Annotated in this window: 56 protein-coding genes and 1 pseudogene (2 of these 57 running past the window's edge); all 57 read right to left on the minus strand. The window is 36.8% G+C overall.

What is annotated here, in order from left to right; genetic code table 11:
- On the minus strand, positions 1-604 hold the 5' portion of the coding sequence (yfmH, locus tag ACLIBH_RS02750) for an EF-P 5-aminopentanol modification-associated protein YfmH (protein ID WP_439315155.1). It extends 680 nt beyond the left edge of the window; the window shows 604 of its 1,284 coding nt (coding positions 1-604); its start codon is at positions 602-604; its stop codon lies off the left edge, out of view.
- A 1-nt stretch (position 605) separates the two neighbouring features.
- Positions 606-1,883: an EF-P 5-aminopentanol modification-associated protein YfmF gene (gene yfmF, locus ACLIBH_RS02755; protein WP_439315156.1), complete on the minus strand. Its 1,278-nt coding sequence runs from the start codon at positions 1,881-1,883 to the stop codon at positions 606-608.
- A 348-nt stretch (positions 1,884-2,231) separates the two neighbouring features.
- Positions 2,232-3,185 (minus strand): ABC transporter permease, encoded by a 954-nt coding sequence (locus tag ACLIBH_RS02760; protein ID WP_439315157.1) that lies wholly within the window; start codon positions 3,183-3,185, stop codon positions 2,232-2,234.
- Positions 3,185-4,228, minus strand: a complete 1,044-nt coding sequence (locus ACLIBH_RS02765) for an ABC transporter permease (protein WP_439315158.1) — start codon at positions 4,226-4,228, stop codon at positions 3,185-3,187. The genes ACLIBH_RS02760 and ACLIBH_RS02765 overlap by 1 nt, the downstream gene beginning before the upstream one ends.
- Positions 4,228-5,754 (minus strand): ABC transporter ATP-binding protein, encoded by a 1,527-nt coding sequence (locus ACLIBH_RS02770; protein ID WP_439315159.1) that lies wholly within the window; start codon positions 5,752-5,754, stop codon positions 4,228-4,230. The genes ACLIBH_RS02765 and ACLIBH_RS02770 overlap by 1 nt, the downstream gene beginning before the upstream one ends.
- Positions 5,755-6,112: 358 nt before the next feature.
- The gene (locus ACLIBH_RS02775) at positions 6,113-7,255 is read right to left on the minus strand and encodes a BMP family lipoprotein (protein WP_439315160.1); all 1,143 of its coding nucleotides are present in this window, start codon (positions 7,253-7,255) and stop codon (positions 6,113-6,115) included.
- Positions 7,256-7,601: 346 nt separating this feature from the next.
- Positions 7,602-9,881, minus strand: a complete 2,280-nt coding sequence (locus ACLIBH_RS02780) for a DNA translocase FtsK (protein ID WP_439315161.1) — start codon at positions 9,879-9,881, stop codon at positions 7,602-7,604.
- Positions 9,882-9,986: 105 nt separating this feature from the next.
- Positions 9,987-10,214 (minus strand): YlzJ-like family protein, encoded by a 228-nt coding sequence (locus ACLIBH_RS02785; RefSeq protein ID WP_439315162.1) that lies wholly within the window; start codon positions 10,212-10,214, stop codon positions 9,987-9,989.
- The gene (locus ACLIBH_RS02790; protein ID WP_439315163.1) at positions 10,211-10,939 is read right to left on the minus strand and encodes a ClpP family protease; all 729 of its coding nucleotides are present in this window, start codon (positions 10,937-10,939) and stop codon (positions 10,211-10,213) included. Before ACLIBH_RS02790 ends, ACLIBH_RS02785 begins: the two co-directional genes overlap by 4 nt.
- A gap of 204 nt (positions 10,940-11,143) precedes the next feature.
- Entirely contained in the window at positions 11,144-12,034 is an 891-nt protein-coding gene (gene dapA / locus ACLIBH_RS02795; RefSeq protein WP_439315164.1) for a 4-hydroxy-tetrahydrodipicolinate synthase, read from the minus strand.
- A 105-nt stretch (positions 12,035-12,139) separates the two neighbouring features.
- A complete protein-coding gene (gene asd, locus ACLIBH_RS02800) occupies positions 12,140-13,195 on the minus strand; it encodes an aspartate-semialdehyde dehydrogenase (RefSeq protein ID WP_439315165.1) in 1,056 nt (351 codons plus the stop codon).
- A 71-nt stretch (positions 13,196-13,266) separates the two neighbouring features.
- Complete coding sequence (gene dpaB, locus ACLIBH_RS02805) at positions 13,267-13,857, minus strand: dipicolinate synthase subunit B (RefSeq protein ID WP_439315166.1); 591 nt, start codon at positions 13,855-13,857, stop codon at positions 13,267-13,269.
- Positions 13,858-14,476: 619 nt separating this feature from the next.
- The gene (locus ACLIBH_RS02810) at positions 14,477-14,710 is read right to left on the minus strand and encodes a YlmC/YmxH family sporulation protein (protein WP_439315167.1); all 234 of its coding nucleotides are present in this window, start codon (positions 14,708-14,710) and stop codon (positions 14,477-14,479) included.
- Between the two features lie 61 nt (positions 14,711-14,771).
- Positions 14,772-15,985 (minus strand): annotated as a pseudogene (locus tag ACLIBH_RS02815) (M16 family metallopeptidase).
- 67 nt (positions 15,986-16,052) lie between these two features.
- Entirely contained in the window at positions 16,053-17,000 is a 948-nt protein-coding gene (locus ACLIBH_RS02820; RefSeq protein ID WP_439315168.1) for a polysaccharide deacetylase family protein, read from the minus strand.
- Positions 17,001-17,203: 203 nt separating this feature from the next.
- Positions 17,204-19,315 (minus strand): polyribonucleotide nucleotidyltransferase, encoded by a 2,112-nt coding sequence (pnp, locus tag ACLIBH_RS02825; protein WP_439315169.1) that lies wholly within the window; start codon positions 19,313-19,315, stop codon positions 17,204-17,206.
- A 157-nt stretch (positions 19,316-19,472) separates the two neighbouring features.
- Positions 19,473-19,742, minus strand: coding sequence for a 30S ribosomal protein S15 (gene rpsO / locus ACLIBH_RS02830; RefSeq protein WP_439315170.1), 270 nt, complete (start codon positions 19,740-19,742; stop codon positions 19,473-19,475).
- A gap of 126 nt (positions 19,743-19,868) precedes the next feature.
- Positions 19,869-20,822, minus strand: a complete 954-nt coding sequence (locus ACLIBH_RS02835) for a bifunctional riboflavin kinase/FAD synthetase (protein WP_439315171.1) — start codon at positions 20,820-20,822, stop codon at positions 19,869-19,871.
- 19 nt (positions 20,823-20,841) lie between these two features.
- Positions 20,842-21,735 (minus strand): tRNA pseudouridine(55) synthase TruB, encoded by an 894-nt coding sequence (gene truB, locus ACLIBH_RS02840; protein WP_439315172.1) that lies wholly within the window; start codon positions 21,733-21,735, stop codon positions 20,842-20,844.
- Positions 21,736-21,820: 85 nt separating this feature from the next.
- Positions 21,821-22,162, minus strand: a complete 342-nt coding sequence (gene rbfA, locus ACLIBH_RS02845) for a 30S ribosome-binding factor RbfA (RefSeq protein ID WP_439315173.1) — start codon at positions 22,160-22,162, stop codon at positions 21,821-21,823.
- Positions 22,163-22,220: 58 nt separating this feature from the next.
- Positions 22,221-22,499 carry a DUF503 domain-containing protein gene (locus tag ACLIBH_RS02850; protein ID WP_439315174.1) on the minus strand — a complete coding sequence of 93 codons (279 nt, stop codon included), beginning with the start codon at positions 22,497-22,499 and terminating at the stop codon, positions 22,221-22,223.
- Positions 22,496-24,601, minus strand: coding sequence for a translation initiation factor IF-2 (infB, locus tag ACLIBH_RS02855; protein WP_439315175.1), 2,106 nt, complete (start codon positions 24,599-24,601; stop codon positions 22,496-22,498). Before infB ends, ACLIBH_RS02850 begins: the two co-directional genes overlap by 4 nt.
- Positions 24,602-24,621: 20 nt before the next feature.
- On the minus strand, positions 24,622-24,924 hold the full coding sequence (locus tag ACLIBH_RS02860) for a L7Ae/L30e/S12e/Gadd45 family ribosomal protein (RefSeq protein WP_439315176.1): 303 nt from the start codon (positions 24,922-24,924) through the stop codon (positions 24,622-24,624).
- Positions 24,921-25,193 (minus strand): RNase P modulator RnpM, encoded by a 273-nt coding sequence (gene rnpM, locus ACLIBH_RS02865; RefSeq protein WP_439315177.1) that lies wholly within the window; start codon positions 25,191-25,193, stop codon positions 24,921-24,923. The genes ACLIBH_RS02860 and rnpM overlap by 4 nt, the downstream gene beginning before the upstream one ends.
- A gap of 15 nt (positions 25,194-25,208) precedes the next feature.
- Positions 25,209-26,300, minus strand: a complete 1,092-nt coding sequence (gene nusA / locus ACLIBH_RS02870; protein ID WP_439315178.1) for a transcription termination factor NusA — start codon at positions 26,298-26,300, stop codon at positions 25,209-25,211.
- A 14-nt stretch (positions 26,301-26,314) separates the two neighbouring features.
- Positions 26,315-26,785 carry a ribosome maturation factor RimP gene (gene rimP / locus ACLIBH_RS02875; RefSeq protein ID WP_439315179.1) on the minus strand — a complete coding sequence of 157 codons (471 nt, stop codon included), beginning with the start codon at positions 26,783-26,785 and terminating at the stop codon, positions 26,315-26,317.
- A gap of 488 nt (positions 26,786-27,273) precedes the next feature.
- Positions 27,274-31,515: a PolC-type DNA polymerase III gene (locus ACLIBH_RS02880; RefSeq protein ID WP_439315229.1), complete on the minus strand. Its 4,242-nt coding sequence runs from the start codon at positions 31,513-31,515 to the stop codon at positions 27,274-27,276.
- Between the two features lie 186 nt (positions 31,516-31,701).
- Positions 31,702-32,964: an RIP metalloprotease RseP gene (rseP, locus tag ACLIBH_RS02885; protein ID WP_439315180.1), complete on the minus strand. Its 1,263-nt coding sequence runs from the start codon at positions 32,962-32,964 to the stop codon at positions 31,702-31,704.
- 82 nt (positions 32,965-33,046) lie between these two features.
- Positions 33,047-33,835, minus strand: coding sequence for a phosphatidate cytidylyltransferase (locus ACLIBH_RS02890; RefSeq protein ID WP_439315181.1), 789 nt, complete (start codon positions 33,833-33,835; stop codon positions 33,047-33,049).
- 13 nt (positions 33,836-33,848) lie between these two features.
- Positions 33,849-34,610 carry an isoprenyl transferase gene (locus ACLIBH_RS02895; protein ID WP_439315230.1) on the minus strand — a complete coding sequence of 254 codons (762 nt, stop codon included), beginning with the start codon at positions 34,608-34,610 and terminating at the stop codon, positions 33,849-33,851.
- Positions 34,611-34,792: 182 nt separating this feature from the next.
- A complete protein-coding gene (frr, locus tag ACLIBH_RS02900) occupies positions 34,793-35,350 on the minus strand; it encodes a ribosome recycling factor (RefSeq protein WP_439315182.1) in 558 nt (185 codons plus the stop codon).
- A gap of 1 nt (position 35,351) precedes the next feature.
- Positions 35,352-36,074, minus strand: a complete 723-nt coding sequence (gene pyrH, locus ACLIBH_RS02905; protein ID WP_439315183.1) for a UMP kinase — start codon at positions 36,072-36,074, stop codon at positions 35,352-35,354.
- 96 nt (positions 36,075-36,170) lie between these two features.
- Complete coding sequence (gene tsf / locus ACLIBH_RS02910) at positions 36,171-37,055, minus strand: translation elongation factor Ts (RefSeq protein WP_439315184.1); 885 nt, start codon at positions 37,053-37,055, stop codon at positions 36,171-36,173.
- 201 nt (positions 37,056-37,256) lie between these two features.
- Positions 37,257-38,003, minus strand: a complete 747-nt coding sequence (gene rpsB, locus ACLIBH_RS02915; protein ID WP_439315185.1) for a 30S ribosomal protein S2 — start codon at positions 38,001-38,003, stop codon at positions 37,257-37,259.
- A 171-nt stretch (positions 38,004-38,174) separates the two neighbouring features.
- A complete protein-coding gene (locus ACLIBH_RS02920) occupies positions 38,175-38,594 on the minus strand; it encodes a DUF6115 domain-containing protein (protein ID WP_439315186.1) in 420 nt (139 codons plus the stop codon).
- Positions 38,595-38,605: 11 nt separating this feature from the next.
- On the minus strand, positions 38,606-38,917 hold the full coding sequence (locus tag ACLIBH_RS02925) for a hypothetical protein (RefSeq protein WP_439315187.1): 312 nt from the start codon (positions 38,915-38,917) through the stop codon (positions 38,606-38,608).
- Between the two features lie 374 nt (positions 38,918-39,291).
- Positions 39,292-40,653 (minus strand): DUF342 domain-containing protein, encoded by a 1,362-nt coding sequence (locus ACLIBH_RS02930; RefSeq protein WP_439315188.1) that lies wholly within the window; start codon positions 40,651-40,653, stop codon positions 39,292-39,294.
- A gap of 30 nt (positions 40,654-40,683) precedes the next feature.
- A complete protein-coding gene (locus ACLIBH_RS02935; protein ID WP_439315189.1) occupies positions 40,684-41,457 on the minus strand; it encodes a FliA/WhiG family RNA polymerase sigma factor in 774 nt (257 codons plus the stop codon).
- Between the two features lie 64 nt (positions 41,458-41,521).
- Complete coding sequence (locus ACLIBH_RS02940) at positions 41,522-42,019, minus strand: chemotaxis protein CheD (protein ID WP_439315190.1); 498 nt, start codon at positions 42,017-42,019, stop codon at positions 41,522-41,524.
- On the minus strand, positions 42,012-42,653 hold the full coding sequence (locus ACLIBH_RS02945; RefSeq protein WP_439315191.1) for a chemotaxis protein CheC: 642 nt from the start codon (positions 42,651-42,653) through the stop codon (positions 42,012-42,014). Before ACLIBH_RS02945 ends, ACLIBH_RS02940 begins: the two co-directional genes overlap by 8 nt.
- 3 nt (positions 42,654-42,656) lie before the next feature.
- Positions 42,657-43,127: a chemotaxis protein CheW gene (locus ACLIBH_RS02950; RefSeq protein WP_439315192.1), complete on the minus strand. Its 471-nt coding sequence runs from the start codon at positions 43,125-43,127 to the stop codon at positions 42,657-42,659.
- A gap of 74 nt (positions 43,128-43,201) precedes the next feature.
- Entirely contained in the window at positions 43,202-45,232 is a 2,031-nt protein-coding gene (locus ACLIBH_RS02955) for a chemotaxis protein CheW (RefSeq protein ID WP_439315193.1), read from the minus strand.
- Positions 45,233-46,303, minus strand: a complete 1,071-nt coding sequence (gene cheB, locus ACLIBH_RS02960; protein ID WP_439315194.1) for a chemotaxis-specific protein-glutamate methyltransferase CheB — start codon at positions 46,301-46,303, stop codon at positions 45,233-45,235.
- 5 nt (positions 46,304-46,308) lie between these two features.
- Positions 46,309-47,175 (minus strand): MinD/ParA family protein, encoded by an 867-nt coding sequence (locus ACLIBH_RS02965; protein WP_439315195.1) that lies wholly within the window; start codon positions 47,173-47,175, stop codon positions 46,309-46,311.
- Positions 47,168-48,295: a flagellar biosynthesis protein FlhF gene (flhF, locus tag ACLIBH_RS02970; protein ID WP_439315196.1), complete on the minus strand. Its 1,128-nt coding sequence runs from the start codon at positions 48,293-48,295 to the stop codon at positions 47,168-47,170. Before flhF ends, ACLIBH_RS02965 begins: the two co-directional genes overlap by 8 nt.
- A complete protein-coding gene (gene flhA / locus ACLIBH_RS02975) occupies positions 48,285-50,324 on the minus strand; it encodes a flagellar biosynthesis protein FlhA (protein ID WP_439315197.1) in 2,040 nt (679 codons plus the stop codon). The genes flhF and flhA overlap by 11 nt, the downstream gene beginning before the upstream one ends.
- 2 nt (positions 50,325-50,326) lie before the next feature.
- On the minus strand, positions 50,327-51,421 hold the full coding sequence (gene flhB / locus ACLIBH_RS02980; RefSeq protein ID WP_439315198.1) for a flagellar biosynthesis protein FlhB: 1,095 nt from the start codon (positions 51,419-51,421) through the stop codon (positions 50,327-50,329).
- Position 51,422: 1 nt separating this feature from the next.
- Entirely contained in the window at positions 51,423-52,202 is a 780-nt protein-coding gene (fliR, locus tag ACLIBH_RS02985) for a flagellar biosynthetic protein FliR (protein WP_439315199.1), read from the minus strand.
- Positions 52,203-52,205: 3 nt separating this feature from the next.
- Positions 52,206-52,475, minus strand: coding sequence for a flagellar biosynthesis protein FliQ (fliQ, locus tag ACLIBH_RS02990; RefSeq protein ID WP_439315200.1), 270 nt, complete (start codon positions 52,473-52,475; stop codon positions 52,206-52,208).
- Positions 52,476-52,525: 50 nt separating this feature from the next.
- The gene (gene fliP / locus ACLIBH_RS02995; RefSeq protein WP_439315201.1) at positions 52,526-53,191 is read right to left on the minus strand and encodes a flagellar type III secretion system pore protein FliP; all 666 of its coding nucleotides are present in this window, start codon (positions 53,189-53,191) and stop codon (positions 52,526-52,528) included.
- Positions 53,175-53,825, minus strand: coding sequence for a flagellar biosynthetic protein FliO (locus ACLIBH_RS03000; protein WP_439315202.1), 651 nt, complete (start codon positions 53,823-53,825; stop codon positions 53,175-53,177). The genes fliP and ACLIBH_RS03000 overlap by 17 nt, the downstream gene beginning before the upstream one ends.
- A gap of 15 nt (positions 53,826-53,840) precedes the next feature.
- The gene (locus tag ACLIBH_RS03005; RefSeq protein WP_439315203.1) at positions 53,841-54,203 is read right to left on the minus strand and encodes a response regulator; all 363 of its coding nucleotides are present in this window, start codon (positions 54,201-54,203) and stop codon (positions 53,841-53,843) included.
- 23 nt (positions 54,204-54,226) lie between these two features.
- A complete protein-coding gene (fliY, locus tag ACLIBH_RS03010) occupies positions 54,227-55,393 on the minus strand; it encodes a flagellar motor switch phosphatase FliY (protein WP_439315204.1) in 1,167 nt (388 codons plus the stop codon).
- A 1-nt stretch (position 55,394) separates the two neighbouring features.
- Positions 55,395-56,381, minus strand: a complete 987-nt coding sequence (gene fliM / locus ACLIBH_RS03015; protein WP_439315205.1) for a flagellar motor switch protein FliM — start codon at positions 56,379-56,381, stop codon at positions 55,395-55,397.
- Between the two features lie 33 nt (positions 56,382-56,414).
- Positions 56,415-56,834 (minus strand): flagellar basal body-associated protein FliL, encoded by a 420-nt coding sequence (fliL, locus tag ACLIBH_RS03020; protein WP_439315206.1) that lies wholly within the window; start codon positions 56,832-56,834, stop codon positions 56,415-56,417.
- The gene (locus tag ACLIBH_RS03025; protein WP_439315207.1) at positions 56,827-57,069 is read right to left on the minus strand and encodes a flagellar FlbD family protein; all 243 of its coding nucleotides are present in this window, start codon (positions 57,067-57,069) and stop codon (positions 56,827-56,829) included. Before ACLIBH_RS03025 ends, fliL begins: the two co-directional genes overlap by 8 nt.
- A 31-nt stretch (positions 57,070-57,100) precedes the next feature.
- On the minus strand, positions 57,101-57,671 hold the 3' portion of the coding sequence (flgG, locus tag ACLIBH_RS03030) for a flagellar basal body rod protein FlgG (protein ID WP_439315208.1). The gene runs 326 nt beyond the window's last position; 571 of the gene's 897 nt are visible here — the last part of the coding sequence; the start codon falls outside the window, past its right edge; its stop codon occupies positions 57,101-57,103.

The raw sequence follows: 57,671 nt of genomic DNA on the forward strand, positions 1-57,671 counted from the left end.
CAATCATATTCTCTGGATGATAAAAAGTATTGTAGCACGTGTATAACATCTCTTTCGTAATGTTCTGTATAGAATCCACCGTACCGGCAATATCCTTTTTAACTGGATGGGTGGCAAACATGCTTTTAATTATACCCATAAATGCCTGCCAATCTGGTTGATCGTCATACATTCGGATTTCTTGAGCAATGATCCCTTTTTCTTTTTCTACCGATTGCTCTGAAAAATAAGGATCTTGTACAAAATCAAGCAATGTTTGAACATTTTGTTCGATATTTGTAGTTGCGGAAAATAAGTAAGCTGTTTTTGTAAAAGATGTATATGCATTAGGAGAGGCTCCGAGCTTACCGAGGTCGGCAAATACATCTCGATCTTCTTTTTCAAACAGCTTATGCTCCAAAAAATGGGCAATTCCATCTGGAACGGTTACTTCCTTTTCTTGATTGATTGGAATAAATGAATTGTCAATGGACCCGTAGTTTGTGGAAAATAACCCATATGTTTTTGCCATCTCCGGCTTAGGTAAAAGCATTACTGTTAATCCATTATCCAATTTTTTAATATATAAATCTTCATTTATCGTTCGATATGTTTGTTTATGCATCTTATTCACCGTCCTCACTTGTTAGTAAGTAAACAGTATCTTCTTCTATTTTATTCGCGACTTGTATAACTTCCTCACGTGTCACTTGTTTTATTGACTCAATAAACTGTTCTGGTGAAATTTGTTTTTCACCTAACACTTGCTGGTACAATAACTCTACAATACCTTGTGGATGATCCATTGTTTCTAATAATTGATTTACAATCAGTTGCTTCGTTTCCTGTAATTGTTCATCCGTAAAATCCCCTTTTTTCATCGCTTCCATTTGCAATTCAATAATTTCTCTAGCGCGTTCATCGTCTGTTGCATTAATGCCACTAAAAACAAGTAACAACCCTTTATGACTTTCAAGGCGTGAAGCAGCATAGTAAGCTAAACTATTTTTTTCTCGAACATTAATAAATAATTTTGAACTTGGAAAGCTACCAAATAGTCCATTAAATACTTGTAAGGCAAAATAGTTCTTATCCTTGAATGTACAATTCGTTCGATAGCCTAAGTGAAGCTTTGCTTGCTGTACCGATTGTTTTTCAATTACAGTTTTCACATCATTTATCTTCACACGTTCATCTCGAACAATTGGTTCTTTCCTAAGGTTTGATTTACGAAATGTGGTAATAAATTGATGATGGAGTTGTGTTTGATCAAAATCTCCTAATATGTAAATATCTAATTGATCTTCTGCAAGCAGTGTTTTGTAATAATTGTACGTATTCTTTGACGTAAGCTTACTAAGATCTTCTTCATATCCATGAACATGAAGTGAATATGCCTCGTTACGACACATTTCATCAATAAGACGTAAATTTGCATATGCAAGCTTATCGTCGACTACTGCATTAATTTTTTGTTGTAACGTTTCCTTTTCGCGCTCAAACGATTTTTTATTAAACCCATCCGCATCCGTGTTTGGATTGTAAATAATCTCATTTAATAGATGGACTGCTTTATCAATAATGGCCGATTCATCTGCAATATAATTCTGGTTAGCTACTTCCAGTCGAAAACTAATAATGTGATTATTCCCTTTTTTTGCACCATCGATCGCTAAAACAGCACCATACAAACGGTCTAATTGCTTTTGCAGTTCATTTTCTGACGGATATTTCTCTGTTCCTTGCTGTAGAACATAGGGCAACAAAGCACGCATTGTAATGGTGTCTCGATCAAGTGGCGCTCTAAACTTTACAATGATATTAATCGTTTTAAATTTTTTACTATGTATGTAATGTAAATTAATACCTTCATCTTTTACAGTATCCTCAACAATTACTTGCATTATGTCCCTCCTGTTTTCTTACTTTAGTATATATAGTATATAATGTAACATATATTATATTGTTATACCTTACTCGTCCAATAATAATAGGACGGCCATTCGCTTATTATAATTAGTAAGCAATTCATCCTTTTCAGTACGTTACGATCAAAAAGCGTTCGAATTGGGATATTTTATTTAATGTGATGAATATCGATATTCCTGACAAACGAGACTATATATTACAAGTAGCTTAATTACAAAAAAACAACTCTAAAGTAATGAAGGTTAGAGTTGTTTTTTCGTTTATTTAATAGTTTGCATTATTAAAATCAATACTAAATATGAATAAATCTTGTACTAATGATGTTATCTGCTACCTTTAATATACGGTTCCCCATTTGCTTTAGGAGCTTCAGCACGACCAATAAATCCAGCCAGTGCAAGAATAGTTAATACATAAGGCGCGATTAACAAATAAACTTGTGGCACATCCTTTAGTAGAGGAACACCCGTACTAATTACACTCAAGCTTTGGGCAAAACCAAAAAATAATGCAGCTCCCATTGCACCGAGCGGATGCCATTTACCGAAAATTACAGCAGCAAGTGCCATAAATCCTTGGCCTACAATCGTCGAATGAGAGAAATTAAGTGTAATTGTTAAGGCGAACACAGATCCCCCAAGTCCACCTAGTACACCAGAAATTATAACAGCAATATATCGCATTTTATACACATTTATTCCATTGGTATCAGCTGCCATCGGATGTTCTCCTACAGCACGTAACCGTAAACCAAATGGGGTTTTATATAAAATGTACCAAGCTATAATTGCGACAATGATCGCAATATAAGACGTTAAGTAAACACCTTTAAAGAAAATTGAACCTATAACTGGAATGTCCGATAATATAGGAATATTTGTCGTATAGAACGGGCGTGTAACCATATCCGTTTGCCCTTTGTCATACCATTGCTTCGTAAGGAAGACACCGATTCCTAAAGCCAAAAAGTTAATTGCTACACCACTTACAACTTGATCTGCACGAAAGGAAACGGATGCGATTGCATGTACAATTGAAAAAACTCCTGATACGATCATGGCGGCAAGTACAGATAACCATGGGGTCCATGATCCAAAAACATCGGCAAACGTTAAGTTAAAGACAATTCCTACAAAGGCTCCCATTACCATAAGACCTTCGAGCCCGATGTTTACTACGCCAGACCGCTCACTAAAAACTCCACCGAGAGCAGTAAAAATAAGTGGGGCCGAAAAAAACAATGCCGGTGGGATTATCGACTGTAAAATATCAATCATTATTTTTCCCCCTTTTTATAGCGTAGTATTATCCAGCGAATCAAATAGCTTGAAGCAACAAAGAAAATAATAAGTGCAATAATAATATCCACTAATTCACTCGGCACTCCAGCATCTGTTGGCATATTTAGCGCGCCTACTTTTAAAGTACCAAACAAGAGAGCTGCTAAAATGACCCCGATTGCCGTATTTGCTCCCAAAAGAGCAACTGCTATACCGTCAAATCCTAAGTTTGTAAAACCAGATTGAATGGACATATTCCCAAATGTGCCGAGTCCTTCCATTGACCCAGCTAATCCAGCAAATGCACCTGAAATTACCATTGTTAAAATAATATTTTTATTAACATTCATTCCTGCATAGCGAGAAGCATGCTGGTTGTAACCAACGGCTCTTATTTCATAGCCGATCGTCGTTCGATCAATAATAAACCACATTAATGCAGCTGCTAAAAGGGCAATCAAAATTCCATAGTGAACACGTGAATAGTATGTTAAAGTTTGCAGCCACTCTGAAGCCAATGAGGCAGTAGGTGCAATAGCCTCCGTTTTGTCCGATCGCTCTGTCAATACATTACGGACGATAGAATTTGCACTATACAAAGCAATATAGTTTAACATAATTGTTACAATCACTTCGTGTACCCCGAATTTTGCTTTTAAAAATCCAGGAATAAGCCCTAACAAAGCACCACCTATTGCTGCAGCAAGCAGTGCTAATGGCAAATGAATAAACATTGGAGCATTGAAGGAAGTACCTACCCACACAGCAGCAAGCCAACCTATAATTACTTGACCTTCTGCACCAATGTTAAATAGTCCAGCACGAAAAGCAAATGCAACTGCAAGCCCGGTTAAAATATAAGGAGTTACTTGGCGAATCGTCTCCCCAAAGAAATATAAATCCCCAAATGCTCCTTCCCAAAGTGCTGCATATCCATGAATTGGATTGTAGCCAAAACCGAGCATTATGATTGCTCCTGCCAATAGACCTATTAGTACAGAGATAATCGGAACGAGAATATTAAACATTTTATTATGCATCAAGATATCCCACCTGCCTCTCGCTTGCTGCCAGCCATTAACAATCCAAGCTCTTCTTCATTCGTCTGGTCAGGTTGTAGGTCAGCCACGATTTTACCATCAAATATAACTCCAATACGGTCACTTAAATCTAATATTTCATCTAATTCAAATGAGATTAATAAAACAGCTCTTCCTTTATCTCTTTCTTCAACTAATTTACGATGTATAAATTCTATTGCACCTACATCTAATCCTCGAGTAGGTTGAGCTGCTATCAATAGATCCGGAGACCGATCGATCTCTCTGCTAGCTATAACTTTTTGCTGGTTCCCACCAGATAGCGCTCTTGCTTTTGTATGAATACTTGGCGTGCGCACATCATATTCTTTAATTAACTTTTTCGCTTTATCGTATATTTTGTTGTAAATTAACATTTTATTTTTTGAGAATGGGGATTGATAATACGTTTGCAGGGCAATGTTTTCACTAACTGGAAAGTCTAAGACGAGCCCTAGCTTGTGGCGATCTTGTGGAATATGTGCCAGACCACTTTCTGTTATTTTCCTCGGTGATAAATTCGTTATATTTTTATTGTTCAGTGAAATAGTCCCAGATTCAACTTTTGTCAAACCTGTAATTGCTTCAATTAGTTCTGTTTGACCATTCCCATCAACACCGGCTATCCCCACGATTTCGCCCGCTTTTACGTTTAAATTAAGTCCTTTCACCATCGGAACCTTTCTGGTATCCTTTACGACAAGACCTTCAATTTCCAATACGTTTTCTTTTGGCTTCGCTACTTCCTTTTCGGTTTTAAAGTTAACTTTTCGGCCAACCATTAACGATGCTAATTCCTCAACAGATGTACTCGCGACTGGAACTGTTTCAATGCCTTTTCCATTACGAATAACGGTACACATATCACAGGCTGACATAATTTCCTTTAGTTTATGTGTAATAAGAATGATCGATTTACCCTCTTTTATTAAAGACTTCATAATGTCCATTAGCTCGTCTATTTCCTGTGGCGTTAGGACAGCTGTTGGTTCATCAAAAATTAATACGTCTGCACCGCGATACAGCGTCTTTAATATTTCAACACGCTGTTGCATACCGACGGAAATATCTCTAATCTTTGCTTTTGGATCAACTCGTAATCCATATCGATCAGAAATCTCTTGGACTTCTTTCTCTGCCTTTTTAAGATCAATTTGTCCTTTTGCAGTCGGTTCTGATCCGAGTATAATATTTTGAGTTACGGTAAAAGTATCAACAAGCATAAAATGCTGATGAACCATTCCAATTCCATAATGGTTGGCAACATTTGGATTTGTAATTTTAACTTTTTTTCCTTTTACTCGTATTTCTCCTTTTTCTGGTTGATACAAACCAAAAAGTACATTCATTAGCGTTGATTTTCCTGCACCATTTTCTCCTAATAATGCATGTATTTCCCCTTTTTTCACTTGCAAGGTAATATTATCATTAGCAACGATGCCAGGAAACTCTTTACGAATATTCAGCATCTCAATTATGTACTCCATCGGTTTCACCCCTTCGTTCGTAACTTATAATTCAAACGATATGTATTGCCTATTAATTAGTTTCGTATTTTTAAAAAAGGCTCTCTGCAAGGTTATTTAAATATATATTGGGTATTTGGAAAGTATTGCAGAAGGAGAAATATTCTAACATTCTTGCTCATGAAATATACACGCTTTCGCAGGCGAATGGTAAGCCTCCTCGTGCTACGCACTCTCGGGTCTCACCGATTGCTTTCTTCCGCTGGAGTCTCGCATCTTCCTATCGATCGTGTCGGAGAGCCTTTCTAATTTTCCACACAAAAATCCGAAAATCCTATATATCTTGAAAAAGGCTGTAATCACAGCCTTTTTCATCATCTTACAAGCTATCTTCAAACTCTTTTAATTCATCACGAGTTTTAGGTACTGTTATTTCTCCAGCTTTAATTTTGTCTTCCCATTCTTTTACAGCATCTAATACATCTGTTGAGAGTGCTTCTTCATTAGTAGTAGCAATTCCTACACCTTCATCTTCAAGACCAAACTCAATAATTTCGCCTCCAGGAAACTCACCATTCATTCCTAGATTAGTTACCTCGTGTACAGATATGTCTACACGTTTAACCATTGATGTTAACGTTACACTAGCACTGCCATCTTCGTTTAATCCTTCTTCATACTGATCGCGGTCAACACCAATTACCCAAATGTCTCGGTCTGGATCATTTTGCTTAATGTCCTTCGCTTGGGCAAATACACCGTTTCCAGTTCCACCTGCAGCATGATAAATAATATCTGCACCATCATTATACATTTGTGTTGCAATTAGCTTTCCTTTTGCTGCATCACTAAAATCTTCAGCGTATTGAATATTGATTTCAATATTCGGATCGACGGACTTTACTCCTGAAACAAATCCAACTTCAAACTTATTAATTAAGTCAGAATCTACCCCACCAACAAAGCCTACTTTATTTGTCTTAGTTGTCATTGCAGCGACAACACCTACAAGAAAGGATCCTTGATGCTCAGCAAAAGTAATGCTAGCAACGTTTGGCTCATCAACGACGGTATCAACGATTGCAAATTCATTTTCTGGATTTTGTTGTGCTATTTCTCTAACTGCGTCTTCAAGTAAAAATCCTATACCAAATACGATATCAAAATCATTACGTACAAGACGAGTGAAGTTCGGTAAATAGTCTGAGTCATCCTCGGATTGTGCATAGTCGAAACCATCTTTACCTTTTTCCAAACCGTGTTCTTCGCCCCAAGCTGTTAACCCTTCCCAAGCAGATTGGTTAAACGATTTATCATCTACTCCACCAGTGTCTGTTACCATAGCTGCTGTGTAGTTACCAGTCGCCTCGTCATTGCCTTCCGCTTCATCTGTAGTTTCTTCCTCTGTTGCGGATCCCTCGTCTTTATTTGAATCCTCTTCATTAGACGAGCCACACGCCGCTAAAAACAAGCTTAAAATTAATATAAAACAAGATAAAAAGAAATACTTACGCCAATTCATTTATAAAATCCCCCTTTTTTTATTATGTACACCGCTTCTGGTCATAAATTTTCGTAGATTTCTTTTATCCTCCTCCTTATGCAAGGCCGTAGCATTATCCAGGATTTTTGTAATCCACTCGTACACCTCACTATCATAATTATACGATAAAAAGGGACAGCCTTGAAAATAGTTTATGTTATTGAATAGAAGAATAAAAAAATAATAAACCTTCACACTTTAAAGAATTGTGTGGTGCTTGGTTATACATTTTCGATTCTTCTATTAGAAATTAATATACCATTAGTTAACAAATAAATAAATCTTTATTTTTAAAAAACAAGAAATCGCTCGGCTTTCGTCGGTTTTATGATGTCTTTTCTTCATTTGAATGCTGGGAAGTAAACACAGTACGAGGCTTATTCCCTTCATAAGGTCCAACAATACCACGATCTTCCATCGCATCGATCAAGCGAGCTGCACGAGTATAACCAATTCGGAATCTTCGTTGTAACATTGACACACTCGCACTTTGCATTTCCATTACCATTTGGACAGCATCCTCAAACAATTCATCATCGACTTCTGTGGAAACAGAAGATGTTTCTTCAGGAATCATTTCCTCTTGATAGGTAGCTTTCTGTTGTTCAATACAATGATTAACGACGCGTTCAACTTCTTCATCTGATAGAAATGCGCCTTGTACACGAATTGGCTTTGATTTTCCTACAGGTATATAGAGCATATCCCCTCTGCCTAGTAATTTTTCCGCTCCTCCTGTATCAAGAATCGTTCGAGAATCTACTGCAGATGAAACACTAAAGGCAATTCTAGACGGTATGTTTGCCTTAATGACACCTGTAATTACGTCTACGGAAGGACGTTGAGTAGCAATTATTAAATGAATCCCTGCTGCTCTCGCCATTTGAGCCAGACGGGTAATGGAATCTTCTACATCATTTGAAGCTACCATCATTAAATCAGCGAGTTCATCTACTAATACGACGATAAAAGGCAAATTAGGCTGCTCTGTTTCAGTGTCTTCATTATATCGTTTTATATATTCATTATAACCTTCTATATTTCTCGTACCTGTTTCTGAAAATAGTTCATAACGACGTTCCATTTCATTAACTACTTTTTTTAAAGCAACGGAAGCTTTTTTAGGGTCCGTCACTACAGGAGCTAGTAAATGAGGAATTCCATTATATACATTCAATTCTACTTTTTTCGGATCAATCATCATCATCTTTACTTCATGTGGTTTCGCCCGCATTAATATCGTCGTGATAATTCCATTAATACAGACACTTTTCCCGCTCCCAGTTGCACCAGCAATGAGTAAATGCGGCATTTTAGCTAGTTCACCTACGACTGCATCTCCAGAAATATCCCTTCCTAAAGCGAATAGCAACTTGGAGGGATGCTTTGTTGTTACGTCTAACACTTCACGTAATGAAACCATAGCAACATCTTTATTTGGCACTTCTATACCAACTGCTGACTTTCCCGGAATTGGCGCTTCAATTCGAATATCTTGTGCAGCGAGGGCAAGAGCTAAATCATCATGCAAGCTTACAATTCTACTCACTTTTACCCCAGCATCTGGATAAACTTCATACTTTGTCACAGCTGGGCCGACATGGACTTTCGTAACTTTTGCTTTTACTCCGAAACTATGAAAAGTTTGTTCAAGTTTTCGTACGGTTGACTGAATTTGAGATTTTTCATGCTGCTGAGAGGTGTACGCTGGCTCTGCTAATAGTTTAAACGACGGTAAGTCATACTCGTAGTTTTCTGTTGCTGTCATTGGACTATTTTTCAACACTTCATCTAAATCTTCTTGTTGATCTTGCTGTTGAGCATCTTTATCCACCGCTGGAGGGTTGTCCATTGATGTTGGTTCTGAAAATGCTACATCTGTAAAGTCCTGGATAACAGGCTCAATTATTTCCTCTGGTTGAGCGATACGTTCACTCGACGTTTTTAGTTGTTCCTCTACCTCACGATCAATCTTTTTATTGTTTTGATACGTTTTCCACCGTTCTTTTAAATGATTATATGCTGATTTAAATTTCTGTATTATTTTTGCAAACAGATCACCTAAAGATAAATCGGTCGTAAAAATAAACCCGATAAGTATTGAAAACACCGCAACAATCTTTGCACCGCTTGCTGAAAATAAATAATACGTAAATGCAAAAAGGATTCCACCAATTATTCCACCGCCGAGCTGCATACTTGTGCCTTGACCATTCATAAAGGCTAAAAAATGCTCCCACGTTGATCGAATTATGGATGTCTCCGCAGAAACTATTAGAAGACGTTCAAATATTTGTATATGTGTCAGCAATAAAACCCCAAAAAAGCTAATATAAAAACCGACCATCCTTTTGCTCAAGAAAGCTGGGACTTTTCGCTTTACTAATAATATAATTCCTGTCACTAATAGAAATAACGAGGCAGTAAAATACCAAATCCCTAAAAAGAAACGAAATAAATTTTCCAATCCTGTCGGTATGGCGCCGTCACTTATTGCGCTCGCTCCGCTTCCAAATATCGCTAAAAATATTAATAATAAACCAATAAGCTCGTACTTTAACTGCTTTTTAAGCCCTTTTTTTCTCTTTCTACGCTTCTTGGCCATCGTATTCACCTCAATCATCTACTACTTAGATAGAATATGTAAACCCTTGCCGTCTTAGGTGGCAAGGGTTTACATAACGGGTTAATCTTCTTTTAGTATACCATATTATTCTTTTTTACCAATATATTCTGTTGATAAAACAGACCCTGGTATATAACTTTCATTCAAAAAATCGTCGGGATCGGTAGATAATAGTTGGATTACTTGATACGCGCCATCGCTATTTTTTTCAGCCAAAATAGTTTTGCCTTGATAAGTAAGACATTCCTGCTGACTTGATTCTGAATTGACTGGAAATACATCTGTTTCACATAAGGGTGTATATAAAATCATTGGATCACCTGTTCTGTTTGTCCTTTTTGATTCGATATTAATTCATTCATTTTTTCCATTGCTTCTTTAACGCCACCGACACGGTTAATTAAGCCATATTCTACCGCTTCTCTCCCAACGATATTTGTACCGATATCTCTTGTTAAGTTTCCTTTTGCAAACATTAGATCTTTGAATTGCTGCTCTTTTATATTGGAATGAGAAATAACGAAATTAATGACGCGATCCTGCATTTTATCCAAATATTCAAAGGTTTGCGGAACACCAATAACAAGTCCAGTTAACCGAACAGGATGAATAGTCATTGTTGCTGTAGGAGCAATAAACGAATAATCAGTAGCAACTGCGATCGGTACACCTATTGAATGCCCGCCACCTAAGACAATTGACACAGTTGGTTTTGAAATCGAGGTGATCATTTCCGATAGCGCTAATCCTGCTTCTACGTCGCCCCCTACTGTATTCAACAAAATAACAAGTCCTTCAATTTTAGGATTTTGTTCAATTGCTATTAGTTGAGGTAACAAATGTTCATACTTTGTCGTTTTATTTTGTGGTGGCAGCTGAATATGGCCTTCAATTTGTCCAATTATTGTTAGGACATGAATGTTTGATTCGGGCGCTTGTGGAATATTAGTTTGGCCCAATTGTTGGATCTTTTGTACGAGTGATGAGGAGTTTTTCTCTTCATCTTGCTCTTCCTTTTTATCGATATCCTTCTCCATATAGACACACTCCCTTAGAAATTCACTTTCTTTAAGGATAGTATGAACTATGAAACGGTTATACATGCAAAAATAGATGAAAAGCAAAAAACATCGGCGATTACCGATGTTTTTTGCTATTAAACAGCTTTTTCATTTTTGTGATCTAACGTGCTTTTATTTAATTTAATACAAATAAATTGATTGTGTACCGATTTAATATACTTACGTTTTACTATTAGTACGTAATTTCGTTTCTAATAGCAGACGTAAATTCATCGTCTCTTCATTAGATAGGCTTACTAACGGAAGGCGTACACCACCTGCATTAATTCCTTTCCACAGCAATGCTTTTTTTAGAGGGGCGGGCGATGGTGCTTGAAATAAGCCTCTCATTATTGGTAATAGGGAACGATGTAAGGCTGCTGCCTTTTGAACGTTACCTGATTTATAAAATTGAACCATTTCATTCATTTCATTACCTATTATATGAGAAGCAACAGAAACGACTCCATCAGCTCCAATAGACATCATTGGAATAGTCATGCCATCATCTCCACTGTATACGGTAAAGCCATCGTTCTTTTGCTCAATTATATCAGCAACTTGCTCTAGATTCCCGCTCGCTTCTTTTGTAGAAACAATATTTTTTACGAAACTTAAGCGGATGGTTGTTTCTGCCTCAATATTTACTGAACAACGCCCTGGATTATTATAAAGCATAATTGGCAATGACGTTTCACTTGCAATTGTTGTGAAATGTTTATAAAGCCCTTCTTGATTAGGCTTATTATAATATGGTGTTACGAGCATTATACCGTCAACACCTGCTTCTTCCGCTTTTTTTGTGAGAGAAACCGTTGATTTTGTACTATTACAGCCTGTTCCAGCAAGGACTGGCACACGATTGTTTACAACTGAAACAACGTGGTGCATAAGTTCTATTTTTTCATCAAAAGACAAGGTTGCTGATTCGCCTGTTGTACCAGCGATTACCAATCCATCCGTTCCATTAGCAAGCAAATAGTCAACTAATCTGGCTGTTTCGTTTAAATCAATCTTTTCATCTTTACCAAAAGGGGTCACCATTGCGGTTATTACATTACCAAAGTTCATTTATTTCACCCTTGTTTTAGTACTCATCGAGTGAGTAAAGTTAGAATCAAAAGATTTTATAAAACTTTTTCTTGTTGTTAAGTGGACACATAAGCTAATAAATAATTATCGTTCATTTAATAGCTGATTTTTTACAAGTGATTGTGCAATTTGTACGGTGTTCCATGCTGCTCCTTTAACTAAATTATCCGATACAATCCATAAATGAAATCCTTTTTCATGATCCAAGTCTTTCCTTATTCTACCGACAAATACTTCCTTTTTATTAGCTGCACTTAGCGGCGTCGGATATGTTTGTGTTTTTGGGTCGTCCTCCAAAATAACACTTTGCCCATTTTGCAACGCATTTGATACATCGGCAACAGTAGCTCCGGTTTTTTCCGTTTCGATATAGACGCTTTCAGCATGAGATGTAAATACAGGTAAACGGACACACGTTGCCGCTACTGGCAAGTTAGATATATGCATTATTTTTTTCGTTTCATTAATCATTTTCATTTCTTCAGCTGTATAACCATTATCTTCGAATACATCTATTTGTGGCAACGCATTAAATGCGATCGGGAAATGTCTTTTATCTGATCCAGCTGGCAAAATAGCCGCCGTCATTTCTTCTCCATTTAAATATTGCTTTGTTTGCTGTACAAGTTCTTCCTGAGCTTCTAAACCTGCACCGGATACCGCTTGGTACGTTGATACAATTACTCTTGATAAACCAAATGCTTCTTTAATAGGCTGAAGTGCTACGACCATTTGAATCGTAGAACAATTTGGGTTTGCAATAACCCCTTTATGATTTTCTAAATCTTTTTCGTTTACCTCAGGCACGACAAGCGGAACTGTTTCATCCATTCGAAATGCACTCGTATTATCAATAACTACTGCACCACGCTTTACTGCTTCTGGTACGAGTTGTTTAGATACAGAGCCACCTGCGGAGAAGAATGCAATATTAATTCCAGAAAAACTCTCAGGAGATGCTTCCTCGACAACGAGCTCTTTATCTTTAAATTTAATTTTCTTTCCTGCCGATCGAGCAGATGACAATACTTTTACTTCATCTACCGGAAAGTCCACCTCTTCGAGATATTGTATAATTTTTTGGCCTACTGCTCCTGTTGCTCCAACTACTGCTACATTCCACTGCTTTTCTTTTACCATGTGTACAAATACTCCTCCCACTTACGTGAAGTTACTATTTTTCGATATAATAATATTATTTTAGCATATATTTAGTCGGAATGCGGAACAATAACTGGTTGGATTTGTTTAAATTTTAGTGCATATTCTATTGTTTCTGTCAACTTATTCATTTTTGCAACGAGGGAAGTTGGTTTTTTGTAAGGATCATCCTGTCCATATGGAATAAAGAAGACGTTTTTAGTAGCCATCAAACGCATTAGATTAACTCCATTTAAACCTAATGCATCATTTGTTGAAATACCAAGTACAATTGGATTTTGATTGCGCAGTGTAGCTTTTGCGGCCATTAATACAGGGGAATCCGTTAAAGCGTTGGCAAATTTACTTAAAGAATTACCTGTCATTGGAGCAATTACCATACAATCTAGAGGGTGTTTAGGCCCGAGTGGTTCAGCTTCTGGTATAGTAGATAGTACACGTCTTCCAGTAATATCTTCAATTTTTTTAATGTGCTCTTCTGCTTCGCCAAACTTCGTATTTGTAGTACGAACGGTATTTGACACAATTGGAATAACCTCAGCCTTTTCATTCATTAATTTTTCTAATTGAGGATATACAAGATCATACGTACAATGTGATCCTGTTAATCCAAAGCCGATTCGCTTTCCTTTCAGCTTCATTCTATCCTACCTCTCATTCATTGTTCTTTCTAGCTGTCATTTCTTATATAGTTTATGTGCTTTTTTTCTAGAAGTGATTAAAAAAAACAAAAGGTGTAGGACGAACGCCACTTTAAAAGATGTACTATTATAACACGAACAACATCTTAAATTCTTTCATCAACGAAATTGAGATTGAGTCACGTATTTGTGGGTGTTATTTTAAGAAGTTAAAAAACCTCTCTTTGTATTCGTTAATTTTAGTATTGATTCCTACCGACCGCAGTAGATATACACGAAGACTCCAGCGGGAATAGCAAGCGTCTGAAGACCCCGCAGGAAGTCGTTTTCTTCCGAGGAGGCTGAAGCCGTGCCCGCGGAAAGCATCCACCTGCAGGGAAAATCAACGGTGTTATTCATGTGTATATCGTTCGAAGTAAAATTGATCACATATTATCTAGTTAGATTCGTGCATCTGTTCCCCCACAAACATGTTACTCATACCGAAATGGATGAAGCGCAATAAAAATGTCAGGTCGTTTCATCCTAATTTACAGATGAACAACCTGACTCTTTGTCATGTTTATATATTTCACAAATATTGGTATTACTTTCTACCTGGACCACTCGTAAAAAGAGCTTATTCCATCTCGATTAAAATCATATCTTCCCCTACTTTTTTAATTGCATTCCACTTAATTTTAGCTTCTTCTCCTTCTTTCTTTAAGCCGAACCATTTATAGTTAGGAATGATAAATGCATTTATTTTACCAGTTTGTACATCAATTTCTAAATCGGTTTGACCAAGTATTCCTAATCGAGAACCGTGGTTAATGCTGACAATTTCCTTCCCACTCATTTCTTTATATCGCATTTTATTCCCCCACCCATTCGACGTTGTTACAAATTATATGCAAAGGTGGATTCTTCTATGCTTAAGAAACAGGAATTACTAAAGAAGAAGCAGGTGCTTGCTTGAATACACGTTCAATAACAGAACGAACCGATGTTTGGTCAATTGAATCTATTTGATCGATAACGTCATCCATCGTTCGATGTTGGTTTAATAACAATTCGTTTTTCGCATTTCTGCTCATACGACTGCTCGTGCTTTCCAAGCTTAACATCATATTCCCTTTTAATTGCTCTTTACTGTTTATTAATTCTTTGTCCGTTATCCCCTTTTCAATAAGCTCATCGACAATTTGATTGATAGAACTTTGTAAAAAGCTTAATTGCTCTTTACCAGTTCCCGCATAAATAGTTAACAAGCCATTATCCAAAAAAGCAGTATGATAGGAGAACACCGCATAGGCAAGACCATGTTTTTCACGAACTTCCTGAAATAATCTCGAGCTCATGCTTCCGCCCAATACATTATTCATCAATACGAGACTATATATTTCATCATCATGAATAGACAAGCCGTTATAACCTAGACATAAATGCGCTTGTTCTGTATCTTTATTCCGCTCCATATGTTTTGTTAAAAATACGGGTGGATGGATTGAATCGGTGCTCTTGTTTGAAATTGGTCAAATGCGGTTTCAATTTGTTTAATAAAGGATTCTTCTACATTACCAGCAACCGATACTACAACATTTTTGGGAACATAGTGCTTATCCATGTATTGGATAAGCGATTGTTGCGTGAAGCTATTAATTTGTTTTTCTGTCCCGAGTATTGGATAAGATAATGCATGATCTCCGAAGGATGCTTGTGCAAGCAAGTCATGAACAAGCTCATCCGGTGTATCTTCATACATCTTTACCTCTTCTAACACTACTTTTTTCTCTTTTTCTAGCTCGTCTTCATGAAAAGTAGAATGAAAAAACATATCTGTTAAAACTTCAAGTGCAAACGCTTTATGTGAATCAAGCACTTTTGCATAAATACAAGTAAACTCCTTTGAGGTAAAAGCGTTTACTTGCCCGCCAATAGAGTCAAATGCTTCAGCTATTTCTTGGGCAGTTCGTTTGTTTGTACCTTTAAAAAACATGTGCTCTAAAAAATGAGAAATGCCATTAATTTCATCTGTTTCATTCCTTGATCCTGTTAATATCCATATCCCTATCGTTACGGAACGGACGTTTGGCATCTTTTCTAAAATAACTCTTAAACCGTTTTGACAAGTATGCTTGGTGACCATTGAATATCCTCCTACTTTGAAAGCAAAAATGTTTTAAGCTCGACTATTTACGCGTCTTATTATCTTATTATCTTTCTTCACTTAATAATTGTTCAATTGTTCCAATGCGGTAGCCGCCTTTTTTTATTTCTTTAATGATTGGTTGTAAGCTCCGAACAGTAGCGGCAGTCGGATGCATTAAAATTGTCCCACCAGGATGAAGTTTTGCTTGAACACGGTTCATCATAACAGATACGGATGGATTCTTCCAATCGATCGTATCAATTGTCCAGAGGATTGTCTGCATATTCTGTTCTTCAGCAGCTATAAGAACGTCCTCTGAAAAACTACCACTTGGAGGGGCAAACCATTTCAAATCTTTATCTATAATTGCTTTAATAATTTTATTCGTTTGCTCTATTTGCTCAACCGATTCGGCTTTGGACATGTATGCCATGTCTGGATGATTGTATGCATGGTTGCCAATGATATGGCCTTGTTCATCAATCATTTTTACGAGTTCTGCATGCTCCTTCGCCCATTTCCCTTCAATAAAAAACGTCGCTTTTATTTGCTGTTCATTCAATATATTTAAAATATCAGGTATATGTTCGTCTCCCCATGAAACATTAATCAAAAAGGCTACCATATCTTTTTCAGGATGCCCCCTATAAATCGGCGCTGCTCGTAAATCATAAATCGTTACCTTTGGTTTTACTTCATCAAAAACGAGGAGAGCTTCATTAAATGTACCTTCTGCTTTCATTTTTTCGTACGACTTTTCTATATTTATTTTTAATCCATTTCTTCCAGGTGTCTTTTTCCATACTTTATCAATATATGCATCTTGTGGCTCTTCTTGATATCGATGGCTGTTTTCTTTAATTTCTTGTAATAGACGATCTGCACTTTTAGTAACTTGTTCGGAAAGCTCGATGCTGTCATTTATGACAAACGGATTGTAAGCTGTTTGAAAGGAAAGCCCTACAATAATAAGAAAAATAATGATATGAACAATACTTTTATAACGATGCATACATATCTTCCCCCTTTATTCATTTATATGAATTGCTGGGACAAGATATGTTTCCAAGTTGCAAATGATTTGAAATGTATTTTTTACATTTTTATACGGTTATTATTTTTAAGTTCTTTGTTAGTATACAGCATTTCTTAATAATCGAGAAAATAAAAAGAAACTGGCAATCCAGCTTCTCGTTTTTGTAATGCATTAAATTTCTATTTAGCTTTTTCTTTCTTTTCTCTTTCTTCCTTCAAAACTGCTTTTCTAGATAAATTAACACGGCCTTGATTATCAATTTCTTTTACTTTGACCATGATTTTATCACCTATAGAAACGACGTCTTCTACTTTGTTTGTACGTGTTTCAGCTAGCTCTGAAATGTGAACCAAACCGTCCTTACCTTTAAATAATTCAACAAATGCCCCAAACTTTTCAATACGCTTTACCGTACCTAAGTACATTTGGCCTGTTTCTACTTCTCTAACAAGATCTTCAATAATTTGTTTCGCCTTATCATTCATAGATGCTTCTGTCGAAGATATAAAGACACTTCCATCTTGTTCAATGTCTATCTTAACGCCTGTCTCATCAATTATTTGATTTATTTGTTTCCCGCTCGGTCCGATTACATCACGGATTTTGTCAGGGTTAATTTTCATTGTTAAAATTTTTGGTGCATATTTTGATACTTCTGTTTTTGGCTCTTCTATCGTTTTTAACATTGAATCAAGAATTTCCATCCGGCCTTTTTTCGCTTGCGCTAAAGATTCCTCTAATATTTCCTTTGAAAGACCTTCAATTTTTATATCCATCTGTAATGCTGTGATCCCTTTTTCTGTCCCTGCAACTTTAAAGTCCATATCTCCAAGTGCATCTTCCATTCCTTGAATATCTGTAAGGATGGAATAGTTGTCTCCTGTTTTTACTAAGCCCATTGCAATACCTGCTACTGGAGCCTTAATTGGTACCCCTGCATCCATCATAGCTAGTGTGCTTGCACAAATACTTGCCTGTGAAGATGAACCGTTCGATTCCAATACTTCGGATACGAGACGAATGGTATACGGAAAATCTTTATCAGAAGGGATAACTTTTTCAAGTGCTCTTTCCCCTAATGCTCCATGACCAATTTCCCGGCGACCTGGACCGCGGATTGGTCCTGTCTCACCTACGCTATATTGTGGGAAATTATAATGATGCATAAATCGTTTTGATTCTTCTAAATCCAATCCGTCTAAAATTTGTACATCGCCTAATGCACCGAGAGTACATATACTTAACACTTGCGTTTGTCCTCTAGTAAACAATCCGGAACCATGTGTACGCTGTAATACATTAATACGCGAGGACAGTGGGCGAATTTCATCCGGCTTTCTGCCATCTGGACGAACCTTTTCCATCGTAATTAGACGTCTTACTTCTTCTTTTACTAGCTTGTCCAATACCGATTTTACTTGTTTTATTGTTTCTTCATCTTCTTCAGCATAGGCTTCCATTGCCGCTTCTTTTACCGAGTTAATCGCATCTTCACGTGCATGCTTTTCTTTCACTTGTATCGCAGCAGTTAATTCATCTTTAAATTGTTGCTCTACTTTTTCAGCTATTGCTTCATTTATTTCGAATACTGTAATTGCCGCTTTTTCTGCACCAGCTGCTTTTACGATTTCTTCTTGAAATTGAACGAGACGTTTTATTTCTTCGTGTGCAAACATAATCGCTTCAAGAATAACAGATTCTTCTATTTCTTCTGCGCCTGCTTCAACCATATTAATTGCATCTTTTGTTCCAGCTACCGTTAAATCAAGGTCACTTAATTCCTGTTGTTTAATTGACGGATTAATAATGAACTCTCCATCAACTCGTCCAACGTTAACGCCTGCAATTGGACCATCAAATGGAATATCCGAAATTGATAGGGCGATAGATGAACCAATCATGGCGGCTATTTCTGAAGAGCAATCTTGGTCAACACTCATTACTGTACTAATTACTTGTACTTCGTTTCGAAATCCATCCGGAAATAAAGGCCGAATTGGTCGATCAATTAAACGGGAAGACAGTACTGCTTTTTCACTTGGACGCCCTTCTCGTTTAATAAATCCTCCAGGTATTTTCCCTACTGCATACAATCTTTCTTCATAATTCACTGTTAAAGGAAAAAATGGTAAGTCTTTCGGTTCTTTTGAAGCAGTAGCTACGGATAACACCGATGTGTCACCATAATGGATCATACATGCCCCATTTGCCTGCTTAGCCAATTCTCCAATCTCTACAGTGAATTTATTACCTGCAATCTCCGTAGAGAATATTTGTTTGTCGTCTGACATATTTTGTGCTCCTTTCAATACAACATTCTACCCTTATTTTATAGTTTACAGTCAAAAATGTAAATTTTATGTACAAATCTCGCCGGGATCTTTCACCTACATCTATGAATAAATAGAAAACGACGTAAAAAAAGCAGGATTGCTCCTGCTTTTCCAACTATCGACGTAAACCGAGTTTTTGAATTAGATTACGATATCGAGTGACGTCTTTTTTACGCAAATAATTCAATAAGTTACGACGTTTACCAACCATTTTCAAAAGACCTCTACGTGAATGATGATCTTTTTTATGAACACGTAAATGTTCATTTAATGTAGTGATTTCTTCTGTAAGTACTGCAATTTGTACTTCAGGAGAACCCGTATCATTATCATGAACCTTATGCTCGTTAATGATTTCATTTTTACGTTCTTTTGTTATAGCCATCAGGCTCACCTCCTAGTTTTTTTAAAACCACCATTCCCCTAGCAATCGTCGGAGTAAACGCATTGCCAAGCGAAGGTTACGTGTTTAAGCGTACACCGTTTACGATTAAATTGCAAGCAAAAATTATTATTTACACGTTTGAAAAACATGTTGCACTTTTTTTTCATCACGTTTAAGTTGTTGTATAAGTTCTTCTACTCCATTAAACTTTTTCTCTTCACGTATAAAAGCATGCCATTCTATGGATAGCTTTTTTTCATATAAATCCCCAGTAAAATCGAGAAGATGCACTTCTAAGGATAAGTCCGTATCATTGGTAAAGGTAGGCTTCGTTCCTAGGTTAGCCATCCCTTCAAAAATGCGTTTATCATGTTGCACAGATACTTTCACCGCATATACACCTGGCTTCGGTAGCATTTCATCCCCTTCCAATTGCAGGTTCGCTGTTGGAAAACCAATCGTTCTTCCGCGTTTGTCCCCTTCCACGACTAATCCTGTAATTGTAAGATTTCTACCTAGAAGCGCATTCGCTTTTTGAATATTTCCTTGCTTTAATAGCGTACGTATACTAGTAGAACTTATTTTCATCTGATCTGATTCTACTTTAGCTACTGCTTCAAAAGTAAACGCTCCTCTAGTAAAGCGGTCGATGTTCTGCATATTCCCACTTCCTTTATGACCGAAAGAAAAGTCAAAACCAGCGACGAGATGTTTAATTCGAAGTCCGATGATAAAATGATCAATAAATTGCTGCGGTGATAAGCTTGATAACTCTTTATTAAAAGGAACAATATAAAGTCGATCGACTTGTAAGTTTTGAAGAATGGCTTTCTTTTCTTCAAGTGGAGTAATATATTTCACTTCACGTTTAGCTATGTCCTTATTTAATATGACAGACGGATGCGGAAAAAACGTAATTACAGCGCTCTCCATTCCGTTTATGTTCGCTTGTCGAACTGCTGTTTTAATTACTTCTTGATGTCCTTTATGTACCCCATCAAAAAAACCAATAGCAGCTACTGCTTCTGGAAGCACTTCTTTTTGGTATGGATGAGGATACGACAAATGAATTGTTTCCAACTTTTTCACCTACACTTTTTTAGCCATTAAATATACGAATCGGTTTTATTTTATTTGTATCCTTCGGGTGTGTCTCGTATATACCTAATAATTCACCTCTCCGAATGATTAGAAAAGGATCTGTATTTAATGGTATTGTTGGTTTATCCAAAACTTGTCCATGCAAAACTTTCTTTTCCAATGCACCATCTACTTCGATTCGATCCATTCCTTTAAGACCAGAAAGCATTGGCAACAACAGTGCTGCTTCATTATTAAATGTTTTTTCGCGTTCAATATCGGCAAACTGAACCGTATCCATTGCAGTTAATGTGCAGCTCTCTGTACGGATTAAATGGCCCATATGAGCGGGGAACCCTAACTTCTTACCAATATCTACACATAACGTACGAATGTATGTCCCTTTTGAGCATACAACTTTAATTTCAAAGCTGTTACTTTCGTCTAATTCACTTAGCTTTTCAATTTCGTATATGGTAACTAATCGACTTGGTCGTTCGACCGTTTGCTTTGCTCGAGCATATTCATACAATCGTTTTCCTTGAACTTTTACTGCAGAATACATAGGTGGTATTTGAGTGATTTCACCTTTAAAAAGTTCCAACACGCGAAGAATACGATCCGATGATGGTCGATCCATTACAACCTTTTGTTCAATAATGGCACCTTCTGCATCCTCTGTTTCTGTTGCGGTCCCTAGTACGATTCGAGCGATGTATGTTTTTTTTGCTTCTTGCATAAAAGGCACAAGCTTTGTTGCCTGTCCAATGCATATCGGAAGCACACCTTCCACTTCTGGATCGAGGGTTCCCGTGTGTCCTACTTTTTTTGTTCCATATAATTTACGAATTTTAGCAACACAGTCGTGAGATGTTAATCCCTTTGGCTTCCATAACGGTAATATGCCATTCAAATTTATCGTACTCCTTTCAAGGCTGAACGAAAAATGAAAAGGAAAAATCTGACTCGCCGTTCGTTTCGGTGAGTCAGATTAATATTTATTTATCTAAATCTCGGAGTAACGTTTCAATACGATTTCCATATTCAATCGTTTCATCAATTTCGAATAAGATTTCCGGCGTTTTACGTAACCGTATCCTACTGCCTATTTCTGCACGAATGAATCCATTTGCCTTTGCTAAACCTTTCAGCGTATCTTCTCGTTCTCTTTCATCCCCTAATACGGAAATAAAAACTTTCGCTTGCTGTAAATCGCCTGTTACTTCGACATCTGTAATCGTAACAAATCCAACTCTAGGATCTTTTATTTTTCGGTTTAAAATTTCTCCTATTTCTTTTTTAAGTTGTTCTGCTATACGATTTGCTCGTAATTCGCTCAATACATTCACCTCAAATCAGAAGATGATCCATTTCATTCATTTACAGGGCGGTTAATCGTTAAATACGATTCACACTTGTTAGTGTCCGTTCCAACTCTGGATTTTGGTCAATCGTTTTTAAAACTTCCTGAATTAACTGTTCAGCAATCTTTTGCTCATTAGAAATCGTAACAATGCCAAGTTTTGTTCGTTGCCACAAGTCCTGATAGTCAAGCTCTGCTACCGTAACATTAAAATCGTTACGAAGCTTAGAAACAAGTCGTTTAACAATCGAACGCTTTTGCTTTAAAGAATGTGGGGTATACAGTACACATTCTACCTCGGCATATATGATCATTTCCTTTCAATTTCTTCCATGACGAATGCTTCAATGATATCGCCTTCTTTAATATCATTAAAATCTTTTATTGTAATTCCGCATTCGTAATTTTGTTGAACTTCTTTTACATCATCTTTAAATCGTTTTAATGCATCAATTTCTCCTTCGTAAAGGACAACACCATCTCTTATTAATCGTACGCCTGCATTCCGAGAAATTTTACCGTCTGTTACATAGCTCCCTGCTATCGTCCCAATCTTAGATACTTTAAATGTTTCACGTACCTCTGCTTGCCCAATAACCTTCTCCACAAACTCGGGATCTAACATACCTTTCATCGCTGCTTCGATTTCTTCAATTGCTTTGTAAATGATTCGATGTAATCGTACATCTACTTTTTCCATCTCAGCTGCTTTTTGTGCATTTACATCCGGGCGAACGTTAAAGCCGATAACAATCGCGTTTGATGCAGATGCTAATATAATGTCAGACTCAGTAATAGCACCAACAGCTGTATGAATGATTTTAATTTGAACATTTTCAACTTCTATTTTTTGTAGAGAGGAAGCAAGTGCTTCAGCAGATCCTTGTACATCTGCTTTTATAATTATATTAATTTCTTTCATGTCACCTTGCTTAATTTGTTCGAATAAATCATCAAGGCTAACCTTCACTTGACCACCACGTGTTTCTTGAATAAACTTTTGTTCACGCGTTTCGCCAATTTGACGCGCCTTTTTCTCATCTGCAAATACGAGAAATTGATCTCCCGCCTGTGGCACGGCATTTAGTCCAGTTATTTCTACTGGTGTAGAAGGACCAGCTTCATCTACACGTATGCCTAGATCGTTTACCATCGCTCGTACACGTCCATACGTATTACCTATTACGAGTGTCTCACCGACTCGTAATGTACCATCTTGGACCAAAAGACTTGCAACTGCGCCACGGCCTTTATCAAGCTGTGCTTCAATTACTGTACCAAATGCGTTCTGCTTTGGATTTGCTTTTAATTCTTCCATCTCAGCAATAAGAAGGATCATCTCAATTAATTCTTCAATTCCTTCTCCTTTAATAGCAGACAGTTGGACGAAGATGGTACTTCCACCCCAATCCTCTGGAATCAATTCATATTCCGTTAATTCTTGCATAACACGGTCTGGGTTAGCTGTTTCTTTATCCATTTTATTTACCGCAACGATAATTGGTACTTCTGCAGCCTTCGCGTGATTAATTGCTTCTACAGTTTGTGGCATTACACCGTCATCAGCAGCAACAACTAAAATTGCAATATCCGTTACTTGTGCTCCACGTGAACGCATACTTGTAAATGCCTCATGTCCAGGTGTATCTAAAAATGTAACTTTTTGACCTGCACTTTCTACTTGGTACGCACCAATATGTTGGGTAATTCCTCCCGCTTCTCCAGCGGTTACTTTTGTATGTCGGATTGAATCAAGCAATGTTGTTTTACCATGGTCGACGTGACCCATGATCGTAACAACCGCAGGGCGATTCACTAAATCTTCTGCTTTACTTTCAGTTAAATACTTTTCAAAATCAGTGTCTTCTAAAATAATTTCTTTTTCTACTAAAACTCCATACTCAGTACAGATCAGCTCGATAGCGTCATCATCAAGATCTTGGTTTTTCGTAGCCATTACACCAAGAAACATTAACTTTTTAATAATCTCGGAGGTATCTTTATGAAGCTTCTCCGCCAATTCATTTACTGTTAACGTATCGTGGTAAACAATTTTGTCCGGTGTTACCGTTACCGGCTTTTGTTTTGGAGCATTATCTCTTTGTTGCCTTTTTTGATTATGCTTTTGGTTTTTATGTTTTTTCTGTGCACCTTGATTCGTATGCTGTTTCGGTTTCGATTGATTTTTATTCACATTGACCGCCTTTTTTTTCGGTTTATTTCCTTGTTGATTTGTGTTTTCTACTTTATTATCGATTGCTCGTTTAAATTGTTCATCGAGTTTTGCAACCGTATTTGCAGATATTGTTGACATATGATTCGCAACTTCAATATTTAAAGCTTTCAATTTTTGTATAACATCTTTACTCGTTAATTTATTGTTTTTCGCATATTCATATACACGCATTTTACTCATACATCCACCCCCGAATTTATTTAACCAAGTAGTGATTTTATTTTAGCGGCAAATCCTGCGTCTAAAATAGCAACAGCTACCCTTTTTGATTTACCGATCGCTTGGGACAAAGCTTCCCGATCTTCGGTAATTATTGCAAAAGGCACTCCATAATAATTACATTTATCTGTCAGTTTTTTTTTCGTTTGTGCTCCAATATCATTGGCTAATAGTACAAGCTTTGCCCTGTTTTTCTGAATATCTTTTACAATGTTTTCTTCACCGACAGAACACTTTCTTGCACGAATTGCTAATCCAACAAGGTTTAAGTAATTGCTTTTCATTTATTTTTCCCTTGTACATACGTCTTTAATTCATCATAAATTGTATCATCTATTTTCGTTTGGAACGCATTTGCAAAGACATTTGATTGCTTTGCTTTATCTATAACATTTATATCAAGAGATACGTAAGCACCTCTACCATTCTTCTTCCCAGTTGGATCAACGAACACTTCACCATCTTTATTGCGAACAACTCGAATGAGTTCTTTTTTCGGCTTCATTTCATTCGTTACGATACATTTTCTTTGTGGCGTTTTTCTTTTTCTCACTTTGCAAAACCCTCCTTATTCAAAAAAGTTTTCATCTAAATAAGTGGATTCTTCTTCCGCTAAAAGCCCTTCTTCTTTAGCAACTGTTTCACTTTTAATATCTATTTTCCAGCCAGTTAGCTTAGCAGCAAGTCGAGCGTTTTGCCCACGCTTTCCAATTGCTAATGAGAGCTGATAGTCTGGAACAATTACAGTAGTAGACTTTTCCTCTTCATTAACAAGCACATCAATAACTTTTGAAGGACTTAGTGCATTTGATACGTATACGACGGGATCCTCTGACCACTCAACAATATCTATTTTCTCACCGTTTAGTTCATTAACGATCGCTTGCACGCGCTGTCCCTTTTGACCAACACACGAACCGACTGGGTCAATTTCTGGGTCGGGCGCATATACAGAAATTTTCGATCGATCGCCAGCTTCTCTAGAAATCGATTTAATTTCTACTATACCTTCATATATTTCGGGTACTTCCATTTCAAACAGACGTTTTAACAAGCCAGGATGTGAGCGAGAAATGTAAATTTGCGGGCCTTTACTCGTATTTTCAACCTTTGTAACAAATACTTTAATCCGATCATGAATGTCATATTTTTCGGTTGGGATTTGTTCTGTATCTGCTAACTTTGCTTCAATTTTCCCTAAGTTGACATAAATGAAGCGAGAATCTTTTCTTTGGATAATTCCTGTCATTACATCCTCTTCTCTGTCAGCGTACTCACTAAATATAACTCCGCGCTCTGCTTCCCTTACTCGTTGAGTAACAACTTGCTTTGCTGCCTGAGCGGCTATTCTGCCAAAATCCTTCGGTGTAATTTCCACTTCAATTACATCATCCAATTCATAATTCGGATCAATATCTTGCGCTTCCTCTATAGAGATTTCTTCTTGCGTATCTTCAACTTCCTCAACAACGGTTTTTCTTGAATAAACCTTCATCGTTCCTTCCGATTCGCTAACTGCTACGCGGACATTTGTTGCAGACTTAAAATTTTTCTTATATGCGGAAATCAGTGCTGCTTCAAGCGCTTCCAGCAAAATATCTTTATCAATCCCTTTTTCTTTTTCTAAATAGTTGATTGCATCGAACAGTTGATTGCTCATTTTTTTCTCCCCCTTTAAAACACAACCGCAAGTCTAGCTTGGGCTATTTGATTATATGGTATTTCTACTTGCTTTTTCCGTGTTTTATCTTTATATTCAATAGTTGCTATGTCACCTTCGAAGTTTATTAATATTCCTTCGTATTCCTTTGCACCTTCAAAAGGTGCATATAGCTTTACATAAACATTATTGTTTACATTTTTAATGAAATCATTTTTTGATTTTAATGGACGTTCTGCACCAGGTGAGGATACTTCTAGAAAATAAGCACCTTTTATTGGATCGGACTCATCTAGCTTTGCACTCAATTGCTCAGATACTGCCCCACACTCTGTAATATCGACACCCTCTTCAGTATCAATGTACACCCGTAAAAACCAGTTTTTGCCTTCTTTTACATACTCAACATCGACTAACTCCATATCCTTTTCATTTAAAATGGGCCGTACGAGCTCTTCTACGATGTCGACAATTTTTGAACCCAAATAGCATCCTCCTCTATCCAAAAATGTGTATTATTATATTATTAACCTTAATATAGCTTTTCATTTAAGCTTCATTATAAAATATGCCTAGTAGCTATACGATCTAGGTATTTTTTTCATAAGCGATGATTTAATATTTTTAAAAAAGAGATCGTACATTACGTTACTCCATTACAATCACTTTTTCTAAAAGCAACTGCACCCGAGACGACTGTTCGTATCTATCCCTTTTCGTAAAAAGGCGCAATGATCCTCATGAATGATTTAAATTCTCCATGCATCCACCTGTTTCAATATAAAACCCTTGCCGAGTGCTGTGGCAAGGGAGTAGTTTAGAAGTGCAGTAGTATGAAGAAAGAGTGGGAAAGTTCCCACTCTTCAAATCCGTACGTATGATTACTTACCCAAAAGAATCATACCATATGTATGATCTCCGTGCAAGCAATATCTTTCTTTCGATTGAGTCACGTATTTGTGGGTGTTATTTTTTAAAAAAGTGATAGTTGGTTTTGTTCGGCCATACCATTCAAGCAACCTTGCTTATCTAAATACTCCAAAACAGTCTTCGAAATTCTACTACGAACTCGTAAATCTTCTTTCGATAGAAACTCTCCGTCCTCTCTTGCTTTAACGATATTTAAAGCTGCATTTGTACCAAGTCCATCTACAGCATTAAATGGAGGGATTAATGAGTTTCCGTCAACGATAAATTCAGTTGCACTTGATTTGTATAAATCTACTTGCTTTAACGAGAAGCCACGTTCCCACATTTCTAATGAAACTTCTAAAACAGTTAGTAAGTTCTTTTCTTTAGGAGATGCTTCATTACCTTTTGCTTTAATATTTTCAATACGCTCGCGTAACGCATCAGACCCTCTTACCATCGTTTCCAATTCAAAATCAGCTGCTCGAATAGAAAAATAGGCTGCATAAAAAAGTATTGGGTGATGAACTTTAAAGTAAGCTATTCTTACGGCCATCAACACATATGCTGCAGCATGTGCTTTTGGAAACATATACTTTATCTTTTGACACGATTCAATATACCAATCTGGCACATCGTGTTTTTTCATTTCTTCTATCCATTCTTCCTGAAGTCCTCTCCCTTTTCGTACAAATTCCATTATTTTAAAGGCAAGAGACGCTTCCAAACCTTTATGCATTAAATATACCATAATATCGTCGCGGCAACCGATAACATCAGACAGTTCACAAATTCCATCATTAATTAATTCTTGCGCATTACCAAGCCAAACATCCGTTCCATGTGATAAACCGGAAATGATAACAAGCTCGGCAAATGTTTTTGGCTTTGTTTCTTCAAGCATTTGTCGGACGAAAGAAGTACCGAATTCAGGTACCCCTAGTGTCCCTGTTTTACAATTAATTTGTTCAGGAGTTACACCAATTGATTCCGTTCCAGAAAATATTTTCATAACTTCTTTATCATCTGTAGGTATCGTTAGAGGATCAATTCCGCTTAAATCCTGAAGCATGCGTATAACAGTCGGATCATCGTGACCGAGAATATCTAATTTTAACAAATTATTTTCAATTGAATGAAAATCAAAGTGCGTCGTTCGCCACTCGCTTTTTCGGTCATCTGCTGGAAATTGGATCGGAGTAAAATCATATATTTCCTTTTCTGTTGGAACTACGATTATTCCTCCTGGATGTTGTCCGGTCGTTCTTTTTACTCCCGTACAGCCTTGAACGAGTCGATCCGTTTCTGCTCCTTTATAATGCAACTGATTATCAGATGCATATCCTTTGACGTACCCATATGCAGTTTTTGTTGCGATTGTACCGATTGTACCGGCTCGATAAACATTATCAACACCAAACAATTCTTTCGTATAATTATGAGCCTTTGGCTGATATTCACCAGAAAAGTTTAAATCGATGTCTGGAACTTTATCCCCTTTAAAACCTAAAAATGTTTCAAAAGGAATATCTTGACCATCCTTTTTTAAGGATTTGTTGCATTTTGGGCAATCTTTATCTTTTAAATCGAATCCACTTGCGACGGAGCCATCGGTAATAAAATCGTTATAGTGACAATGGGTGCAGACGTAATGGGCTGGCAGTGGGTTCACTTCTGTAATTTCCATCATCGTTGCAACTAGCGATGAACCAACCGACCCTCGAGAACCTACCAAATAACCGTCAATTAGTGACTTTTTAACGAGCTTATGCGAGATTAAATATATTACAGCAAATCCGTGACCAATTATACTCGATAGTTCTTTTTCCAATCGTTCCTTTACGATATTAGGCACTGGCTTGCCATAAATCGCCTCTGCGTTACCATACGTTAAATTCCTTACTTCTTGATCCGCACCTTCAATTGTTGGTGTGTACAAATCATCCTGTATAGGTGATATCGTTTTAATTTTGTCAGCTATTAAATTTGTGTTTTCAACTACTATTTCGCGTGCCTTTTCCTCCCCTAAAAAATGGAATGCCTCTAGCATTTCAGTTGTCGTGCGAAATGGGGTGTCTGGTATTGTTTGTCTATTTAAAGGGTTACCTTTTTGGGATGCAATTAAAATTTTTCTATAAAGCTTTTCATGCTCCTCGATATAGTGGACATTACCTGTTGCTACTACTGGTTTATTTATTCGTTCCCCTAAATCTACTATTTTCGTAATAATATCTAATACTTGCGCTTCATTAGGAATGATATCGCCCAATAGATTTATATAGTTTGCGGGTGGCTGTACTTCTATATAATCATAAAAAGCTGCAGCCTTTTCTGCTTCTTCAGCCGATTTCTGCATCATTGTCTCAAAAACTTCACCTTGCGCACAGCCCGAGCCTACTAATAGTCCCTCTCGATGTTTATTTAAGAGAGAACGAGGCACACGGGGCACCCGATAAAAGTAATTAATGTGCGAATACGATACGAGTTTATATAAATTTTTAAGGCCCTTTTGATTGGCAGCAAGCAAAATACAATGACTTGGACGAGAATTTTGGTAAGCATTTCCTTCTCCCATATGATCATTAAGTTGCTTATGATTTAAAATGTCCTTACTTTGTAAATCCTGTACGAATTTCCAAAACATGTAACCAGTTGCTTCTGCATCGTATATTGCACGATGGTGCTGTGTTAATTCTATATCAAGCAGCTTACATAACGTATTCAAACGGTGATTCCCTAAGTCAGGATATAATAGTCGTGCCAGTTCTAATGTATCGATTACTGGATTTTTCACTTGTTCAAAACCCATTCTTTTAAAACCCTCGTTTAAAAAGCCAATATCGAAGCTTGCATTGTGGGCTACTAATATACTGTCACCCATCCACTCCTGAAAGTTTCTTAAAACGTTATCGACTTCTGGTGCATCAACAAGCATATCATCTGTAATTCCGGTAATTTCAATAATTCGGTTAGACAATGGCTTGTGTGGGTTGGCAAAAGATTCAAACCGATCAATAATTTCACCTTGATATATTTTCACACCGGCAAGCTCAATAATCGTATCATAAACGGCAGATAGTCCGGTCGTTTCCACATCAAAAACAACGTATGTTGCGTCCTTTAAATCGATGTCCTTTTCATTATAAGCGATTGGTATACCATCATCGACTAGATTTGCTTCTACACCGTAGATTACTTTTATTTCGTGTTTCTTTCCTGCTGCATGTGCTTCTGGAAAACCTTGTACACCAGCATGATCTGTAATTGCAATAGCATTGTGTCCCCAGCTAGCAGCTTGTTCAATTAATCGAGAGGGTGAAACAACCGCATCTAGCTGACTCATCGTTGTGTGTGCATGTAGTTCAATACGTTTTTGATCTTCTGGAGCATCGTCTTTACGAGATGTAACGGTGACCTGATTCATGTCGTTTGCCATCATTGCGAGTTCGTTTGAATACATATCCGTTTGGATGCGACCTCTAGCCTTAATCCAAATTCCTTCTTTTACCGCTTCAAACATAGATTCATCTTCATCATTTCTGGAAAACATCTTTATTTCAAGTGAATCTGTATAATCGGTCGCTTTTACAAGTAATAAACTGCGCCCAGAACGTAGTTTTCGAATCTCTACTGCAAAAATGTATCCTTGGACAACGGCGCGACGTTCTTCCTCTTGAATATCAATCATTTGCATCGGTTCATCTTTAATTTCATAACCGATCATTAAGGATTTAGGCACACTATTTTTCTCCTGCGCATTTTCTCTATTTTCTTTATCTTGTATCGTTCGTAAAGCGAGCTCTTTATCTTCCTTATACTTTTGTTCTCGAAATTTTTGGACGTCTGCTTCCAAAGTTTCTACAGAAAACTCAAGCATGTACGTTCGTGCACCAATCTTCTGACAGAACGATTGAAAGTCTTTTTCTATTCGGCGCTTTACTAAAGATGCTTCTGTTTCATTCCTAGCTATTAAACATAATTTGTTTTGATCTACTTTCGGCATTTGATTAAGTAGCAGATCACTGTGAGCAGGTGATAAATGAGAAGCTGTTGTTTGGAGAAAGAGCCCCCAATAATCACAAATAACCTCATCCTCGCAGCTTCGATTTTTTGTAAGTATAACTATGTCTACATGAGCAATTTTTTGAAAGGCATCTTTTAATTTAGTTACTAACAATTGATAGATTGCCAACGGGAGGACAGAAGTCAGTTGCAAATGAAAAACCCATGTTTTCGTTTTTTTAAATACTTCCAGTTTCTCCAACGTACTATGCTTGAAATAGCTGTCAACAATATCAGCAGGCATCTGGAGCTGATCAAGCAATACGGTTAATTTTTCTTCTTTTGAAATATGCATACTTAATCCTCCTACGCTGGAAGCCAGCAATTTAACAATGTATTCCATGTAAAAAACCTCAAGCGGCTCTTTATATAATATAAGGCTTGAGGCGATTTTCTTGCACTTTTAATCCCGATTATTGAGAAAAACCATTTAAAGAAAGAGACGCTGAATATCATTCCATGTCACAACAATCATAAGTAACATAAGTAATGCAAATCCAACAAAGTGAACGATTCCTTCCTTTTGTGGATCTATTGGCTTTCCTCTAATCGCTTCTATACCGACAAATAAAAGTCTTCCACCATCCAGTGCTGGCAATGGTACAAGATTAATAATACCGAGGTTAATACTAAGCATTGCTGTCCACATTAAGAAATTCATAAAACCAGTTTGCACAACTTGATCCGTTGCATCATAAATTCCAACAGGTCCTGAGATCATATCAAGCGAATATTGTCCTGTAATTAGCTTTCCTAAATTAACTAAAATAAGCTTAGTCGTTTCATATGTTTGTACAAAGCCATACTTAAAGGTACCAAAAAAAGATTTTTCAAATGCTAGCGTTACTCCTACTTGACCAATCTCATTGCCTTCCATATCGGTCGCTTTTTTTGGCACAACTGTAAGGGCGTGCTCTTCCCCATCTTTACGTAGAACGAGCATGTCAATTGGACTTTCAGGACGTGCTTTTACAACATCAGTAAATTCTTTCCACGTAGTAACTGAATTCCCTTCAATTTGAATTATTTCATCCCCGCTTTTAATTCCTGCATCATGTGCAGGACTATCTGCTTGCACATCGCCAATTAAAGCTCGATCTGAAGGAATACCTTGAACGAGACCTAAAATAACAAAGATAAGAATTGCAAGGATAAAATTCATCATCGGACCTGCAAATAATTGCATCGCTCTTTGTCCAACAGTTTTAGATGCGAATTGACGGTCAAATGGGGCTATTTGTGTCTCCTTTTCATCCATAACGAAAACGGCATCACGTGCAACCTTAAAAGTTAGCTTTTCATTTTCCCCTATTTCATAACCTTCTATTACGAGGTCATGATCAAGATCAGCTCTTTCCACTTCAATGACCTGTGCAGTAGGGTGCTTTGACTTATTGTTTACGATAATTTGCTTTACGTATCCATCCGAATTGTATTCCAAACCAATATGGTGACCAGGCTTCAGCTCAATAATTTCTGGATCTTCACCTGCAACCCGAACGTATCCACCAATTGGCAATAAGCGAATCGTATACAGTGTTTCGTTTTTTGTAAAATAAAGTACTTTTGGACCGAATCCGATCGCAAACTCTCGTGCAAGCATTCCGCTTCGTTTAGCAAAGATTAAATGCCCCCATTCGTGGACAAACACGAGCAAACCAAACATTAGAATAAACGCAATAATGGTGTTCAAAAGAAGCACTCCTTTATCGGTGAATAAATAGAAGCTTGTTTACATATCCAGGTGATACTATTTTACTAATCGTTAGTAACGATTATGCAATAAATTCTATTAAGTATAAAAAAGGTAAAACAAACAACAAGCTATCCAATCGGTCTAAAATCCCTCCATGACCTGGAAGAATATGACCGAAATCTTTAATTTCATAATATCGTTTACAAGCAGATGCAACCAAATCACCGACCTGCCCTACAATTGAAATTAAAATCGCTATTCCTGCAATTTCAAAAGCATTCATTGTAAATGGATAAATAAACTGAAATACAATTGCAGTAATTAAAGCAAGTACAATACCGCCGATCGCCCCGCCAATTGTCTTGTTTGGGCTAATAACTGGCCACAACTTTCTCTTTCCGAAAGCTTTTCCAAAAAAATATGCTCCCGAGTCAGTAGCCCAAATGATAAACAAAATAAACAATACGTAATTTAAACCTGTAAGACGTGCAACGATGATAAAATAAAACCCAATACTTATATACGCTGTTGCCAAGATCAGAAAGCCTGCATGTGCGAAAGTAAATGTGTTTTTAGATAGTACAATATAAGCTAATAATAACATAATAAATAAAATGACTAGCTTTGTAACTAGCTGATTTGCGTCTGTTATAATTGATTCTTTATCTGGTATTAATAGAAACCACATAAACAACAGCGCTATACTTACTGGTACAATTCGCAAACTTTTACGATCCGCGTTAAACAATTCAAATAGAGCAATCGTCGCCAGTACGTATGTAAATAAAATAAATGGCCAAGAACCGATTAATAATATTGGAATTACTACAATTAATCCTACTATAGCTGTCCATATTCGTTGTTTCATTTTCATTCACACCTTATATTCCACCATAACGTCGTTTACGCTGTTGGTAATCAAGTAATGCTTGTCGAAATATTTCTTCATTAAAATCAGGCCATAACACGTCTGTAAACCAAAATTCCGTATATGCAAGCTGCCAAAGAAGAAAATTGCTTAAACGTTGTTCGCCACTCGTCCGTATTAGCAAGTCTGGATCAGACAACCCATTTGTATATAAGTAGTTAGAAAAAAGCTGTTCATCCAAGTCATCAAGGGTAATTTTGGATGCATCTACATCTGACATCATTTGCTTTATCCCACGAATTATTTCGAGCCTGCTCCCATAGTTTAAAGCAAAATTCAGCAACAAACCATCATTCTGACTCGTTTGCTCCTTGGCATACTGTACAGCCTCCCGCGTATAGTCAGGTAACACATCGAATTCGCCGATCGTCTCAATTCTAACATTATTTTCAATCATTTCTGGCAAGTATACATGGAGGAACTCCTTGGGGAGCTTCATTAAAAATTCGACCTCTGCCTTTGGTCTTTTCCAATTTTCCGTTGAAAAGGCATATAACGTCAAAACTTTAACATTATACTTGATCGCAACAGAAACAATATTTTTCACAACATCCATACCTTCTTTATGGCCTGCTATGCGAGGTAATCCTCTTTTTTTTGCCCATCGTCCGTTTCCATCCATAATGATTGCAACATGGTCGGGCGGATTATCCAGTGTTATACGTTCAAAATTTGTCGTACGCTTTTTTCTAAAAAAAGGAAGTTTCATTGACATCATTTGTCCCCCAAATAGTCGAGTATCTCTATACGATCCTTTTAACTCAAATCGTTATGAAGGAGAAAAGAATAGTATGACTAAAAAATCTTTGCATTATTTTATTATAATACATTTAAAGAAAAAAAGCCCCTCTTCTAATTAAGAGGGTGCATATTCGTATAAATTAAGAACGCAAAATATTAAACTTCCATTATCTCTTCTTCTTTATTTTTAGCGAGCGAGTCGATGTCATTAATATAACGATCGGTTTGTTTCTGTACGTTATCCTGTGCTATGCGCAGTTCATCCTCGGTCAATTCATTTTCTTTTTCAGCTTTTTTCAGTTGATCATTTGCTTCACGTCGAATATTTCTAATTTGAACTCTTGATTCTTCAGCAAACTTACCAACCACTTTAACAAGTTCCTTCCGTCTATCCTCCGTTAGTGCAGGAATGTTTATACGTATAACATTTCCGTCACTGGATGGAGATAAACCAAGATCGGCTTTTTGAATAGCCTTTTCCATATCACCAATTGCTGACTTATCAAAAGGAGTAATAACAAGTAATCTTGCTTCCGGTGCCCCGATTGTAGAAAGCTGGTTAAGTGGTGTAATTGCACCATAGTAATCGACAAATACACTGTCCAATAAGCTAGGATTAGCTCGTCCAGCTCGAACTGTTGCCAAGTTTTTAGAAAATGCTTGTACAGCTAAATCCATCTTTTCCTGCATTTGATTCATTATATCCGTCGTCATCTTATTTCCCCCTAATCGTAGTTCCGAGTATTTCACCTTGCACGACTCTTTTAATATTTCCTTCTTCCGTAATTGAAAATACTATTAACGGAATATCATTGTCCATACATAGGGATGAAGCAGTTGTATCCATTACTTCCAACCCTTCATTCAGCATTTCCATATAAGAAAGCTTGTCATACTTCTGAGCGTCTTTATTTAGTTTTGGATCGTCTGTGTATACACCATCGACGTTATTTTTCGCCATTAAAATTACTTCAGCTTCTATTTCAGCTGCTCGTAACGCTGCGGTTGTATCCGTTGAGAAATACGGATTCCCTGTTCCGGCAGCAAAAATAACTACTCGCTTTTTTTCCAAATGGCGAATCGCTTTCCTTCTTATGTATGGTTCAGCCACTTGACGCATTTCTATTGATGTTTGTACACGAGTTTGAATACCCATTGTTTCCAAGCTGTCCTGTAGCGCTAAGGAATTCATTACTGTTGCTAGCATGCCCATATAGTCTGCAGTTGCACGATCCATTCCCATTTCACTGCCTACTTTACCTCGCCAAATATTTCCGCCTCCAACAACAATGGCAATTTCAATTCCTAGCTCTGCTACTTCTTTAACTTGAGCAGCGATCGATTTAATAATTTTAGGGTCTATACCAAAACCTTGGGTTCCGCTTAATGCTTCCCCACTCAATTTTAATACAATTCTACGGTAGCGAGCTGAAGTCATGGTAACCTCCGTTAATGTTATATTTATTTTAAAGTCTTGTCGTTATTATACCATTGAGAAATAGGGAACACAAAGTGTCCCCTATTAAAAAGGCAATTAATTTTTCATTTGGCTCATTACTTCCTCGGCAAAGTTTTCTTCACGCTTTTCCATACCTTCGCCAACTTCGTATCGTACAAATGTTTTTACAGTAGCCCCTTTATCAGCTACATACTTTTTCACCTTGTTGTCTGGATCTTTAACATAACTTTGATCCAATAGACAAATCTGTTCAAAAAACTTACCTAAACGGCCTTCAACCATTTTCTCAACAATTTTTTCAGGCTTGCCTTCGCTTAGTGCTTGCTCTTTTAAAATATCTCGCTCACGATTTACTTCTTCCTCAGCAACATCTTCACGAGAAACATACGTTGGGTTCGCAGCTGCAACATGCATTGCAACGTCTTTTGCAACCTCTGTATCATTCGTTCCTTCTAATAGAGTTAACGCACCAATTCGGCCGTCCATGTGTAAATAAGCACCAAATGAATCGTTATCTGATTTCGTTAAAATCGCAAAACGGCGAAGTGAGATTTTCTCCCCAATCGTTGCGACAATTGTGTTTATATGAGCTTCAACTGTAACGTCTGAACCTTGCCATTTTTGTTGCAGCGCTTCTTCAACAGTTGCAGGCTGATTTGCAACTAAATGCTTTCCTAATTCTTGTAAAAGCTGCTTGAATGTATCATTTTTCGTAACGAAGTCCGTTTCACAGTTAACCTCTAAAAGAACAGCTGTATTCTCATTCACTTCAATAAATGTAGAGCCTTCTGCAGCGATTCTTCCCGCTTTTTTAGCTGCTTGGGACGCGCCTTTTTTACGTAAAAAGTCGACAGCTTCTTCCATATTACCATCTGTTTCTTGTAATGCCTTTTTACAATCCATCATACCTGCGCCTGTTTGTTCACGTAATTCTTTTACCATTTTTGCAGTAATTGCCATTGTTTTTCCTCCCATACGAATTTCGTAATTTGATTCTATCGCTTTTTGAGCATCTTATGCTTTTTTGATTCATCCACATACTTATCGTGTCGCATTTTAAGTGAAATTATTTCCATAGTACATATTTAGCAATCGCCTTGCTTTAAAAAAGGTGATAAAAGGTTTATCCCCTTATCACCCAACCTACTTCTACACGAAAAATTACTCTTTCACTGCTTCTGCTTGTTCCCCACTCGCTTCTTCCTTAGGAGCTTCTTCTTGCTCTTCTCCTTGTCTAGCTTCTAGAATAGCGTCAGCCATTTTAGATGTTAATAGTTTAACGGCACGAATTGCATCATCGTTTGCCGGGATAACGTAATCAATTTCATCTGGATCGCAGTTCGTATCTACAATACCTACGATAGGTATGTTTAATTTATGAGCTTCTGCAATTGCAATGCGCTCTTTTCGTGGATCAATTACAAATAATGCATCAGGTAGTTTTTTCATTTCTTTTATACCGCCAAGAAATTTAACTAACCGTGCCTTTTCTTTTAATAATTCAACAGTTTCTTTTTTAGGTAATACGTCAAACGTACCATCTTCTTCCATACGCTCAATTGTCTTTAAACGATTAATACGTTTGCGGATTGTTTGAAAGTTCGTAAGTGTTCCACCTAACCAACGCTGGTTTACATAAAACATACCTGCACGAGTAGCTTCATCACGGACAGATTCTTGTGCTTGTTTTTTTGTTCCGACAAAAAGAACAGTTCCGCCATTCGCTGCTAATTCCTTAACATACTTGTATGCTTCATCAATTTTCTTAACGGTTTTTTGTAAATCAATAATGTAAATACCGTTACGTTCTGTAAAAATGTACTTCTTCATCTTTGGATTCCAGCGGCGTGTTTGGTGACCAAAATGTACACCCGCTTCTAACAACTGCTTCATAGAAATTACTGCCATTCTTTTTCCTCCTAATGGTTTTTCCTCCGTTTGGATCGTATTCGTCTATATACTACTTTCAAATCAGTAGCACCATATATCCAAATCACCAAACGTGTGTGTTAACAAATGGTGTTTATAAGATTTACACCAAAAATAAAGATATCATATGCAGCACGATCAATCAAGCATTTACTTCTTTTTTTGTTGCATTTTTATACTAAGTGCTACTTCTGTTTTACCACAATTTAACTTTTGGGCTATTTCATCTATCGTCAGCCCTTTGTCATGCATTTGTAAAACTTTAGATTGCAATGACGTTTGTAATAAATCCTTTACGGTTGTCTGTTCATTCGTTTTGCTATCCTGTTTTGCATAGGATGTCTCGTTATCGGTATATTTCAGAGTCGAATTGAATTTAGGTTTGGGCTGAACATTTATCTTTTTTTGCAAACGGTTGTTTTCTTCCTTTATTTCTTGTAAATAAGATTCAAATATAGTTTGTATTTCTTGTATGTTACCTTGCTTTAAATCACGTAGCTGCTTCATAAGTTGGTATATAATAATAAAGGTGACAATATGAAGGATAAAGCTTATCGATAGGAATGTCATATAAACCCCTTCTATTTACTTAAATCGATTTTTTTCCCCAAATAAGGATGCGGTGCTCGTGCGGTTTTACGCTTATTATTACTTTTATCGTGCTCTTTCTGTTCCTCATTATCTTTCGATTTCTCTTGTTCGTCCTCAATTACGGTAGATTGTACTTCTTCAAGGTCATTCACTCTTTTTCGTTTTAATTCCTGCTCCTTAAGTTGACTTTGGGCGAGCGATTCTTGAAAATGCTGCCCTTGCCGCATGAATTGGTCTTGAAGTTTTCCCGCATCGTGTGTTCGCGGAAGTGCCACTTGCATTTCTATTGACTTCCAACTCAATAGAATCCCTTCCTTTTTAAATAATTTTACGAAACTTTGGAATGGAATAAAGGGTCTTCAGGAAATAATGGATACGGCCAGTTTCCTACCATTTCCCATTATGTAATCTGCTTGTTTTCCGCAAGGGCGTGGCAAGCGTTCCCGTGTGCCGCATTGTGGGATCTCACCACTGAAGTCTCATATCCTCCACACTCTTGTCGGAGAGTCTTTTTTATTTCCCAGAAACTAATCCAAAATTTCAAAACAAATACTTTAAAACAACGGACTAAATTCAACTTAAAGCATCCATTTACACACGCAGACTAGACCCATGCCCCTGTCCTGTTTGGGGCTTAAATTATGAAAATTCATTTTCCGAAAAAAAGACGACTGTATTAAATAGGAGCTAGTGATATTTCTTTTTCTACTACTTTCACTTGTACATAGTGATGGTTTTTATCAATGGTTCGTTTATATTTACCAAAAGCAACGATTACACTTGGGTACAATACCCCTTTTACTATAAGTTTAGAATCTTGACCTTTCCCCAACTGCGAATCCATTTGCTCTAGCTCTCTATTTATTTCATCTAGTTGAGCTGTGATTTTATTAAACGAATGCCTTTGTCGTAGTAATGTAATTCGTAGCTTAGGATTGTCCTTTGACTGTTGCTTTTCTAAATTTGAACCAATTATTTTTAACTTACTCAATGTCTCTTCCAATTCTAACTTTTTTGCGAGTAAGCTTTTTTCTTTTTCGCTTTCTAATTTATTAATACCAAAATAAACTTCCGTTTTCGTATTCATACGATTTCCTACATCTTTTGCTTCGACAGTCCCTCCGACTGACAAAGAGCCCCCGATAATATTCCCTTGCTGACAAAACACATTGTTTTCAGCAGTACATTCACTATGAAGGATTGAGTTTTCCACATAAATGGTATCTCCTGCGGTTACAATCCCTTGATTTAAATAGCCGATATGGACATTTTCACCCGCTTGTAATGAACCGGTCTTTAGCCCAGCCATTCCTTCCGATACAAAAATCGAGCCTTCTGCCATCAATGATGCTGCTTCGACCATTCCGAAAATTTTAATATCACCTTTTGCTTTTATTGAATAGCCTGTTGGCACATCACCATGAATAATAACGGATCCTACAAAGTCGATATTTCCTACCTTCATAGATAAGCTTTCTTTAAGCTCATATACAGAATGAACATGAATGTTTCGGGTAGTTACACTAACTTGACCTTCCGAATTTGCATAAAAAGTATGATCATCCGGATTTAGCGTGACGTTTTTTCCTGCTTTTATTAAAACAGGTTTTCCCTGGCGAGCCCGACGCTTATTTCCATAAACATCTTTCCCGGGTCTGCCCATCGTCGGTTCAACAATCGTTGCTATCTTATCGCCTTTATTTACACTTGGTATTCGCATAACATCCCGAAAATTCCAGTTAGGTGTTTTTTTAATTTCAGAATTAAAGTTAACCATATACTCTAGCTTGCCATCAATTCCATTGACTTCCGATTTTCCTTCAGCAATTTTGAGAGGAAACTCTTTACTTTGTGGCTTGGATAGCACTTGCTGGATAGCTGGCTCAATAATTCCATATAGGATATTTTCTTCTTGAAGAAACTGTCTTAATGCTTTTTCATTTAAATGCTCATCTATTTCGGCGTAATTTTCGAATATGTGAATTTCTGCTGTTAGTTTATCTTGTGCTACCGTAATCTTAAAGTATTTCTTTAGCATCGCCATTCCCCTTCGTTAGTGTGAGCGAATTTATTGTACCATTTCCAATTTACGTAAGGTGGAACGTAATTTAAAAATCGCTTTTTTATGAATTTGTGATATTCTAGATGTCGTTAACCCTAAGACAACGCCAATTTCTGTTAAAGTAAGCTCCTCATTGTAAAACAAACTGATAACCATTTTTTCATTGTCATTCAAAGTATGAATGCTATTAACTAACTCCTTTTTAATTTCTTCATCAACAACATGTTCGTCGGGCAAAATCGCAGTTTGGTCGGGTATCGAATGTCCAATACCTTCAATATGCTCTTCTTTGTTATTGCCATGCTTATCTTCAATAGACAACACATGAGAAAAGAGGGCATCCTTCAGTATAGTTTCAACTTCCTCTGTTTTCATGTTTAGTTGGAGCGCTATTTCTTGAGCAGTTGGACTACGCTGAAGATTTTGTTCTAATTCACGAGAAACTTGTTCAACTCGCTTTGTTTTTTCACGAAGAGACCTAGGCAACCAATCTTCTTTTCGTAGTCCATCAATTATTGCACCGCGTATTCGAAAGGATGCATACGTATCAAATTTTAAATTTCGGCTAGTTTCGAATTTGGTTAGCGCATCATACAAGCCCATCAAGCCGTAGCTTTTCAAATCATCTTTATGTACACTTTCCGGCAAGTGACTTGCTATTCTTTCTACGTGGAAAGATACTAGGTACATATAATTTTCGATTAGTTCACTTGCAGCTTGATCATCGTTATGATCGAGCCAATTATTCCATAATTTTTGAACTAGAGGAGAATGGTTCATTGTAATCGTTGCTCCTCCTATCATATATTCTTATACGTAACTAAAACGAAGGTTTTTTAACAAATTATATAAATGCTTCCCCCTGCGTTACCGTCTTTATTTTTAATTTTCCTGTTGCTGGATCAAATTCTATCGTTCTGCCTTTATTCCCGCCGACATCAGCCGCAACGATCGCAATATTATGTTCTTTTAATTTACGCTCAACTGCTTCAACATTTCTTGGCCCAATACGCATAACATCTGTATTTGATGCAAACTGAAACATTTGAGCGCCCCCTGCAATTTTTGCCTTTAACGCATATTTCCTTGCACCGTTTTCACATAGCATCTGAACTAAACAATTAATAGCAGTGTCTGCATATTTGAATTCGTTAAAGCTTTCTTGTTTCGACAAGGCCGAGTCAGGTAGCATGATATGGGCTAGTCCGGCAACCTTTTTGGATAAATCGTAAACTACAGCACCTACACACGATCCTAAACCAGAGGTTCGTATAATATTTGGTGCTCGTACTATATTTAAGTCTGATATCCCGACCTTGACAACTGTTTGCACGTCATGCATAATCATCGATTCCTAAAGCTGTAAATAGTTTTGAAAATGACTCCGGATCAGGAAGTAAAAGAAATTGCCCATGGATACCTTTGTTTTCGTTTTCAACCTCATCCGTTATTTGCGTATCAATAACGAGTGCATAATCCGTTACTTGAGATAATTCTATAAGTCCTGCCGTTAATGTAGCTCCTGCCATATCAATACTTAAATGAGGAACAGAAGGCTGCATAGTAACATTAGTAAAATCAGACAATGCAGTTAAATAGGATCCCGTTAATATATTACCTACTTCTTGTAATGCAGATAGTGCCAACTCATTCAACTCCCCATTTTCTGTGAAAGATAGATCGGAATTAAACGTTAATTGGCTTATTAAACTTTTTGCTTCCTCAACAGTTGATAAGAAATAAACCGTACCAGGCATCTCTCCAGTTATGCGAAATAATATAGCTACGATTACTTCCTCTGGCCCACCGATCATTTCCATCATTTCATCAAATGAGACAATTTTAACTGATGGAACTTCCATATTAATTTTTTTATTAATAAGTTGTGACATAGAAGTCGCCGCGTTGCCAGCTCCTATATTTCCAATTTCTTGCAATACGTCCTTTTGCTCGGTCGATAAATGTATAAAGCTCATCAATTACCCATCCACTGTCTTCAATTCTTTTATTTCATCTTTTGATAAAACTTTTTGTAAATCAAGTAAAATTAATAGTCGATTATCTAATTTAGCAACACCTTCAATATAATCGACATTAACCGTACCAACTACCTCTGGAGCAGGTTCTATAACATTAACAGGAATATCAATGACATCGTTCGCCTCGTCCACAATTAAACCAACTTCCATATCATCTAAATAAACGATAATGATTCTAGAAAGTTCGTTATAAGACGATTCCTCCAAACCGAATCGGATTCTTAAATCAATAATCGGTGTTACTACCCCACGTAAATTGATAACTCCTTTAACAAAATTAGCTGTTTGGGGAACTCTTGTTATGGGCTCAATTCTTTCAATTGAACCTACTTGCTCTACTGAAACAGCATATTCTTCATCTTTTAATTGGAACACAATAACTTTCTTATCTTGTACTTGGTTGTTTTCCATAAAATGTTCCTCCTGAACCTAGTATATTTGTAGTTTTTTTCAAATCGTTGTTCTTCTAAAATAAGCTTTTCCTATTATTTAATTAAAGCATTACTGTCAATAATTAAAGCGACTTCCCCATCTCCAAGTATCGTTGCTCCGGAGATAGAAAATACATTTGTTAAATAATTCCCTAAAGTTTTAAGCACGACTTCTTGTTGCCCGATAAACGAATCTACAACAAGTCCTGTCATTTTATTACCTTTTCGAACAATAACTACTGATACATAATCATCTTCAGCACTTTTGCTATTAGAAACAGAGAAAATTTCACTTAAAAAGGTAAGTGGGACAACGTTACCACGGAAGTCAATAACTTTTTTATTATGTGCTTTTAATATTTCGTCCCTATGTAATATCGCTGTTTCGATAATCGATGATAGAGGAATAGCGTACTTTTCGGAACCAATTTCAACGAGTAATACGGATATTATCGATAAAGTTAATGGTAACTGAATAGAAAATGTTGAGCCTACGTCTTTCTTAGCATCAATCGAAATGCTACCACCTAACGATTCGATCGTATTTTTTACAACATCGAGGCCCACTCCGCGCCCTGAAATATCTGAGATTTCTTCATTTGTTGAAAATCCACTCGCCATTATGAGTTCATACACTTGCTGATCGGTCAATGTCTCTGCTTCATGCTGACTAATAATGTTACTATTTATCGCCTTGTGAATTACTTTTTCTTTATTAATCCCAGCACCATCGTCTCTTATTTCAATAAAAACATAATTTCCGCTATGGTAAGCTTCAAGTTGAATTGTACCTTGCTCTGGCTTTCCTTTTGCTGTTCGTTCTTCAGGTGTCTCAATTCCATGGTCCATAGCATTTCGAATTAAATGAACTAATGGATCACCAATTTCATCAATAACGGTTCGATCAAGCTCTGTATCCTTACCAATAATTTCAATTTCAACTTGTTTCTCTAATTCACGAGCAAGCTGTCTGATCATCCGTGGGAAACGGTTAAATACGTGATCAATTGGAACCATACGCATTGTCAGAATAATATTTTGTAAATCGCCTGAAATACGTGACATCCGTTCTACCGTTTCCTGTAAATCCGAATGTTTAAGATCTAAAGAAATTTGTTCAAGTCTCCCGCGATCTATTACAAGTTCCTCGAACAAATTCATTAAAATATCAAGACGGTCTATGTTGACACGAATCGTTTTACTTTGTGCTCCTTTAATTGAAGTTTGTTGCTTTTTTACTTTTTTAGAAGAATCTTTTTCTTTATTTCCTGCAGTTTCCTGTTTCCTGTCCTCTGTATGATGCTCTTGCTTTATTTTATAATCGGTGACCGAAAATGGAGTAACATCAACTGAATGGATTTCAGAAACCTTGTTTATTTTCCCAATAATTTCAGCCTTGTCTTGCTTAGACACGAATATAACAGAGAATGAATGTTCAAAGTTTTCCTCTTCTAGTTCGCTTACTGGTGGTTCCGACTTAATTACTTCCCCTAGTCTTTCAAGCACTTCAAAAACCATGTACACACGAGCACCTTTTAATAAACAATCTTCATTTAATTTAACATGGATTTCATAGTTAAAATAACCGCGTTCAGTTGATTCGTTTAAAATAGATAATTGAAATTCATCCAGTTCTGTCATCGGCTGCTCTGTTTCGGCTACTACTATTGAATCTAGCTCTCTATCATTTGATGATGGTGGACTTTCTCCTCGTTCAATTTTTTCTAGCAGTTGAATGATTGACGTAACATCGCGCGTTCCGTCTCCTCCGTTCGCAACGTTTTCAACCATCGCATTTAAATGATCAACAGCATCAAACATTGTATCCATCATATTTGTATGTACGTTAATTTTATCGTATCTGATTCCATCAAAAACATTTTCAAGAATATGTGTTAAATTGGCTAAATCACTATACCCCATTGTTGCAGACATTCCTTTTAACGTATGTGCTGCTCGGAATATTTCTTCTATAATTGATTTATCAGTTGGGTTTTTTTCGAGATTGAGTAGCTGTTGATACAATGTATCCAAATGCTCTGTGCTCTCGTCAATAAAAACATCTAAATATTGCGTTGTATCCACTTAAATTCCCCCTAACTCCCTTTTAAATTTTGTTATTACCTTACCAATTTCCTGGAGATGAAGCGTTTCATTAACTAAACTTGTTTTTACTGCAGCAGCTGGCATCCCATAGACGATGGCCGATTCTTTGGATTCGGCAATAATAATTGCTCTTTTATTTTTCTTTTTAATTTGTTCTATTCCCTCTGCGCCATCTTTACCCATTCCTGTTAACACAACAGCAATTATATTAATTTGAGAAATTTGTGCTAATGAATCAAATAAAGTATTAACAGATGGTCGATGGCCGAGACGCTCAATTTCTTTCGTCAACTTAATTTTATAGCCATCCTCTCGAACGACCTTCATATGAAAATTTCCTGGTGCAATGTAAGCTGTTCGTGGTTGAATAACTTCTCCATCCTCAGCTTCTTTGACAGTAATTGCTGCTAGCCCATTCAATCGTTCAGCTAAAGAGCGGGTAAATCCTGCTGGCATATGTTGTACGATAACGATTGGCGCATTAAAATCACTTGGAAGATCAACCAATACTGTCTGTAATGCACGCGGGCCACCAGTTGAAGCTCCAATTGCTACAATTGTTTGTTCATAGGCAGCCTCATTTAAACTAGTTATGTTCTTGTTCAACACTGTTTTATTTACGCGTGTTTTTTTACGAGTTCGCTCTGGATTTGCCTTTGATGCAGAGACGACCTTTTTAATGATCGATTCCGTAAACGCTTCACTCGTCAATTCCGCTTTGTTTCTCGGCAAACGAATAAAATCAATAGCACCACCGGATATGGCGCGGACTGTTTTCGCTGTTGACTCTACCGTAGGTTTTGCTAATATAACGACTGGTACGGAAACGATACTCAATATTGCTTCCAACGTTGATTGTTCACCAATAATAGGCATATCTACACTAAGAAGTACTACATCAATGTACGTATTTCCTACTGCTGCTAACGCTTTCTCTCGATCCCCTGCTGTAAATGCCAGTTCTGTTCGCGTATCTTTTGTAATGATATGTGCAAGCGCTTTCCGTGTTTCTGCTGTCTCATCAATTACAGCGGTACGAATTAAATGCATATATTCTACCTCTTTGTCATAAGTTGTTTTATTCGTTGAATGAAAGAAGAAGGTACGTTTTTATTTGTAAAGTCAGAGTCAGAATGTACTAAATATTGATCCACTACTTTCCCTATTGCTTTTGATATTGGTGCTTTTTTATAGAGTAATATATAAGGGATTTGTTGGATCACTGCGCTTCCAACAGATTTGTCTTCAGGAAGCATGCCAAGCAACTGAACGTCAACTTCTAAAAACTTTTTAATTATATGTTTAAATTGGTTTATTTTGTTCGTACATTCTATAGGCTTATAGCAACGATTCATCAAAACACGTATTGGCATATTACGACGATTATTTATTACATGCTTTATCATCCCATACGCATCTGTTAGTGCAGTCGGCTCAGGGGTAGTAATTACAATACATTCATCCGATGCCAACGTAAAATATAAATTTTCTCTACTCGCACCAGCTCCTAAATCAAAAAAGATGAAATCGTACATTCGTACTAATTGTTCGTATTGATTATAAAACCAATTTGTTTTTTCATCATTTAACGAGAAAAATTGCGTAATACCAGAACCTCCGGCAATATAGGACAAGCCTTTTGGCCCTTTTTCTATAATATCATGTACAGGTAAAAAGTCGTTAAACATATCAACTATCGTATATTTCGAATAGATTCCGAGTAAAATATCGATATTCCCCATTCCGATATCCATGTCGATTACTAATACTTTTTTTCCTCTTTCTTGTATTTCAATTGCCATATTTAATGCTGTATTTGATTTCCCTACACCGCCTTTGCCGCTCACAATTGCAATTGTTTTGGCTTTCTTATCTTTGGCGTGCTGCAGCTTGCGACGTAAACTTGCAGCTTGATCATTCATTTGTATACCTGCCTACAATTAAGTCGCTTATCATTTTAGCTGAAGGCTCTATTAAATCATCTGGCACGTCTTGACCATCTGTTAAATAAGCGATGTCAGCATTCCCTTGTAAAGCTGTATTTAAAATACTTCCATATTGATTTGTTTCGTCTATTTTTGTAAAAATTACCTTTTTAATAGACAGTGGCGTAAATTGATCATAAATCTGTTTTATATCATTTGCTTTTGCAGTTAATGAGAGAACAAGGTACGTTTCTAAATCATCCGTAAAATCAATTGTTTTCTTTAATTCATCCAAATATTTTTCGTTTCGATAGTTTCGTCCGGCTGTATCGACTAATATTAAATCGAACGCTTCGAATGTACGTACAGCTTTTTTATAGTCATCAATAGAATACGCTACTTCTAGTGGTACATTTAAAATCCGCGCATATGTTTTCAGCTGCTCTATTGCTGCAATGCGGTACGTATCCGCAGTAATAAAAGCTACTTTTTTTCCATCCTTTAACATACTATGTGCTGCAATTTTTGCTAATGTAGTTGTTTTACCGACACCGGTCGGGCCTACAAACTGTACAATTCTTTTATCGTACGTAATCCCATTAAACGATGAATTACTTAACATTTTTTTCATTTCAGCTTGGACACTGTATAAAATGCTTTGTTCATCGGGTATTTCGGACATATTTTTATGTGATTCAACGACACTGTTTAATATTTGCTTTGCATACGCCTCATCTACCTCTTGGTCTATTAAAAATTGAAAAACGAGTTCGTATTCTGGTTCAAACTTATGATTGGATTGAAACGCTTGCTGCTGAAGCATTTTTTTTAATTGCTTAATTTCTTTCATAACAGTTAAGTCCGGACGAGTTGATGTATTTCCTTCGGGCAAAGGCTGTACCATTTCTTGCTTAAATTGCTGCGTATTTTTCTCATTTTCTATTGGGTTTGGATCTAGAGCTGCAACTACTTCAATGCGTTTCTTTTTGTGCAATCCTAAAAGTCTCTTTTCGGTCCATTCTCTAGAGTTTAAAATAACAGCGTCCGGACCAAGTTCTTTACGAATTTGATTCATTGCTTCTGGCATTGTATTTGCGATATATTTTTTAACTTTCATGACCATTTACCACCCCAACACTTTGAACTTGAACATTTGATTCCAATTCATTATAAGAAAGTACTACAACTTGTGGCAACGAACGATCAAGCAATTGTTTTACATACATTCGAATCGTCGGTGAACAGAGAACAATTGGCTGGTCATCATACAATGCATTCTTTTCTGCTTGTTCATGAACCGTATTAATAATTGACTGCTGTGTTTCAGGATCTATCGTTAAATAATTTCCATGCTCTGTTTGTTGCACGCCTTCTAATATAAGCTGTTCAACTTGATTTGCTATGGTTATTACTTTTAATGGTTGATCATTCGATGTATATTGCTTCGTTATTTGAGCTGAAAGTGCTTGACGTACATACTCTGTCAGTAGTTCCGTATCATTCGTTAGCTTACCGAAGTCTGCCAATGTTTCAAAGATAATTGGCAAATTCCGAATGGAAACTTTTTCTTTTAGCAGCTTTGCTAATACTTTTTGAATGTCTCCAATCCCTAATGGTTCAGGGGTAACTTCTTCTACTACTATTGGATAGCTTTCTTTTAGATGGTCGATGAGCTGCTTTGTTTCTTGTCTACCTAGTAACGTATGCGCATGTGCTTTTATGACCTCTGTTAAATGAGTAGATACTACAGAAGGTGGGTCAACAACGGTATAACCAGCTAATTCAGCATCATCTTTTTTATCTTCATTAATCCATTTTGCCGGTAATCCAAAGGCTGGTTCCTTTGTTTCAATACCTTCCATATCATCATTTTCAATGTCGGGAGTCATTGCCAAATAATGGTCAAGCAACAATTCTCCAAAAGCAACTTCATTACCTTTTATTTTTAGCCGGTATTCATTCGAATTTAATTGTATATTATCTCTTATACGTACTACGGGAATAACAATACCTAATTCAATCGCCAATTGTCTTCGTATCATAATAACTCGATCGAGAAGGTCTCCGCCTTGTTTGGAATCTACTAGAGGAATAAGTGCATAGCCAAATTCAAATTCAATTGGATCCATATTTAGTAGCTCGACAACATTCTCAGTCGATTTCATAGCAGAGGACTCCGCTTCCTCTTGTTCGTCTGCTTGTATTTCCTCATCTTCTACATTTTGTCTTAGTAGTAAGTAGCCACTTAGTGCGAGCAGAAATGCAATGGTCGTTGTTAATAAAAAGTTTATTGGCGTTAGTCCAAGTAAAAATATTGTCCCAGCTGCAATAAATAATAGTTTTGGATATTGGAGTAATTGCCCTGTCACATCGCTCCCAAGATTTCCTGTAGTTGTAACACGAGTAACAACAATTCCTGTAGCTGTTGCAATTAACAGAGCTGGGATTTGACTAACTAAGCCATCTCCAACTGTTAATCTCATAAACGTATTGATTGACTCCTGAAAAGTTAAATCTAATTGAACCATACCAATAATTAAGCCGAAAATAATATTAATTAAAACAATTATAATTCCTGCAATTGCATCGCCCTTTACAAATTTACTCGCTCCATCCATCGCTCCATGAAAGTCCGCTTCATCTTCTACTTTTTCACGTCGTTCTTTCGCTTGCTGTTCCGATATGAGTCCTGCGTTTAAGTCAGCATCTATACTCATCTGTTTTCCAGGCATCGCGTCAAGTGTGAAACGTGCTGCTACTTCAGACACACGTTCCGCACCTTTAGTGATAACGATATATTGAATAATTACAAGAATCACAAAAACAACAAAACCAACTAAGGGATTATTTCCTATAACAAATGAACCAAACGTGTCGACTACTCCGCCAGCTTCTGCTTTCGATAAAATCGACCGTGTAGTCGATACATTTAAACCTAGCCGAAATAAAGTTAATAATAATAGCAGGGAGGGAAATATAGAGAATTGCAATGCTTCTTGTGTATTCATGGATACTAAAATAACGATAAGTGCCAGCGTAATATTGCATAAAATTAAAACACTTAATAACCATCCCGGCAGAGGGATAACGAGCATAATAATTATTAAAATAACGCCTAAAAGGACGGATAAATCTCGAGCTTTCATACTTAAATCCCCTTATTATACAACTTTTTTTCTAACTGATAGACGTAGGCTAAAACTTCAGCAACTGCTTGATAAAAATCTTCAGGAATGGCCTCGTTAATTTCAACAGTTTGGTATAGAGCACGAGCGAGTGGCTTATTTTCTACCGTAACAACGTCGTTTTTTTTCGCTATTTCCTTAATTTTTAAAGCGAGATGCCCCATACCTTTCGCTACAACGACTGGGGCGGCTGCTTTTGCTTCATCATACTTTATTGCAATCGCGTAATGGGTTGGGTTTGTTATTACAACATCTGCAGATGGTACTTCATTCATCATTCGTCGCATTGCGATTTGTCTTTGTTTTTCTTTTATTTTAGCTTTAATTAATGGATCGCCTTCCACATTTTTATGTTCATCTTTAATATCTTGCTTTGACATTCGGATGTTCTTTTCAAAATCATACCGCTGATACATATAATCGAGTACAGATAAAAATAGTAAAGCAATTGTTGCAGCAATACCCATCATAATCGTAACTCTACCGAAAAAAGAAATAGCGCTTTCCGCATTTTTTAACGACTGCATCATCATTTCATCTTTATAGAACCAAATAATCGTAAACGTTATAAGACCGATAAAAACAATTTTAAATAACGATTTTAACAATTCCACGATCGCGCGAATCGAAAAAATTCTTTGTGCGCCTTTAACTGGATCGATTTTTTTCAAATCAAACTTTAACGGTTCAGTTGTAAACAATATGCCAACTTGCATAATATTTGCCGTGAGTCCTGCAATAAGCGCAGCGATCATGATCGGTGCTACTATTATAGTTAGCTGAATCATAACTTCTTTAAAGACCTGCATAACTGTATTCGTTGTAATCTCCCAGTGAATATACTCTGTAAATGTATATTCATATAAAGAGAGCATGCTGGCTTTCATAAATGAACCTAAAATAGCAAGTACGATGAATGAAAACAAAAGAAGAATAGACGTATTCACATCCTGGCTTTTAGCTACCTTCCCCTTCTTTCGCTCATCTTGTCTTTTTTTCGGAGTTGCCTTTTCTGTTTTTTCTCCCGCAAAAAACTGCAGATTCAGCTTTAATGGCAAATCAAGCACCTCCGAATAATTGCATTAACCTTCTCATTGTCTCAAACAATAGTTCAAATAGACTTTTTGCTAGTACCATATACAAGCTTAAAAAAAACAACAGCACAACAAAACTGACAAAAATTTTGATTGGAAGACCAACGACAAAAACATTTAATTGTGGCACGGTTCTTGCGATAATTCCTAAAGCTACGTCAACAAGAAACAAACAACCGACGATCGGGATTGCCATCTGAAAGGCGATTACAAACATTCGATTGAATATTGTAATAACATACTCTGCTATTGATCCGTCAGCAAATGGAACAAATGCATCGATTGGAATAAATTGATAGCTATAAAAAATTCCATCAATTAACAAGTAGTGACCATTGACAGATAACAAAAATAATAAAGCTATAATATAAAAATATTGCCCAATTAATGGACTTTGCGCTCCTGTTTGTGGATCGATTACATTTGCAATTGCAAAACCCATTTGGAAGTCGATAAAACCACCAGCGATTTGAACTGCCGATAAAATAATATAAGCCATCAACCCAATAAGGAGGCCAATTACAATTTCTTTAAGCAATAAAAACAAAAAAGTTTCATCGATTGAAATTGCTGATAGATCAAATGTATACAACATAATAAAAGATAGAAACAAACTTAAACCAATCTTAAATGTCATTGGAATTGTTCGGTATGAAAATAAAGGTAGTGCAACGAAAAAAGAAATAACTCTAGCAAAAATTAACAAAAAGATCGGAAGGCTTGATAGATTTATTATTTCCAGCATCTTTTACCCTACAAACTGATTTAAATTTTGATATACTTCTACCGTGAATTCAATCATCTTACTGAGCATCCATGGACCGAAAAACACGATACCAATTAGTACTGCAACTATTTTTGGAATAAAGGCCAAGGTTTGCTCTTGAATTTGCGTTGTAGCTTGGAAAATACTTACTATGAGTCCTACAGCTAATGCTAAGATGAGTAATGGGCCAGCAACTAACAAAATCGTATAAATTCCTTTTTCAGCCAAGGACATTACAAATTCACTCGACAAGCAAACCACCACCTTTTACTTTAATCTAAGATGAATACATTAATTCTTTGCTAAAAGCCTTGAAGTAAGGAATGGGTAATTAAATACCAACCATCGACAAGTACGAATAACAATATTTTAAATGGCAATGAAATCATGACCGGTGGAAGCATCATCATCCCCATGGACATTAAAACACTAGCAACAGCCATATCAATAATCAAAAAGGGAACGAAAATCATAAAGCCCATTTGAAAAGCTGTTTTTAGCTCACTTATTGCAAAGGCTGGAACAAGTGTAGTTAAAGGTATATCTTGTACCGTTTCTGGTTTTTCCATTTCTGTATAGTTCATAAATAATGCGAGATCCTTTTGGCGTGTATGCTTTGCCATGAATTCCTTTATTGGGACACTCGCACGCTCATACGCCTCATCTAGCGTCACTTCTTCGTTAAATAAAGGTTCTAGCGCTTCATCATATATTTCACTAAACGTCGGCGCCATTATAAAAAAGGTTAAAAATAACGCAAGTCCAATTAACACTTGATTTGGCGGCATTTGTTGTGTTGCAAGAGATGTCCGGACAAACGATAATACGATAATAATCCGCGTAAAGCTAGTCATTAAAATTAATATACCTGGTGCAAGGGATAAAACAGTTAACAATAAGAGTAATTTTACAGAAGTAGCAACGGATGAAGGATCCGAACTGGAAAACATATCAATAAATTCCGTCATGTTCATCATCCTTCTTTTGTTGATTCACTATTTCTTTTCTGTTCTTTTTTAGTTTGTCAAGCTCTGTCGTAAATAAGTGCTTGAACTTCTCCGTTTGCGACGGTTGCTCCTTGTGAAATAATTGACTTATGAACGCAGTAGGATTTGATTGCCGATCATCCGTGTTGGATACGAATTCTTTTTTTGTCGCTTCATCTGTAATTTCCTTTAAAAGCTCTACGTTATCTCCTACACCTACTACATATAATGCTGAACCGATGCGTACGATTTGAATTGACTTATTTTGTCCTACTGATATGCCACCTAGATTTTCCATAGCCTTTACATGCTCATATAATTTATTTCGTTTATTTAAAAGTTTAAGTAACGCATAAATTAGACCAAGGACGATAAGTAGTGCAACACCCATTTTAATAATGTCAAAAACGAGGGAGCCTTTTCCATCTGTCTTTGGCTGCCCTTCAATCGTTTCCGTTTCTATTTCGTTATTAGCAGGACTGTTCATTTCTTTACAATCTGCCGTTCCATCCAAACAATCTTTAACATTGGATGCATCGGATGGAACAGTCCAAAACAATCCAATTATCGTAAAGCAAAATAAACTTAGTGCGATTAAGCATGTTTTTTTTCTCATATTTTCACTCGTTTCCTAACCAAGTGCTTTTTGAATCGCTTCCAGCACTCGATCAGCCTGAAACGGTTTAACGATAAAATCCTTCGCGCCCGCCTGAATTGCATCAATGACCATCGCCTGCTGTCCCATAGCTGAGCACATAATAATAGTTGCATCCGAATCAATTGCTTTAATTTCCTTTAATGCTGTAATGCCATCTTTTTCGGGCATTGTTATATCCATCGTTATAAGATCTGGTTGAAGCTCTTTATATTTTTCAACTGCTTGAACTCCATTTTCCGCTTCTCCAGCAATTTCAAAACCATTTTTAGTTAAAATATCTTTAATCATCATCCGCATAAATGCTGCATCATCTACAATTAAAATGCTATGTGCCATTTTGTAATCACCTCATACAAAAATTATTTTAGTTTTAATAACCGATCGGTTTGACTTACAATATCTGTTACTCGAACGCCAAAGTTTTCGTCAATGACGACTACTTCCCCTTTGGCTATTAATTTCTCATTTACTAAGACGTCAACAGGTTCACCAGCAAGTTTATCCAATTCAACGATAGACCCTGAAGATAAATCAAGAATGTCTTTTACCGTTCGTTTCGTTCTACCTAATTCTACTGTAACCTTTAACGGTATATCGAGAAGCATGTCCAAATTTCTCTGTTCGCTTTGGTTCAGCTCTACTTGATTAAAAGTAGAAAATGACGCTTGTTGAATGGTTGCGTCTTCCTGAATAGAATCGCCAATATATTGAGGTGAGGAATGAGTATGTACTTCCTTTCGTTCCATTGTAGCTTGCATTGGTTCTCCTTCTCGTTCAGGAGCAGACTGCTGCTCGCTATACGTTGCACTAGGAGAAGCGTGATCTATTTCCTTTTCTTCAGGTTCACTGTTAAGCAATTGATTTACCATTTCTTTTGCAAATGACAAAGGAATGAGTTGCATTATATTTGAATCGATTAAGTCACCTACAATCAATTGAAAAGAAACTTTAACAAAAATTTCCTTCTCGGGTGCACCGTCCAATTCGGTTGCTTGTTCAATATTTTCATATTTAACAGAAGGAGGAGAAATATCGATTCTTTTATCAAAAACAGTGCTCATACTCGTAGCCGATGCCCCCATCATTTGGTTCATCGCCTCTTGCACTGCACTTAAATGAATCTCATTCAAGTTTTTATCTGGATTTGTACCATCGCCACCAAGCATAATATCTGAAATAATTGCTGCATCTTCCGTCTTGACCACAAATAAGTTAGCACCTGTAAAACCTTCTACGTAGTTAACTTGTAAGCTGACATGATCAAATGGAAATTCCTCATCCAAACCCGGTTTTTTAGCAACAGAGACTTGAGGGGTCGTAATTTCAACCTTATGATTTAACAAAGTAGACAATGTCGTTGCTGAACTACCAAATGAAATATTACCTATTTCACCTAATGCATCTTTTTCCAACGTAGTAAGGTACTTTTCTAGCGTTTCATCATCGACGCTCGATTCGGATTCTTCGTCGTTACCAATATTTAATAGAGCATCTATTTCATCTTGGGAAAGCATGCCATCATTCATTTTATTCCTCCCCCTTTATTTCTTCCAAAATTTGCACAGATAGTTTATTTTTATGTTTGCCAGGTTGGACATACATTTTTGGTTCATCATTTATTACTAATTTTAAAGGCTCGTCAATTGCTTGATTAAGCGCGACGACATCCCCTGCTTTCAAATTCATTAGCTGTTTCATACGTATACTCGCTTCCCCTAGTATTGCTTTTGCTTCAACATGTACTTTTTGAATGTTTTTTTGAAGCTTTTCATACGCTTCAGGATCTCGTTTATCTGTTGTTGTTTGCATCCAGTAATGAACAGATAGTTTAGGTATAATTGGCTCCAAAACAATATGAGGAATACAAATATTAATCATTCCACTCGTATCACCAATGGCTGTATTTAATGAAACGACGACTACCGTTTCATTCGGTGAAACCATTTGCAAAAACTGTGGATTTATTTCAAATTCTTCTAGCTCTGGTTCAATATCAATCAGTGTACTCCAAGCTTCTTTTAAATTTGCAACAGACTTTTCAAAAAGCTGTGACATTAAAATCGTTTCAATCTCTGTCAAATTATCCGCCTTTTTCGCACTGCTGCCTCTCCCACCTAAAACACGATCAAGCATGCTATAGGCTATATTCGGATTAACCTCCATTAATATTCTTCCTTCTAATGGAGCAACGCTGTATATATTAAGGATCGTCATTTTAGGTACAGAGCGAATGAACTCTTCATACGGAATTTGATCAACAGAAGCGACAGAAATATTTACATATGTTCGTAATTGAGCAGAAAAAAAGGTTGTTAGTAACCGTGCATAATTTTCATGAATTCTAGATATGCTCCGAATTTGATCTTTCGAAAAACGTAATGCTCTTTTGAAATCATATACTCGTATTTTTTGTTCTTTTTCTTCTTGTTTTAATTGCTCTGCATCCATTTCCCCTGAAGTAATCGCAGATAATAGAGCATCTATTTCATTTTGAGATAGTACTTCTTCTATCAAAAACTTCCACCTCCGTATTGGAGCAATACGTCATTACTGTAATATTTTGCTAGTCGTATAAACTTCCGTAATATTGCCTTCTGTCATAACTTCATTCAATTTGACCTGTAGCGTATCCTCCAACGCACTAAGTCCTGACTTAAAGTCTTCTTCATTCATTTCTGCGAGCTCTTTTATTAAGATATTTTTAATTTGAAACTCTCTTTTTGCTACTTCTTTTCGCGCCTTTTTTCCATCTGTTAGTATTTGGAATTGAATACGAACGAAGCTACCATCATTTAAATCAGTTGTTACTTCGGGCGTTTCATAAGAATATTCGGCAATTTCGTCAATGGATTGTGCGCCACCTTCGTTTTTATTGCTTGTAACATTTAAAACAATAACAAGTGCAATTGCCCCGGCAAGTAATAATACAATTAGAGAGGTAACCATCATTTTCGTTAATCTATTCATCGCTATCACCCGCCTCTTTCAACGTTCCGTATAGTCCTATTGATTGAAAAAAGTTCGTCGTCCTTGTAATTACTTCTTCTTCGGATGTTAATACAACTATTTTTTTGCCATTTGTTAATGTAATCGTCGTATCCGGATGGGACTGGATTTGTTCAATCATTAAAGCGTTTAGCGTAAAGTTCTCACCATTTAATCGTTTTAATTGAACCATAGTATACGGCGGGGTATTCAGCACTTTATCGCACCATTACACCCCTACCTCCTAATTATCGTTTTAGATTGACAAGTTCCTGTAATATTTCATCCGAAGTTGTAATTATACGCGTGTTTGCTTGAAACCCCCGCTGTGCAGTAATCATCTCCGTAAATTCTTCAGCTAAATCTACATTCGACATTTCTAGCGAGTTGCTAATGATAGACGATGCCAAGTCCTCTGATTCTGGAGATAGTAACTCAATATCATTATTAGCATCTCGTCTTAATCCAGCGTTCGGTGAATCTAAATAAAGGTTGCTGCCCGCCTTTTGTAAGCCTGCTTGATTAGAAAAGCTCGCTAATGCAACTTGACCAGCAACTTTTGGCTCTCCTTGTGCATCAATATAATTAACTAAACCATTCGACGTAACACTAAAGCTCTGCGCATCCTTAGGTATGATAATCGTAGACAGGTTTGTAGTATCAATTTCCTCATTGTTATTTTGCGTTGCAAACCCAACTAAATAAAGCCCTTGAGCGGTTACAACTGCTCCATCCTCATCTAAGCCAAAGTTCCCTGCTCGAGTATACGCAATGTTTGCTGTCCCAAGATCAATTGCAGATGCACCAGCTGCAGCTTTT

This window comes from Virgibacillus sp. W0430 (genome assembly GCF_051846935.1).
GTDB lineage: Bacteria > Bacillota > Bacilli > Bacillales > Amphibacillaceae > JBPYCR01.

What these genes read in the sequence shown, in the direction of transcription:
- yfmF (WP_439315156.1), bottom strand. Translation starts at nt 1,883, where the DNA reads ATGCAAGTAATTGTTGAGGATACTGTAAAAGATGAAGGTATTAATTTA.
- ACLIBH_RS02760 (WP_439315157.1), bottom strand. Translation starts at nt 3,185, where the DNA reads ATGATTGATATTTTACAGTCGATAATCCCACCGGCATTGTTTTTTTCG.
- ACLIBH_RS02765 (WP_439315158.1), bottom strand. Translation starts at nt 4,228, where the DNA reads ATGCATAATAAAATGTTTAATATTCTCGTTCCGATTATCTCTGTACTA.
- ACLIBH_RS02770 (WP_439315159.1), bottom strand. Translation starts at nt 5,754, where the DNA reads ATGGAGTACATAATTGAGATGCTGAATATTCGTAAAGAGTTTCCTGGC.
- ACLIBH_RS02775 (WP_439315160.1), bottom strand. Translation starts at nt 7,255, where the DNA reads ATGAATTGGCGTAAGTATTTCTTTTTATCTTGTTTTATATTAATTTTA.
- ACLIBH_RS02780 (WP_439315161.1), bottom strand. Translation starts at nt 9,881, where the DNA reads ATGGCCAAGAAGCGTAGAAAGAGAAAAAAAGGGCTTAAAAAGCAGTTA.
- ACLIBH_RS02785 (WP_439315162.1), bottom strand. Translation starts at nt 10,214, where the DNA reads ATGATTTTATATACACCCTTATGTGAAACAGATGTATTTCCAGTCAAT.
- ACLIBH_RS02790 (WP_439315163.1), bottom strand. Translation starts at nt 10,939, where the DNA reads ATGGAGAAGGATATCGATAAAAAGGAAGAGCAAGATGAAGAGAAAAAC.
- dapA (WP_439315164.1), bottom strand. Translation starts at nt 12,034, where the DNA reads ATGAACTTTGGTAATGTAATAACCGCAATGGTGACCCCTTTTGGTAAA.
- asd (WP_439315165.1), bottom strand. Translation starts at nt 13,195, where the DNA reads ATGGTAAAAGAAAAGCAGTGGAATGTAGCAGTAGTTGGAGCAACAGGA.
- dpaB (WP_439315166.1), bottom strand. Translation starts at nt 13,857, where the DNA reads ATGAAGCTGAAAGGAAAGCGAATCGGCTTTGGATTAACAGGATCACAT.
- ACLIBH_RS02810 (WP_439315167.1), bottom strand. Translation starts at nt 14,710, where the DNA reads ATGCGATATAAAGAAATGAGTGGGAAGGAAATTGTCAGCATTAACCAC.
- ACLIBH_RS02820 (WP_439315168.1), bottom strand. Translation starts at nt 17,000, where the DNA reads ATGCATCGTTATAAAAGTATTGTTCATATCATTATTTTTCTTATTATT.
- pnp (WP_439315169.1), bottom strand. Translation starts at nt 19,315, where the DNA reads ATGTCAGACGACAAACAAATATTCTCTACGGAGATTGCAGGTAATAAA.
- rpsO (WP_439315170.1), bottom strand. Translation starts at nt 19,742, where the DNA reads ATGGCTATAACAAAAGAACGTAAAAATGAAATCATTAACGAGCATAAG.
- ACLIBH_RS02850 (WP_439315174.1), bottom strand. Translation starts at nt 22,499, where the DNA reads ATGATCATATATGCCGAGGTAGAATGTGTACTGTATACCCCACATTCT.
- infB (WP_439315175.1), bottom strand. Translation starts at nt 24,601, where the DNA reads ATGAGTAAAATGCGTGTATATGAATATGCGAAAAACAATAAATTAACG.
- ACLIBH_RS02860 (WP_439315176.1), bottom strand. Translation starts at nt 24,924, where the DNA reads ATGAAAAGCAATTACTTAAACCTTGTTGGATTAGCAATTCGTGCAAGA.
- nusA (WP_439315178.1), bottom strand. Translation starts at nt 26,300, where the DNA reads ATGAGCAATCAACTGTTCGATGCAATCAACTATTTAGAAAAAGAAAAA.
- ACLIBH_RS02880 (WP_439315229.1), bottom strand. Translation starts at nt 31,515, where the DNA reads ATGCCTGCTGATATTGTTGACAGCTATTTCAAGCATAGTACGTTGGAG.
- ACLIBH_RS02890 (WP_439315181.1), bottom strand. Translation starts at nt 33,835, where the DNA reads ATGAAACAACGAATATGGACAGCTATAGTAGGATTAATTGTAGTAATT.
- ACLIBH_RS02895 (WP_439315230.1), bottom strand. Translation starts at nt 34,610, where the DNA reads ATGTCAATGAAACTTCCTTTTTTTAGAAAAAAGCGTACGACAAATTTT.
- frr (WP_439315182.1), bottom strand. Translation starts at nt 35,350, where the DNA reads ATGACGACGGATATAATGAATCAAATGCAGGAAAAGATGGATTTAGCT.
- pyrH (WP_439315183.1), bottom strand. Translation starts at nt 36,074, where the DNA reads ATGACTTCAGCTCGCTACCGTAGAATTGTATTAAAATTGAGTGGGGAA.
- tsf (WP_439315184.1), bottom strand. Translation starts at nt 37,055, where the DNA reads ATGGCAATTACTGCAAAAATGGTAAAAGAATTACGTGAACAAACAGGC.
- rpsB (WP_439315185.1), bottom strand. Translation starts at nt 38,003, where the DNA reads ATGGCAGTAATTTCTATGAAGCAGTTGTTAGAAGCGGGTGTACATTTT.
- ACLIBH_RS02920 (WP_439315186.1), bottom strand. Translation starts at nt 38,594, where the DNA reads ATGACATTCCTATCGATAAGCTTTATCCTTCATATTGTCACCTTTATT.
- ACLIBH_RS02930 (WP_439315188.1), bottom strand. Translation starts at nt 40,653, where the DNA reads ATGCTAAAGAAATACTTTAAGATTACGGTAGCACAAGATAAACTAACA.
- ACLIBH_RS02935 (WP_439315189.1), bottom strand. Translation starts at nt 41,457, where the DNA reads ATGAACCATTCTCCTCTAGTTCAAAAATTATGGAATAATTGGCTCGAT.
- ACLIBH_RS02940 (WP_439315190.1), bottom strand. Translation starts at nt 42,019, where the DNA reads ATGCATGACGTGCAAACAGTTGTCAAGGTCGGGATATCAGACTTAAAT.
- ACLIBH_RS02945 (WP_439315191.1), bottom strand. Translation starts at nt 42,653, where the DNA reads ATGAGCTTTATACATTTATCGACCGAGCAAAAGGACGTATTGCAAGAA.
- ACLIBH_RS02950 (WP_439315192.1), bottom strand. Translation starts at nt 43,127, where the DNA reads ATGGAAAACAACCAAGTACAAGATAAGAAAGTTATTGTGTTCCAATTA.
- cheB (WP_439315194.1), bottom strand. Translation starts at nt 46,303, where the DNA reads ATGCATTTAATTCGTACCGCTGTAATTGATGAGACAGCAGAAACACGG.
- ACLIBH_RS02965 (WP_439315195.1), bottom strand. Translation starts at nt 47,175, where the DNA reads ATGAATGATCAAGCTGCAAGTTTACGTCGCAAGCTGCAGCACGCCAAA.
- flhF (WP_439315196.1), bottom strand. Translation starts at nt 48,295, where the DNA reads ATGAAAGTTAAAAAATATATCGCAAATACAATGCCAGAAGCAATGAAT.
- flhA (WP_439315197.1), bottom strand. Translation starts at nt 50,324, where the DNA reads ATGAAAGCTCGAGATTTATCCGTCCTTTTAGGCGTTATTTTAATAATT.
- fliR (WP_439315199.1), bottom strand. Translation starts at nt 52,202, where the DNA reads ATGCTGGAAATAATAAATCTATCAAGCCTTCCGATCTTTTTGTTAATT.
- fliP (WP_439315201.1), bottom strand. Translation starts at nt 53,191, where the DNA reads ATGACGGAATTTATTGATATGTTTTCCAGTTCGGATCCTTCATCCGTT.
- ACLIBH_RS03000 (WP_439315202.1), bottom strand. Translation starts at nt 53,825, where the DNA reads ATGAGAAAAAAAACATGCTTAATCGCACTAAGTTTATTTTGCTTTACG.
- ACLIBH_RS03005 (WP_439315203.1), bottom strand. Translation starts at nt 54,203, where the DNA reads ATGGCACATAGCATTTTAATTGTAGATGATGCAGCATTTATGCGGATG.
- fliY (WP_439315204.1), bottom strand. Translation starts at nt 55,393, where the DNA reads ATGAATGATGGCATGCTTTCCCAAGATGAAATAGATGCTCTATTAAAT.
- fliL (WP_439315206.1), bottom strand. Translation starts at nt 56,834, where the DNA reads ATGAATAGATTAACGAAAATGATGGTTACCTCTCTAATTGTATTATTA.